General features: G+C 69.0%; 44 protein-coding genes and 6 tRNA genes (1 of these 50 only partly in view). 43 read left to right on the top strand and 7 right to left on the bottom strand.

Annotation, left to right across the window (positions count from 1 at the left end; genetic code table 11):
• From AC06E6_RS04795 to AC06E6_RS04630, 34 genes are all read left to right on the top strand, one after another.
• A protein-coding gene (locus AC06E6_RS04795) for an NADH-quinone oxidoreductase subunit C (RefSeq protein ID WP_161613144.1) crosses the window boundary here: on the top strand, nt 1-150 show its 3' portion. 603 nt of this gene lie to the left of the window's left edge; only the last 150 of its 753 coding nucleotides appear in the window; its start codon lies beyond the left edge, outside the window; the stop codon is at nt 148-150.
• Nucleotides 147-1,454, top strand: coding sequence for an NADH-quinone oxidoreductase subunit D (locus tag AC06E6_RS04790; RefSeq protein WP_104938566.1), 1,308 nt, complete (start codon nt 147-149; stop codon nt 1,452-1,454). The genes AC06E6_RS04795 and AC06E6_RS04790 overlap by 4 nt, the downstream gene beginning before the upstream one ends.
• Before the next feature lie 91 nt (nt 1,455-1,545).
• The gene (nuoE, locus tag AC06E6_RS04785; protein ID WP_104938567.1) at nt 1,546-2,073 is read left to right on the top strand and encodes an NADH-quinone oxidoreductase subunit NuoE; all 528 of its coding nucleotides are present in this window, start codon (nt 1,546-1,548) and stop codon (nt 2,071-2,073) included.
• 3 nt (nt 2,074-2,076) lie between these two features.
• Nucleotides 2,077-3,414, top strand: coding sequence for an NADH-quinone oxidoreductase subunit NuoF (gene nuoF / locus AC06E6_RS04780; protein ID WP_104938568.1), 1,338 nt, complete (start codon nt 2,077-2,079; stop codon nt 3,412-3,414).
• Nucleotides 3,411-5,657, top strand: coding sequence for an NADH-quinone oxidoreductase subunit NuoG (gene nuoG, locus AC06E6_RS04775; RefSeq protein WP_409476600.1), 2,247 nt, complete (start codon nt 3,411-3,413; stop codon nt 5,655-5,657). Before nuoF ends, nuoG begins: the two co-directional genes overlap by 4 nt.
• On the top strand, nt 5,654-6,748 hold the full coding sequence (nuoH, locus tag AC06E6_RS04770; protein ID WP_161613140.1) for an NADH-quinone oxidoreductase subunit NuoH: 1,095 nt from the start codon (nt 5,654-5,656) through the stop codon (nt 6,746-6,748). Before nuoG ends, nuoH begins: the two co-directional genes overlap by 4 nt.
• Nucleotides 6,749-6,751: 3 nt before the next feature.
• Entirely contained in the window at nt 6,752-7,240 is a 489-nt protein-coding gene (nuoI, locus tag AC06E6_RS04765) for an NADH-quinone oxidoreductase subunit NuoI (protein WP_054664867.1), read from the top strand.
• Between the two features lie 10 nt (nt 7,241-7,250).
• The gene (locus AC06E6_RS04760) at nt 7,251-7,910 is read left to right on the top strand and encodes an NADH-quinone oxidoreductase subunit J (RefSeq protein WP_104938571.1); all 660 of its coding nucleotides are present in this window, start codon (nt 7,251-7,253) and stop codon (nt 7,908-7,910) included.
• Nucleotides 7,907-8,212, top strand: a complete 306-nt coding sequence (gene nuoK / locus AC06E6_RS04755) for an NADH-quinone oxidoreductase subunit NuoK (RefSeq protein WP_054664875.1) — start codon at nt 7,907-7,909, stop codon at nt 8,210-8,212. Before AC06E6_RS04760 ends, nuoK begins: the two co-directional genes overlap by 4 nt.
• 7 nt (nt 8,213-8,219) lie before the next feature.
• Nucleotides 8,220-10,358 (top strand): NADH-quinone oxidoreductase subunit L, encoded by a 2,139-nt coding sequence (nuoL, locus tag AC06E6_RS04750; RefSeq protein WP_240211442.1) that lies wholly within the window; start codon nt 8,220-8,222, stop codon nt 10,356-10,358.
• 20 nt (nt 10,359-10,378) lie between these two features.
• Nucleotides 10,379-11,890, top strand: a complete 1,512-nt coding sequence (locus AC06E6_RS04745) for an NADH-quinone oxidoreductase subunit M (RefSeq protein WP_104938573.1) — start codon at nt 10,379-10,381, stop codon at nt 11,888-11,890.
• Between the two features lie 37 nt (nt 11,891-11,927).
• A complete protein-coding gene (gene nuoN / locus AC06E6_RS04740; protein ID WP_104940172.1) occupies nt 11,928-13,388 on the top strand; it encodes an NADH-quinone oxidoreductase subunit NuoN in 1,461 nt (486 codons plus the stop codon).
• Nucleotides 13,389-13,595: 207 nt separating this feature from the next.
• Nucleotides 13,596-13,672 (top strand) — tRNA-Met (locus AC06E6_RS04735).
• A 196-nt stretch (nt 13,673-13,868) separates the two neighbouring features.
• Entirely contained in the window at nt 13,869-14,459 is a 591-nt protein-coding gene (gene rimP, locus AC06E6_RS04730) for a ribosome maturation factor RimP (RefSeq protein WP_054664883.1), read from the top strand.
• A 4-nt stretch (nt 14,460-14,463) separates the two neighbouring features.
• Nucleotides 14,464-15,975, top strand: a complete 1,512-nt coding sequence (nusA, locus tag AC06E6_RS04725; protein ID WP_161613139.1) for a transcription termination factor NusA — start codon at nt 14,464-14,466, stop codon at nt 15,973-15,975.
• A 95-nt stretch (nt 15,976-16,070) separates the two neighbouring features.
• Nucleotides 16,071-18,704 (top strand): translation initiation factor IF-2, encoded by a 2,634-nt coding sequence (gene infB, locus AC06E6_RS04720; protein ID WP_478060452.1) that lies wholly within the window; start codon nt 16,071-16,073, stop codon nt 18,702-18,704.
• Nucleotides 18,705-18,779: 75 nt separating this feature from the next.
• On the top strand, nt 18,780-19,172 hold the full coding sequence (gene rbfA / locus AC06E6_RS04715; protein ID WP_104938575.1) for a 30S ribosome-binding factor RbfA: 393 nt from the start codon (nt 18,780-18,782) through the stop codon (nt 19,170-19,172).
• Between the two features lie 430 nt (nt 19,173-19,602).
• The gene (truB, locus tag AC06E6_RS04710) at nt 19,603-20,514 is read left to right on the top strand and encodes a tRNA pseudouridine(55) synthase TruB (protein WP_478060450.1); all 912 of its coding nucleotides are present in this window, start codon (nt 19,603-19,605) and stop codon (nt 20,512-20,514) included.
• A 184-nt stretch (nt 20,515-20,698) separates the two neighbouring features.
• The gene (gene rpsO, locus AC06E6_RS04705; RefSeq protein ID WP_104938577.1) at nt 20,699-20,959 is read left to right on the top strand and encodes a 30S ribosomal protein S15; all 261 of its coding nucleotides are present in this window, start codon (nt 20,699-20,701) and stop codon (nt 20,957-20,959) included.
• A 146-nt stretch (nt 20,960-21,105) separates the two neighbouring features.
• Nucleotides 21,106-23,214 carry a polyribonucleotide nucleotidyltransferase gene (gene pnp, locus AC06E6_RS04700; protein ID WP_478060448.1) on the top strand — a complete coding sequence of 703 codons (2,109 nt, stop codon included), beginning with the start codon at nt 21,106-21,108 and terminating at the stop codon, nt 23,212-23,214.
• A 324-nt stretch (nt 23,215-23,538) separates the two neighbouring features.
• Nucleotides 23,539-25,845 carry a ComEC/Rec2 family competence protein gene (locus AC06E6_RS04695; protein ID WP_478060446.1) on the top strand — a complete coding sequence of 769 codons (2,307 nt, stop codon included), beginning with the start codon at nt 23,539-23,541 and terminating at the stop codon, nt 25,843-25,845.
• A 3-nt stretch (nt 25,846-25,848) separates the two neighbouring features.
• A complete protein-coding gene (locus tag AC06E6_RS04690; RefSeq protein WP_478060445.1) occupies nt 25,849-26,499 on the top strand; it encodes a MotA/TolQ/ExbB proton channel family protein in 651 nt (216 codons plus the stop codon).
• Between the two features lie 6 nt (nt 26,500-26,505).
• Nucleotides 26,506-26,928 (top strand): ExbD/TolR family protein, encoded by a 423-nt coding sequence (locus tag AC06E6_RS04685; RefSeq protein WP_313232994.1) that lies wholly within the window; start codon nt 26,506-26,508, stop codon nt 26,926-26,928.
• A complete protein-coding gene (gene msbA, locus AC06E6_RS04680; RefSeq protein WP_478060444.1) occupies nt 26,925-28,670 on the top strand; it encodes a lipid A export permease/ATP-binding protein MsbA in 1,746 nt (581 codons plus the stop codon). The genes AC06E6_RS04685 and msbA overlap by 4 nt, the downstream gene beginning before the upstream one ends.
• On the top strand, nt 28,670-29,692 hold the full coding sequence (gene lpxK, locus AC06E6_RS04675; RefSeq protein WP_313256148.1) for a tetraacyldisaccharide 4'-kinase: 1,023 nt from the start codon (nt 28,670-28,672) through the stop codon (nt 29,690-29,692). Before msbA ends, lpxK begins: the two co-directional genes overlap by 1 nt.
• 214 nt (nt 29,693-29,906) lie before the next feature.
• Complete coding sequence (kdsB, locus tag AC06E6_RS04670; protein WP_313232997.1) at nt 29,907-30,680, top strand: 3-deoxy-manno-octulosonate cytidylyltransferase; 774 nt, start codon at nt 29,907-29,909, stop codon at nt 30,678-30,680.
• Nucleotides 30,677-31,165, top strand: a complete 489-nt coding sequence (locus AC06E6_RS04665; RefSeq protein ID WP_478060441.1) for a low molecular weight protein-tyrosine-phosphatase — start codon at nt 30,677-30,679, stop codon at nt 31,163-31,165. The genes kdsB and AC06E6_RS04665 overlap by 4 nt, the downstream gene beginning before the upstream one ends.
• Nucleotides 31,162-32,577, top strand: coding sequence for a hypothetical protein (locus AC06E6_RS04660; protein WP_478060439.1), 1,416 nt, complete (start codon nt 31,162-31,164; stop codon nt 32,575-32,577). The genes AC06E6_RS04665 and AC06E6_RS04660 overlap by 4 nt, the downstream gene beginning before the upstream one ends.
• Nucleotides 32,574-34,493 carry an excinuclease ABC subunit UvrC gene (uvrC, locus tag AC06E6_RS04655; RefSeq protein ID WP_478060438.1) on the top strand — a complete coding sequence of 640 codons (1,920 nt, stop codon included), beginning with the start codon at nt 32,574-32,576 and terminating at the stop codon, nt 34,491-34,493. The genes AC06E6_RS04660 and uvrC overlap by 4 nt, the downstream gene beginning before the upstream one ends.
• Before the next feature lie 7 nt (nt 34,494-34,500).
• Nucleotides 34,501-35,115, top strand: coding sequence for a CDP-diacylglycerol--glycerol-3-phosphate 3-phosphatidyltransferase (gene pgsA, locus AC06E6_RS04650; RefSeq protein ID WP_104938586.1), 615 nt, complete (start codon nt 34,501-34,503; stop codon nt 35,113-35,115).
• A 50-nt stretch (nt 35,116-35,165) separates the two neighbouring features.
• Nucleotides 35,166-35,241 (top strand) — tRNA-Gly (locus tag AC06E6_RS04645).
• A gap of 183 nt (nt 35,242-35,424) precedes the next feature.
• Nucleotides 35,425-35,500: transfer RNA gene (locus AC06E6_RS04640), tRNA-Gly, on the top strand.
• Nucleotides 35,501-35,578: 78 nt separating this feature from the next.
• A tRNA-Cys gene (locus AC06E6_RS04635) sits at nt 35,579-35,652 on the top strand.
• Nucleotides 35,653-36,100: 448 nt separating this feature from the next.
• Nucleotides 36,101-36,244, top strand: coding sequence for a hypothetical protein (locus AC06E6_RS04630; RefSeq protein WP_158681832.1), 144 nt, complete (start codon nt 36,101-36,103; stop codon nt 36,242-36,244).
• Nucleotides 36,245-36,495: 251 nt separating this feature from the next.
• On the opposite strand, the gene dxs is transcribed toward AC06E6_RS04630, so the two are convergent.
• From dxs to AC06E6_RS04610, 4 genes are all read right to left on the bottom strand, one after another.
• Nucleotides 36,496-38,406, bottom strand: a complete 1,911-nt coding sequence (dxs, locus tag AC06E6_RS04625) for a 1-deoxy-D-xylulose-5-phosphate synthase (protein WP_161614747.1) — start codon at nt 38,404-38,406, stop codon at nt 36,496-36,498.
• 539 nt (nt 38,407-38,945) lie between these two features.
• On the bottom strand, nt 38,946-39,611 hold the full coding sequence (locus tag AC06E6_RS04620) for an HNH endonuclease (RefSeq protein WP_313256155.1): 666 nt from the start codon (nt 39,609-39,611) through the stop codon (nt 38,946-38,948).
• Nucleotides 39,612-39,688: 77 nt separating this feature from the next.
• Nucleotides 39,689-41,479, bottom strand: coding sequence for an acyl-CoA dehydrogenase C-terminal domain-containing protein (locus AC06E6_RS04615; protein WP_293762005.1), 1,791 nt, complete (start codon nt 41,477-41,479; stop codon nt 39,689-39,691).
• A 37-nt stretch (nt 41,480-41,516) separates the two neighbouring features.
• The gene (locus tag AC06E6_RS04610) at nt 41,517-41,993 is read right to left on the bottom strand and encodes an LEA/WHy family protein (RefSeq protein WP_478060435.1); all 477 of its coding nucleotides are present in this window, start codon (nt 41,991-41,993) and stop codon (nt 41,517-41,519) included.
• Between the two features lie 174 nt (nt 41,994-42,167).
• Here AC06E6_RS04610 and AC06E6_RS04605 point away from each other — a divergent pair, with 174 nt between their 5' ends.
• From AC06E6_RS04605 to AC06E6_RS04585, 5 genes are all read left to right on the top strand, one after another.
• Complete coding sequence (locus AC06E6_RS04605) at nt 42,168-45,527, top strand: TonB-dependent receptor (protein ID WP_478060433.1); 3,360 nt, start codon at nt 42,168-42,170, stop codon at nt 45,525-45,527.
• A 61-nt stretch (nt 45,528-45,588) separates the two neighbouring features.
• Entirely contained in the window at nt 45,589-46,176 is a 588-nt protein-coding gene (locus AC06E6_RS04600; RefSeq protein ID WP_478060431.1) for an RNA polymerase sigma factor, read from the top strand.
• Nucleotides 46,160-47,170, top strand: coding sequence for a FecR family protein (locus AC06E6_RS04595; protein ID WP_104938590.1), 1,011 nt, complete (start codon nt 46,160-46,162; stop codon nt 47,168-47,170). The genes AC06E6_RS04600 and AC06E6_RS04595 overlap by 17 nt, the downstream gene beginning before the upstream one ends.
• A gap of 15 nt (nt 47,171-47,185) precedes the next feature.
• Nucleotides 47,186-49,006 carry an amidohydrolase family protein gene (locus AC06E6_RS04590; protein ID WP_478060430.1) on the top strand — a complete coding sequence of 607 codons (1,821 nt, stop codon included), beginning with the start codon at nt 47,186-47,188 and terminating at the stop codon, nt 49,004-49,006.
• A gap of 17 nt (nt 49,007-49,023) precedes the next feature.
• Nucleotides 49,024-50,478 carry an amidohydrolase gene (locus AC06E6_RS04585; protein WP_104940175.1) on the top strand — a complete coding sequence of 485 codons (1,455 nt, stop codon included), beginning with the start codon at nt 49,024-49,026 and terminating at the stop codon, nt 50,476-50,478.
• A 10-nt stretch (nt 50,479-50,488) separates the two neighbouring features.
• On the opposite strand, the gene AC06E6_RS04580 is transcribed toward AC06E6_RS04585, so the two are convergent.
• Entirely contained in the window at nt 50,489-51,028 is a 540-nt protein-coding gene (locus AC06E6_RS04580; protein ID WP_104938591.1) for a lipocalin family protein, read from the bottom strand.
• Nucleotides 51,029-51,291: 263 nt separating this feature from the next.
• Between AC06E6_RS04580 and AC06E6_RS04575 the strand changes: the two genes are divergently transcribed.
• Nucleotides 51,292-51,367: transfer RNA gene (locus AC06E6_RS04575), tRNA-Phe, on the top strand.
• A gap of 151 nt (nt 51,368-51,518) precedes the next feature.
• A complete protein-coding gene (locus tag AC06E6_RS04570) occupies nt 51,519-53,069 on the top strand; it encodes a sensor domain-containing diguanylate cyclase (protein WP_202626440.1) in 1,551 nt (516 codons plus the stop codon).
• 72 nt (nt 53,070-53,141) lie between these two features.
• On the opposite strand, the gene AC06E6_RS04565 is transcribed toward AC06E6_RS04570, so the two are convergent.
• Both AC06E6_RS04565 and rnd read right to left on the bottom strand, forming a co-directional pair.
• Nucleotides 53,142-53,217 (bottom strand) — tRNA-Ala (locus tag AC06E6_RS04565).
• A gap of 79 nt (nt 53,218-53,296) precedes the next feature.
• A complete protein-coding gene (gene rnd, locus AC06E6_RS04560) occupies nt 53,297-54,391 on the bottom strand; it encodes a ribonuclease D (protein WP_478060429.1) in 1,095 nt (364 codons plus the stop codon).
• Nucleotides 54,392-54,485: 94 nt separating this feature from the next.
• Here rnd and AC06E6_RS04555 point away from each other — a divergent pair, with 94 nt between their 5' ends.
• Nucleotides 54,486-56,342, top strand: a complete 1,857-nt coding sequence (locus tag AC06E6_RS04555; RefSeq protein ID WP_478060427.1) for an SUMF1/EgtB/PvdO family nonheme iron enzyme — start codon at nt 54,486-54,488, stop codon at nt 56,340-56,342.
• A gap of 387 nt (nt 56,343-56,729) precedes the next feature.
• A complete protein-coding gene (locus AC06E6_RS04550; protein WP_104938594.1) occupies nt 56,730-57,629 on the top strand; it encodes a M48 family metallopeptidase in 900 nt (299 codons plus the stop codon).
• Nucleotides 57,630-57,671: the final 42 nt, after the last annotated feature.

Raw genomic sequence — 57,671 nt, 5'->3', positions numbered from 1 at the left:
GAAGTGCGTTACGACGAAGAAAAGAAGCGCGTGGTCTACGAGCCGGTGACTTCGGTCGAGCCGCGCGTGGGCGTGCCGCGCGTGATCCGCGACGACGCCCGCTTCCAGACCGCCGAAGGCGAGCGCGCGCAGACGGAGGCAAGCAAGTGAGCGAGTTCCACCAGGCCACCGGGGCCTTTGCCAGCAATCCCGCCGAAGCCCGGCAGGAGATCCGCAACTACACCATGAACTTCGGCCCGCAGCATCCGGCCGCGCATGGCGTGCTGCGCCTGATCCTGGAGATGGACGGCGAGACCATCATGCGCGCCGACCCGCACGTGGGCCTGCTGCATCGCGCCACCGAGAAGCTGGCCGAGTCCAAGCCATTCAACCAGTCGATCGGCTACATGGATCGCCTGGACTACTGCTCGATGATGTGCAACGAGCACGCCTACGTGCGTGCGATCGAGACCCTGGCGGGTATCGAGGTGCCGGAACGCGCGCAGTACATCCGCACGATGTTCGACGAGATCACCCGCATCCTCAACCACCTGATGTGGCTGGGTTCGAACGGGCTCGACCTCGGTGCGATGGCGGTGATGCTGTATGCGTTCCGCGAGCGCGAAGAGCTGATGGACTGCTACGAGGCGGTGTCCGGCGCGCGCATGCACGCGGCCTACTACCGTCCGGGCGGCGTCTACCGCGACCTGCCGGACACGATGCCGAAGTACAAGGAATCGCGCTGGCACAAGGGCAATGCGCTCAAGCGCCTGAACGCGGCCCGCGAAGGCTCGCTGCTGGACTTCCTGGAGAACTTCACCAACGAGTTCCCCAAGCGCGTCGACGAGTACGAGACCCTGCTCACCGACAACCGCATCTGGAAGCAGCGCACCGTCGGCATCGGCGTGGTCAGCCCGGAGCACGCGCTGGCGTGGGGCATGACCGGCGCCATGCTGCGCGGCTCGGGCATCGCCTGGGACCTGCGCAAGAAGCAGCCGTACGCCAAGTACGACGCGGTCGATTTCGACATCCCGCTGGGCACCAACGGCGACTGCTACGACCGTTACCTGGTCCGCGTCGCCGAGATGCGCCAGTCCAACCGGATCATCCAGCAGTGCGTGCGCTGGCTGAAGGCCAACCCCGGCCCGGTCATGGTCCGCAATTTCAAGGTCGCCCCTCCGTCGCGTGCGGAGATGAAGGACGACATGGAAGCGCTGATCCACCACTTCAAGCTGTTCAGCGAAGGCTACTGCGTGCCGGCCGGCGAGACCTACGCCGCGGTCGAGGCGCCCAAGGGCGAGTTCGGCTGCTACCTGGTCTCCGACGGCGCCAACAAGCCGTTCCGCGTGCACCTGCGTGCGCCGGGCTTCGCCCACCTGTCCTCGATCGACTCGATCGTGCGCGGCCACATGCTGGCCGACGTGGTGGCGATGATCGGCACCTACGACCTCGTGTTCGGCGAGGTCGACCGGTAATGCCGGGCAAGCGCACAACGCCCGGTGCCAGCGCGGCCATGCTGCTGCAGGCACCGGTTTCCCAGGATCTGCTATTGGTTGAGGTCGGCCGATGAAGGCGACAGGTAATTTCGAGGCGGCGCGCGACGTCGACCCGATGGTGGTGTTGAGCGACAAGACCCGTGCTCACATCGATCACTGGCTGACGAAGTTCCCGCCGGAGCGCAAGCGCTCGGCGGTGCTGCAGGGCCTGCACGCCGCGCAGGAGCAGAACCAGGGCTGGCTGAGCGACGAACTGATCGCCGCGGTGGCCAAGTACCTGGACCTGCCGTTCGTGTGGGCCTACGAGGTCGCCACCTTCTATTCGATGTTCGAAACCCAGAAGGTCGGCCGCAACAACGTCGCCATCTGCACCAACATCAGCTGCTGGCTCAATGGCGCCGAGGACATCGTGCGCCATTGCGAGAAGAAGCTGGGCATCAAGCACGGCGAATCGACCCCGGACGGCCGCGTCTACCTCAAGCGCGAGGAAGAGTGCCTGGCCGGCTGCGCGGGCGCGCCGATGATGGTCATCAACGGTCACTACCACGAGCGCCTGACGCTGGACCAGGTCGACGCGCTGCTGGACGGGCTGGAGTAAGGCATGGCACACCACGAATCCAGGGGCCCGGTCGGTCCGGCGCCGCTTCCGCACAACGTGGTCTACACCACGCTGCACTACGACACCCCGTGGTCGTACGAAAACTACCTCAAGACCGGTGGTTACGCCGCGCTGCGCAAGATCCTCGAAGAGAAGATCGCGCCGGCCGACGTGATCGAGATGGTCAAGCAGTCCGGCCTGCGCGGCCGTGGCGGCGCGGGCTTCCCGACCGGCCTGAAGTGGTCGTTCATGCCCAAGGACGCGCCGCAGAAGTACATCCTGTGCAACTCGGACGAGTCCGAGCCGGGCACCTGCAAGGACCGCGACATCCTGCGCTACAACCCGCACTCGGTGGTGGAGGGCATGGCCATCGCCTGTTACGCCACCGGCTCGACCGTGGGCTACAACTACCTGCGCGGCGAGTTCCACCACGAGCCGTTCGAGCACTTCGAGCAGGCCCTGGCCGATGCCTACAAGCATGGCTGGCTGGGCAAGAACGTGCTGGGCAGCGGCGTGGACATCGACATCTACGCGGCGCTGGGCGCCGGCGCCTACATCTGCGGCGAAGAGACCGCGCTGATGGAGTCGCTGGAAGGCAAGAAGGGCCAGCCGCGCTACAAGCCGCCGTTCCCGGCCAACTTCGGCCTGTACGGCAAGCCGTCGACGATCAACAACACCGAGACCTACGGCTCGGTGCCGGCGATCATCCGCAACGGCCCGGAGTGGTTCAAGGGCCTGAGCAAGACCGCCAACGGCGGCCCCAAGTGCTTCTCGGTGTCCGGCTGCGTGCAGAAGGGCGGCAACTTCGAGGTGCCGCTGGGCACCACCTTCGACGAACTGCTGGAAATGGCCGGTGGCCTGCGCCCGGGCCGCAAGCTGAAGGGCGCGATTCCGGGCGGCGTGTCGATGCCGGTGCTGACCGCCGAGCAGCTCAAGGGCCTGCCGATGGACTACGACACCATCCGCGCGCTGGGCTCGGGCCTGGGCTCCGGTGCCATCGTGGTGCTGGACGACAGCGTGTGCTGCGTCAAGTTCGCCTGCCGCATCAGCCAGTTCTTCCACAAGGAATCCTGCGGCCAGTGCACCCCGTGCCGCGAGGGCACCGGCTGGATGCACCGCGTGCTGGAGCGCATCGTCGCCGGCAAGGCCACGATGGAAGACCTGCACCAGCTGCGCACCGTCGCCGGGCAGATCGAAGGCCACACCATCTGCGCCTTCGGCGAAGCGGCGGCATGGCCGATCCAGGGGTTCCTGCGCCAGTTCTGGGACGAATTCGAGTACTACATCGTCAACGGTCATTCGATGGTTGACGGCAAGAAGGTGGAGGCTGCTGCCGCATGAGCGCGCAACCTGTAAATCCGAGCGAGGCGCCGGTGGTGCCGGAAGGGCACGTCACCATCGAGATCGATGGGCAGACGCTGTTCGCGCCCAAGGGGTCGATGATCATCCAGGCCGCCGACAAGGCCGGCATCCCGATCCCGCGCTTCTGCTACCACGAGAAGCTGCCGATCGCGGCCAACTGCCGCATGTGCCTGGTCGACGTCGAGAAGTCGCCCAAGCCGTCGCCGGCATGTGCCACGCCGGTCATGGATGGCATGAAGATTCAGACCCGCAACGAGAAGGCGCTCAAGTACCAGCGTTCGGTCATGGAGTTCCTGCTGATCAACCACCCGCTGGACTGCCCGATCTGCGACCAGGGCGGCGAGTGCGAGCTGCAGGACGTGTCGCTGGGCTATGGCCGCTCGGTCAGCCGCTTCAACGAGCGCAAGCGCGTGGTGGCCGACGAGGACATGGGCCCGCTGGTCGCCACCGAGATGACCCGCTGCATCCAGTGCACCCGCTGCGTGCGCTTCACCGCGGAAATCGCCGGCACCTACGAGCTGGGCGGCATGTACCGTGGCGAGAACCTGCAGATCGGCACCTATGACGGCAAGCCGCTGACCACCGAGCTGTCCGGCAACGTGATCGACGTGTGCCCGGTGGGCGCGCTGACCAACAAGGTGTTCCAGTTCCGCGCCCGCCCGTGGGAACTGACCGCGCGCGAATCGCTCGGCTACCACGACGCGATGGGCTCGAACCTGTTCCTGCACGTGCGTCGCGGCGAAGTGCTGCGCGCGGTGCCGCGTGACAACGAACTGGTCAACGAGTGCTGGCTGTCCGACCGCGACCGTTATTCGCACCAGGGCCTGTACGCCGCCGACCGCGCGCTCAAGCCGCTGCAGAAGGTCAACGGCGAGTGGAAGGAAGTGAGCTGGGCCGAAGGTCTGGCCGCCGCCCGCGAGATCCTGGACGGCAACCGTGGCGACGACCTCGGCGTGCTGGTGCACCCGTCGACCTCCAACGAGGAGGGCGCGCTGCTGGCCCGCCTGGCCGCCGGCCTGGGCTGCACCAACATCGACCACCGCATCGACAACCGCGACTTCTCCGACGCCGCGTCCGCCGAAGTGTTCGGCGCCACGCTGGCCGAGATCGAAGGCGCCGACCGCATCGTGCTGCTGGGCAGCAACATCCGCCACGAGCTGCCGCTGCTGCACGCACGCCTGCGCAAGGCGCAGACCAAGCATGGCGCGCAGGTGTTCGCGATCAACCCGGTCGACTTCGACTTCGCGTTCACCCTGGCCGGCAAGCAGATCGTCGCCCCGTCGAAGTTCGCCGACGCGCTGGCCAGTGCCGAGCTGCGCGCGGCGGTGCAGGGCGGTGGCAACACCGTGCTGATCGTCGGTGGCATCGCCGAGAACCATCCGCAGGCCGCCGCGATCCGTGCCGCCGCGCGCGAATTCGCCGCCGCCACCGGCGCCCGGCTGTGCCGCATCCCGCAGGGCGCCAATGCCGTCGGCCTGTCCCGCGCCGGCGTGTTGCCGGCCGGCAAGGACGTCGCCACGATGCTGGCGCAGCCGCGCAAGGCGTACGTGCTGTACGGCATCGAGCCGGGCCTGGACTTCGCCGACAGCGCCGCCGCGCGCAAGGCGCTGGCCGCTGCCGGGGTGGTGGCGTTCAGCCAGTTCGCCTGCGCTTCGACCCGCGACGTGGCCGACGTGATCCTGCCGATCGGCGCGCTGCCGGAAATCGACGCGACCCTGACCAACCTCGATGGCCGCGAGCAGCAGGCCCGTGCCGGCGGCAAGCTGCCGGGCGAGGCCCGCGAGGGCTGGCGCGTGCTGCGCGCCCTGGGCGGCGATCTGCAGCTGGCCGGTTTCGGCTTCACCGACCTGGCAGGCCTGCGTGCCGGCCTGCAGCCGGTGCAGGTGAAGGTGGCCGCGTCCGCGCAGCCGCAGGTGGCGGGCGAGGGCCTGGAAGTGGCGTCGACCGCCGCGATCTACCGCACCGACGCGGTGGTCCGCCGCGCCGCGGCGCTGCAGGAGCACCCGCTGAACAACGCGCCGCGCATCGTGCTCAACAGCGATGACGCCGCGCGCCTGCAGCTGGTGGAAGGGCAGATGGCCAAGGTCGGCACCGATGCCGGCAAGGCGACCCTGCCGGTCGTGGTCGACGCGCGCGTCGCCGCCGGTGCGGTCTGGATTGAATCGGGCCACGGCGCCACCGCGCCGCTGGGCGCCGCTCGGGTAACGGTGGTGGCTGCATGAACGAGTTGCTGTTGAACGCGGTCGATCCGCTGCACCAGTGGTTGCTGGCGCTGGGCGACATCGGCATCGTGCTGTGGACGGTGCTGAAGATCCTGGTGATCGCCATGCCGATCATCGTGTCGGTGGCGTTCTACGTGTTGTGGGAGCGCAAACTGATCGGCTGGATGCACGTCCGCCACGGGCCGATGTACGTCGGCCTCGGTGGCCTGCTGCAGGCCTTCGCCGACGTCACCAAGCTGCTGTTCAAGGAAATCGTGCGCCCGGCCAACGCGCACAAGGCGATGTACGTGCTGGCGCCGCTGATCGTGCTGGCGCCATCGTTCGCCGCCTGGTCGGTGGTGCCGTTCGACTACAAGCTGGTGCTGTCCAACGCCAACGTCGGCCTGCTGTACCTGCTGGCGATGACCTCGCTGGGCATCTACGGCGTGATCCTGGCCGGCTGGGCGTCCAACTCCAAGTACGCCTTCCTCGGCGCGATGCGTTCGGCCGCGCAGATGGTCAGCTACGAGATCGCCATGGGCTTCGCGCTGGTCGGGGTGATGATCGCCGCCGGCAGCCTGAACCTGACCGAGATCGTGCTGGCGCAGAAGGGCAGCTCGGGCCTGTTCGACTGGTTCCTGCTGCCGCTGCTGCCGCTGTTCGTCGTGTACTGGGTGTCCGGCGTGGCCGAGACCAACCGCGCCCCGTTCGACGTGGTGGAAGGCGAGTCGGAAATCGTCGCCGGCCACATGGTCGAATATTCCGGCGGTGCGTTCGCGCTGTTCTTCCTGGCCGAGTACGCCAACATGATCCTGATCAGCTTCCTGATCTCGATCTTCTTCCTGGGCGGCTGGCTGAGCCCGATCCAGGGCTGGGTCACGGCGGACGTGTCGCCGTGGGTCGACTGGATCTGGAACGGTGGCTGGCCGTGGCTGCTGGCCAAGGTGTTCTTCTTCGCCAGTTCCTACATCTGGTTCCGCGCCACGTTCCCGCGCTTCCGCTACGACCAGATCATGCGTCTGGGCTGGAAGGTGTTCATCCCGTTGACCATCGCGTGGATCGCGGTGACCGCACTGCTCGTGTTCTACGGCGTGATCCAGAGAGGCGTTTGATTCATGAAAAAGATCACCCACTATTTCAAGAGCCTGCTGCTGCTGGAGCTCGTCTCCGGCATGTGGCTGACGCTGAAGTACGCGTTCAAGCCCAAGTACACCGTGCTGTATCCGATGGAGAAGTTCCCGCAGTCGCCGCGTTTCCGCGGCCTGCACGCGCTGCGCCGTTACCCGAACGGCGAGGAACGCTGCATCGCCTGCAAGCTGTGCGAAGCGGTGTGCCCGGCGCTGGCCATCACCATCGACTCGGCCAAGCGCGAGGACGGTACCCGCCGCACCACGCGTTACGAGATCGACCTGTTCAAGTGCATCTTCTGCGGTTTCTGCGAGGAGAGCTGCCCGGTGGATTCGATCGTGGAAACCCACATCCTCGAGTACCACTTCGAGAACCGTGGCGAGAACATCGTCACCAAGCCGCAGCTGCTGGCCATCGGTGATCGGCTGGAAGCCGAGATCGCCGAACGCCGCGCCGCCGACGCCGCCTTCCGCTGAGGACCGAAAGATGGATTGGGTAAATATCGCCTTCTGGTTCTTCTCGGTCGTGGCGGGGCTGTCGGCCCTGTCGGTGATCAGCGTGCGCAACCCGGTGTATGCCGTGCTGTGCCTGATCCTGACCTTCTTCTCCGTCGCCTGCGTCTGGCTGCTGGTCGGCGCCGAGTTCCTCGGCGTTACCCTGGTGCTGGTGTACGTCGGCGCGGTGATGGTGCTGTTCCTGTTCGTGGTGATGATGCTGGACGTCGAAACCGACAGCCTGCGCGAGGGCTGGGTACGCTACCTGCCGGTCGGGCTGGTGGTGGCGGTGGTGATGCTGCTGCAGATGCTGACCCTGATCGGCATCAAGGCCCGTGCGGCCGCCCCGTTCCCGGCGGACAACGCCGCCGCCGCGGCCGCCGACAGCTCCAACATCACCTGGCTGGCGCGCAGCCTGTTCACCGAGTACCTGCTGCCGTTCGAGTTCGCCGCGGTGATCCTGACCGTGGCGGTGATCGCCGCGGTGATGCTGACCCTGCGCCGCCGCACCGGCGTGAAGACGCAGAATCCCTCGGAGCAGACCCGTGTCCGCGCCAGCGACCGCCTGCGCATCGTGAAGATGGCGGCCGAGAAGCCGGTGCCGCTGACCGATACCCTGCACAACGAAGGCGGCGAGGAGGCCAAGCCATGATTTCCCTGGGCCACATGCTCGCGCTTGGCGCGGTGATGTTCTGCATCTCCGTCGCCGGCATCTTCCTCAACCGCAAGAACATCATCGTGCTGCTGATGTCGATCGAGTTGATGCTGCTGTCGGTGAACATCAACTTCGTCGCCTTCTCGCGGCAGCTCGGCGACACCGCCGGCCAGCTGTTCGTGTTCTTCATCCTGACCGTGGCCGCGGCGGAAGCCGCCATCGGCCTCGCGATCCTGGTGACCCTGTTCCGTACCCGCCACACCATCAACGTTGGCGAAGTCGATTCGTTGAAGGGCTGACCCACAGATGGAAATCACTCTCTCCAAGAGTCTGTTGATCGCGGTGGTGCTCGCACCGCTGTTCGGCAGCATCATCGCCGGCCTGTTCGGTCGCCAGGTGGGGCGCAAGGGCGCCCAGTACGCCACCATCCTGGGCGTGGCGGTCAGCTGCGCACTGTCGCTGCATACCCTGTACCAGCTGCTGTGGGGCGGGGCGCAGCCGTTCAACCAGAACATCTACACCTTCTTCGAAGTCGGCCAGTACGCCGCGCATGTCGGTTTCATGGTCGACCGCCTGACCGCGATGATGATGGTGGTGGTGACCTTCGTGTCGCTGCTGGTGCACATCTACTCGATCGGCTACATGGCCGATGACGATGGCTACCAGCGCTTCTTCAGCTATATCTCGCTGTTCACCTTCTCGATGCTCACCCTGGTGATGAGCAACAACTTCCTGCAGCTGTTCTTCGGCTGGGAAGCGGTGGGCCTGGTGTCGTACCTGCTGATCGGTTTCTACTTCAAGAAGCCCAGCGCGATCTTCGCCAACATGAAGGCGTTCCTGGTCAACCGCGTGGGCGACTTCGGCTTCCTGCTCGGTATCGCCGGCGTACTGTGGGTGTTCGGCACCCTGGACTACGCCACCGTGTTCGCCAATGCGCCGCTGCTGAACGACCCCAATGCGCTGATCCAGGTGTGGTCGGGTTCGATCAACCTGTTCGGCCATCCGGTGCAGGTGCTGAGCGAGCCGGTGATCTGGTCGATCGCCACCCTGATCTGCATCTGCCTGTTCATCGGTGCGATGGGCAAGTCGGCGCAGGTGCCGCTGCACGTGTGGCTGCCCGATTCGATGGAAGGCCCGACCCCGATCTCGGCGCTGATCCATGCTGCGACCATGGTCACCGCCGGCATCTTCATGGTGACCCGCATGTCGCCGCTGTTCGAGCTGTCGCAGACCGCGCTGAACTTCGTGCTGTTCATCGGCGCCACCACGGCCTTCTTCACCGGCCTGATCGGCATCGTGCAGAACGACATCAAGCGCGTGGTCGCCTACTCGACGCTGTCGCAGCTGGGCTACATGACCGTCGCCCTGGGTGTGTCGGCCTATTCGGGCGCGGTGTTCCACCTGATGACCCACGCCTTCTTCAAGGCGCTGCTGTTCCTGGGTGCCGGCTCGGTCATCATCGGCATGCACCACGAGCAGAACATGATGAAGATGGGCGGCCTGCGCAAGTACATGCCGATCACCCACATCACCATGTGGATCGGCACCCTGGCGCTGGTGGGCACGCCGTTCTTCGCCGGCTTCTACTCGAAGGACACCATCATCGAGGCGGCCGCGCTGCATGCCCACACCTCGGACAACTGGGTGGCGACCTACGGCTACTGGGCGGTGCTGGGCGGCGTGATCGTCACCAGCTTCTACAGCTTCCGCCTGCTGTTCCTGACCTTCTTCGGCAAGGAACGCTTCCGTGACGCGCATGACGACCACGGCCACGACGCCCACCACCATGGCGACGCGCATGGCCACGGCGCGCACGAGCCGCACGAGTCGCCGTGGGTGGTGACCCTGCCGCTGATCCTGCTGGCGATCCCGTCCATCCTGATCGGCTTCTTCACCATCGGCCCGATGCTGTTCGGCACCGGCTGGGACGGCCACGCCGCCGCCACCGGGATCCCCGGCCAGACCCTGTCGTTCTTCACCGGCATCGTCGATTTCTACGATCCGGCGCGCGACACCATCGCCGCGGTGGGCAGGGAGTTCTGGCACGGCTCGGTGGCCTACGCCCTGCACGGCATGATGATGCCGGCGTTCTGGCTGACGGTGGCCGGTTTCATCCTGGCCTGGGTGTTCTACATCTGGAAGCCCGAGCTGGCAGGCAAGTCCCGCAAGGCCCTGGCGCCGGTGGTATCGGTGCTGGAGAACAAGTACGGCTTCGACAAGCTGTGGATCGATGGTTTCGCCGGTGGCAGCGTCAAGCTTGGCAAGGCCGCCCGTGCCGTGGACAGCAACGTGGTGGATGGTGTGGTCAACGGCGCGGCCCGCGTGGTCGAGCTTGCCGCCAACCTGCTGCGCCGCACCCAATCCGGTTTCCTCTACCACTACGCCTTCGTGATGATCATCGGCCTGATCGCCCTGCTGGGCCTGCTGATGCATTTCTCGCGTTGACCTGTACGGAATAAGAAGACGTGTCGAACTGGCCCCTACTCAGTATCCTCATCTGGCTGCCGATCCTCGGCGGTGCGTTGATTCTTGCCGTGCGCAACGCCCAGGCTGCCCGCTGGGCGTCCCTGGCGGTGGCACTGCTCACCTTCCTGTTGAGCCTCGGCCTGCTCACCGGCTATGACCGCACCGCCGCCGAGGTGATGCAGTTCGTCGAGCAGCATCCGTGGATTCCTGCCTACGGCATCGGCTACAACCTGGCGGTGGACGGCATCGCCATCGCGCTGGTGCTGCTGACCACCCTGGTGGGCGTGCTGGCGCTGGTCGGCGCCTGGGGCGTGATCGACAAGCGCGTCAACCAGTACGTGGCCGCCTTCCTGATCCTGGAAGGCGTGACGGTGGGCATCTTCGCCGCCACCGACGCGATGCTGTTCTACGTGTTCTTCGAAGCCATGCTGATCCCGATGTTCCTGATCATCGGTGTCTGGGGTGGCCCGCGCCGCATCTATGCCGCGCTGAAGTTCTTCCTGTACACCTTCCTCGGCTCGGTGCTGATGCTGGTGGCGCTGATCTACCTGTACATCAAGGGCGGCAGCTTCCAGCTGGCCGACCTGTACCAGCTGCAGCTGTCGGCCAGGGAGCAGACCTGGGTGTTCTTCGCGTTCCTGATCGCCTTCGCGGTCAAGGTGCCGATGTTCCCGGTGCACACCTGGCTGCCGGACGCCCACGTGGAAGCGCCGACCGCCGGTTCGGTGATCCTGGCGGCGATCGCGCTGAAGATCGGCGGCTACGGCTTCCTGCGCTTCAACCTGCCGATCGTGCCCGATGCCAGCCACGAGTGGGCCTGGCTGGTGATCGCGCTGTCGCTGGTGGCGGTGATCTACGTCGGCCTGGTGGCGCTGGTGCAGGACGACATGAAGAAGCTGGTGGCCTATTCCTCGGTCGCGCACATGGGCTTCGTGACCCTGGGCACGTTCACCGCGCTGTGGCTGGTGCGCGAGGCCGGCAACGCCGATGCCGCCCGCCTCGGCCTGCAGGGTGCGATGGTGCAGATGGTCTCGCACGGTTTCGTGTCCGGCGCGATGTTCTCCTGCATCGGCGTGCTCTACGACCGCCTGCACACCCGTCGCATCGCCGACTACGGCGGCGTGGCCAACGTGATGCCGTGGTTCGCCGCATTCGCGCTGCTGTTCTTCATGGCCAACTCCGGCCTGCCGGGCACCAGTGGTTTCGTCGGCGAGTTCATGGTGGTGCTGGCCAGCTTCCAGTGGGAGCCGCTGGTGGCGCTGGCTGCGGCCACCACGCTGATCATCGGCGCGGCGTATTCGCTGTGGCTGTACAAGCGCGTGTTCTTCGGCGAGGTGGGCAACGCCCACGTGGCCGAGATGAAGGACATCAACGGGCGCGAATGGCTGGTGCTGGGTGTGTTCGCGGTCGGTACGCTGGCGCTTGGCGTGTATCCGCGTCCGCTGACCGAACTGATGGAGCCCTCCATCGCCAAGCTGGCGATGCAGATCGCATCGAGCAAGCTGCTGTAAGCGGCCCCGTCGAGAGTATTGATTCCAGGATTTGATGATGACAACGCCGACGCTACTGCCGTTGACCGCCGCCGACCTCCCGCCGTTGCTGCCAGAACTGGTGGTGATCGGCGGGGCCTTCGCCCTGCTGATCCTCGACCTGTTCATCAGCAACCGCCACAAGGTCTGGACCCACTTCCTGTCGGTCGCCATCCTTGCCGTTGCTTTCGCCATGCTGCTTGGCGGCGTGGGCGGGCAGGGCGAGGTGTTCCATGGCATGTTCATCCGCGACAACGCCGCCGACGTCATGAAGACGGTGGTGGTACTGGTCAGCGGCCTGACCCTGATCTATGGCTGGAGCTACCTGCGCGAGCGCAACCTGTACCAGGGCGAGATCGCGGTGCTGGTGCTGTTCGCCACCGCGGGCATGATGCTGCTGGTCTCCGCCGGCAGCCTGCTGATGGTCTACCTGGGGCTGGAGCTGCTGGCGCTGTGTTCCTATGCGCTGGTGGCCAGCAACCGCGACAACAAGCTGGCCGCCGAAGCGGGCATGAAGTACATCGTGCTCGGCTCGCTGGCCTCTGGCCTGCTGCTGTACGGCATGTCGCTGGTGTATGGCGCCACCGGTTCGCTGCACCTGGACGTGATCCATGCCGCCGCCACCCAGTCGGACGAGCGTGTGCTGCTGCTGACCGGCGCGGTGTTCATGGTCGCCGGCGTCGCCTTCAAGCTGGGTGCCGCGCCGTTCCACATGTGGCTGCCGGACGTCTACCAGGGTGCGCCGGCGCCGATCGCGCTGTTCATCAGTTCGGCCCCGAAGCTGGCGGCGTTCGGCATGGCCTATCGCCTGCTCGAAGCCGGCGTCGGCCCGTTGTCGAGCGAGCTGCAGTACGTGCTCGCCGGCCTTGCCGCGCTGTCGCTGGTGGTGGGTAACCTGATGGCCATCGCCCAGGTCAACCTCAAGCGCATGCTGGCCTATTCGACGGTCTCGCACATCGGCTTCCTGCTGATGGGCGTGGCCGGCGGCGGCGCCGCCGGCTATTCGTCGGCGATGTTCTACGCCGTGGCCTACGCGATCATGTCCACCGCCGCTTTCGGCGTGATCGTCGCGCTGTCGCGCTCGGGCTTCGAGGCCGAGAGCATCGACGACTTCAAGGGCCTGAATGCGCGCAATCCGTGGATGGCCGGGCTCATGCTGTGCGCCATGTTCTCGTTGGCCGGCATCCCGCCGTTCCTGGGCTTCTGGGCCAAGCTGGCGGTGCTGGGCGCGGCGGTCAACGGTGGCCTGCTGTGGCTTGTGATCCTGGGCGTGATCAGCGCGGTGGTGGGCTGCTTCTACTACCTGCGCGTGGTCAAGGTCATGTACTTCGACGAGCCGGTGGGCGAGCCGCTGCCGCGCAACAATGACCGTCTCCTGGGCATCGTGCTGGGCGTGAACTGCGTGGCGCTGCTGGTGCTGCCGGTGGCCTTGGGGCCGCTGCTGGCCTGGATGCGCAACGCATTTGCTCATTTGTCATAAAAAGCGATACAAAACGGCGCGATTCATGTAATATGCGCGCACTGAGTTGAGGGCGGTACCGGCAAGCCGGTATCGCCGGGCCATCGCAGGATGGTCAGCCGGAACGTGGAGCGTTCCGGGTTTCAGCGGAATCCCCGGATCCCCTGAAACAATGAAGTAAAAAAGACTTGCGGTAACGGTCCAATTACTTCATAATTCCGCTTCTGCTGCGGGGTGGAGCAGTCTGGCAGCTCGTCGGGCTCATAACCCGAAGGTCGCAGGTTCAAATCCTGCCCCCGCTACCAGTTCCGGCCTTCTTCAACATCTGTTGTGGAAGGCTGAATCTGGGCTCGCAGGAACGATTGCTTCCGTTCCTGCAACCGGAATCCAGTCACCGGATTCATACCGGACAAAGGGCCCAGTCGGGCCCTTTGTTGTTTCCGCAAAACGAAAAGTCCGGCCGGTTCTTCCCGTTTCCCATTACCCAAATCAAGGCAGGCTGTGAGCGACAAGGCTACTGAAATCGCGAATCTGCTGGGCCCCACCGTGCAGGCGTTGGGCCTGGATCTGCTGGGCGCCGAGTATCTGCCGGCGCCGGGCGGCGCCACGCTGCGTCTGTACATCGACGTGCCGCTGGCCGAGCAGCCCGAACGCGTGGTCAACATCGACGACTGCGAGCGGGTGAGCCGCGAGGTCTCCGCGCAGCTGGACGTCGAGGATCCGATCAGCGGCAACTACACGCTGGAGGTGTCTTCGCCGGGCGTGGACCGGCCGCTGTTCACCCTGGAGCAGTTCGAGCGCCACCTGGGCGAGTCGGCCAAGGTCGGGCTGAAGCTGCCGCAGGAGAACCGGCGCCGCCTGCAGGGCGAGATCGCCGCGGTGGATGCCGATGCCGGCACCGTGACCTTCGTGGTCGATGGCAAGCCGTTCGTGGCGGCTTTCGACAATATCGACAAGGCGCGCATCATTCCGGACTGGGCCGCGCTTGGCCTGGCTCCGACCAAACCGACCGGCCCGGCCCCCAGGCAGGGGAGCGCGGCCAGGAACAAATCCAATAACGAAACCGCGGCCCGCAAGCCGCGCGCGGAGTAAGCCGATGAGCAAGGAACTTCTGCTGGTAGTCGACGCGGTCGCCAATGAGAAAGGCGTGCCGCGCGAAGTGATCTTCGATGCGATCGAGGCGGCGCTCGCCTCCGCGGCCAAGAAGCGCTATGTGGACCAGGACGTGCTCGCGCGCGTTTCGATCGACCACAAGGACGGCAGCTACGAGACTTTCCGCCGCTGGGAAGTCGTGGCCGACGACGTGGTGATGGAGTCGCCGGACCGCCAGATCCGCCTGATGGACGCGATCGAGGAGGCCGACGGCGTCGAGGTCGGCGACTATATCGAGGAGCAGATCGAGAACCCGGACTTCGGGCGCATCGCCGCGCAGGCCGCCAAGCAGGTGATCGTGCAGCGCGTGCGCGAGGCCGAGCGCCAGCAGGTCGTGGACGCGTGGAAGGACCGTGTCGGCGAGCTGGTGACCGGTGTGGTCAAGCGTGCCGAGCGCGGCAACATCTACGTCGACCTGGGCGGCAACGCCGAGGCGTTCATCCCCAAGGACAAGGGCATTCCGCGCGACGTGCTGCGCGCCGGCGACCGCGTGCGCGGCTACCTGGCCGAGGTGCGTTCGGAGCCGCGCGGCCCGCAGCTGTTCATCAGCCGCGCCGCCCCCGAGTTCATGATCGAGCTGTTCAAGCTGGAAGTGCCGGAAGTCGGCCAGGGGCTGGTCGAGATCAAGGCCTGCGCCCGCGACCCGGGTGACCGCGCCAAGATCGCGGTCATCGCCCACGACAGCCGCACCGATCCGATCGGCGCCTGCATCGGCATGCGCGGTTCGCGCGTGCAGGCGGTGAGCAACGAGCTCAACGGCGAGCGCGTGGACATCGTGCTGTGGAACGAGAACCCGGCCAATTTCGTCATCAACGCGATGGCGCCGGCCGAGGTGCAGTCGATCATCGTCGATGAGGAAAAGCACTCGATGGACCTGGCCGTGGCCGAAGAGCGCCTGGCCCAGGCGATCGGCAAGGGCGGCCAGAACGTGCGCCTGGCCAGCCGCCTGACCGGCTGGCAGCTCAACGTCATGACTCAGGACCAGGTCGCCGCCAAGTCGGAGGCCGAGCAGGCCGTCGCCCGCCAGCTGTTCATGGACAAGCTGGAAGTGGACGAGGAAATCGCCGGCATCCTGGTCAGCGAGGGCTTCAGCACCGTCGAGGAAATCGCCTACGTGCCGATCGGCGAGCTGCTGGCGGTGGAGGGCTTCGACGAGGACATCGTCGAGGAACTGCGCGCCCGCGCCCGCGACGCACTGCTCAACGAGGCGCTGGCGGTGGAAGAGGGCGCCGAGGAAGGCGTGCCGGCGGCGGACCTGCTGGCGCTGCCGGGCATGGACGAGGCCACGGCCTATGCGCTGGCCGGGAACGGCGTGCGCACCAGCGAGGACCTGTCGGACCTGGCGGCCGACGAAGTCCTGGAGTTCGGCATCGAGGGCATGGACCTGGAGCGCGCCGCGGCGCTGGTCCTGGCCGCCCGCGCCGAGGAGATCGCCCGTCTGGAGCGCGGCGAATGAGCCAGCGATGAACAGGGCCCTGAGCCGCTCAGGGCGTAGACTCCGCGCTGCCTTCGTCCGTATCGAGGGGGCGCCAACAAGATCATAGGATCCGAATGTCGCAGCAAACCACCATCCGCAAGCTCGCCCAACTGGTCAACACGCCGGTGGAGAAACTGCTGGAACAGCTGGCCCAGGCCGGCATGAAGTTCAGCGGTCCCGACCAGGTCGTGACCAGCGCCGAGAAAGTGAAGCTGCTCGGTTTCCTTCGCCGTTCCCACGGCAAGGACGAGCAGGTCGCCGACGAGGCTGACGCCGCGCCGAAGAAGATCACCCTGAGCCGCCGTACGCAGCAGGAAGTGACCGTCAACGCCGGCCGCAGCAAGACCACGGTCAACGTCGAGGTGCGCCAGAAGCGTACCTACGTCAAGCCGGCCGCCGGCGCGCCGATGGATGCGGATGCCGAGCGCGCCGAGATCCTGCGCAAGCTCGAGGAGTCGCGCCAGCGCAATCTCGAGGAGCAGCGCATGCTCGCCGAGAAGGACCGCGCGCGCGCCGAGCAGATCGCCCAGCAGAAGGCGGCCGAAGAGGCCGAGCGACTGCGTGCCGAGGCCGAGCGCAAGGCCGCCGAGGAGGCCGCGCAGGCCGCCAAGGCGCCGCCGCGCGCCGCCGAGGACGAGGATGACGAGCCGGTGGTGAAGAACGTGCGCCATGCGCCTTCGCCGAGCCGTCCGCACGCCGCGCGCGACGATCGCGCCGCGCATGCCAAGCCGGGCAGCAAGGCGCGTGGCCCGCAGTCGTCCGACGACAATGGCGGCAACCGCTTCGGCGGCCAGCTGCACCTGTCGCCGTCCGACCGCGCGCGCCGCGGCGGCAACAACAGCAATTCCCGCGGCCGTCCGGGCGCGCGCGCGCCGCAGGGCCGCCGTGGCGCCGAGCAGTCGCGCGGCGGTGGTGGCAACCATGGCTTCGAGCGTCCGACCGCGCCGGTCGTGCGCGAGGTCGCCATCGGCGACACCATCACCGTGGCCGACCTGGCGCAGAAGCTCGCGCTGAAGGGCGGCGAGGTGGTCAAGGCGCTGTTCAAGATGGGCGTGATGGCCACCATCACCCAGTCCATCGACCATGACACCGCGGCGCTGGTGACCGAGGAACTCGGGCACAAGGCGGTACGTGCCGGCAACAACGATGCCGAGGACGCGCTGCTGGCCATCACCGATGCCGACCAGGGCGACGCCGTGCCGCGTCCGCCGGTGGTCACCATCATGGGCCACGTCGACCACGGCAAGACCTCGCTGCTGGATTACATCCGCCGCACCAAGGTCGCCAACGGCGAAGCCGGCGGCATCACCCAGCACATCGGCGCGTACCACGTGGAAACGCCCAAGGGCGTCATCAGCTTCCTCGACACCCCCGGCCATGCCGCGTTCACCTCGATGCGTGCCCGCGGTGCGCAGCTGACCGACGTGGTGGTGGTGGTGGTGGCGGCCGACGACGGCGTCATGCCGCAGACCCGCGAAGCCATCCAGCACGCCCGCGCGGCCAACGCGCCGATCGTGGTGGCGATCAACAAGATCGACAAGTCGTCCGCCGATCCGATGCGGGTCAAGAACGAACTGCTCGCCGAGCAGGTCGTGGCCGAGGACTTCGGTGGCGACACCCAGATGGTGGAGATCTCGGCCAAGACCGGCCAGGGCATCGACGACCTGCTGGATGCGATTTCGCTGCAGGCCGAAGTGCTGGAGCTGAAGGCCGTGGCCGAAGGCCGCGCCAGCGGCGTGGTCATCGAATCCTCGCTGGACAAGGGCCGTGGCCCGGTCGCGACGGTGCTGGTGCAGCAGGGTCAGCTCAAGAAGGGCGACTACCTGGTGTGCGGCATCCAGTACGGCCGCGTGCGTGCGCTGTTCGACGAGACCGGCCGCCAGGTGGCCGAGGCCGGCCCGTCGATCCCGGTGCAGGTGCTGGGCCTGTCCGGCGTGCCGGATGCCGGCGACGACTTCGTGGTCGTCGACGACGAGCGCCTGGCCAAGGACGTGGCGCAGCAGCGCGAGACCAAGCGTCGCGAGTCGCGCCTGGTCGCCAGTGCCGGCAGCCGCATGGAAGACATCATGGCGCAGATGGGCAAGGGCGAAGGCCAGCAGGTGCTGAACCTGCTGATCAAGGCCGACGTCCAGGGTTCGGTGCAGGCGCTGAGCCAGTCGCTGGTGGGGCTGTCCAACGACGAGATCCGGATCAACGTGATCCACTCCGGCGTGGGCGGCATCACCGAATCGGACGCCAACTCGGCGGTGGCCTCCAAGGCCACGGTCATCGGCTTCAACGTGCGTGCGGACGCTTCGGCCCGTCGCATCATCGAATCCAACGGCGTCGACCTGCGCTACTTCTCGATCATCTATGACGTGATCGACCAGGTGAAGCAGGTGGCTTCGGGCCTGCTGGGCGTGGAAATCCGCGAAGAGATCATCGGCATCGCCGAGGTCCGCGACGTGTTCCGCAGCTCCAAGTTCGGCGCGGTCGCCGGCTGCATGGTGGTCGAGGGCGTGGTCAAGCGGAACAAGCCGATCCGCGTGCTGCGCGACAGCGTGGTGGTGTTCGAGGGCGAACTGGAATCGCTGCGCCGCTTCAAGGAGAACGTGGACGAGGTCCGCAACGGTACCGAGTGCGGTATCGGCGTGAAGGCCTACAACGACGTCAAGGCGGGCGACCAGATCGAGTGCTTCGAGCGCATCGAAGTGCCGCGCACCCTGTAATGACGCCGTACCGGCCGGCCCGCGCGACGCGGGCCGGCCGCGTTTTCCCCGCAACAACCAGACGAGCGAGATTCCGTGCCCAAGACTTTCCACCGTACCGACCGAGTTTCCGCGCAGATCCGCCGTGATCTGGGCACGCTGGTGCATGCCGCCGTGCGCGAGCATGGCCTGCCATCGGTCAGTGTCTCGGACGTGGAGGTCACCCGCGACATGGCCCATGCCAAGGTGTTCGTCACCGCGCTGATGCCGGAGCGTTCGGTCGAGGCGGTCAAGGGCCTGCGCGAACTGGCCGGCGAGCTGCGCATGGGCCTGGCCCGGGCGATGAAGCTGCGCCACGTGCCGGAGCTGCATTTCCATTACGACGATTCGGTGGACCGCGGCGAACGCATCGACAACCTGCTGCGCGACCTGCCGGATGTGCAGTCGGCGCAGCCCGGCACCGATGGCGAGGAAGGCGAGAAGGCCTGAGCGTTCGAGCGTGTGTCTTCTCCCGGCGGTAAGTGTCCTCCGGGGGATGGATGCGAGCGAGGCGGGCGGGGGGCGACCGCGGTGTTTCGCGGCCGCGGCAGCCCATGGCGCAAGCGGCTGGTTCCGCTCACGCGCAAGCAGCGGGTTACCTTTCTTCGCCCGTGCAGACATAGGTTGTCCAGAGCGGCGCTCTGCCATTGCTGGCTGGCAAGCACGCCCTGCCAGCGCGCCCGGCGTGTTGCGCGCCACGGGCCGCTGCGCCGAATGGGATTGCCCGCCGGGACATCCGTGTCTCTTCCAGAACCGGCGCCATCCCTGCGTGCCGGCCAGCGGGTTTGTCCGCGGCTGGGCCGCTGTGGAAGGACGCCCCAAGATCCAAGGCCGCAAGGCCACTGCAACCGCAGCAACAAGGCAGACCGAGGCAGAACTAATGCGCCCCCGTATCCAATTCCGCCGCCTGGATGGCATCGTCCTGCTCGACAAGCCTGCCGGCATGAGCTCCAACACCGCGCTGCAGGTGGCACGGCGGCTGTTCCGTGCCGAGAAGGGCGGGCATACCGGCAGTCTCGACCCACTGGCCACCGGGCTGCTGCCGTTGTGCTTCGGCGAGGCGACCAAGATCGCCGGCCTGCTGCTGGGCTCGGCCAAGGCCTATGACGCGCAGATCGCGCTGGGCACGACCACCGATACCGACGATGCCGACGGTGCGGTGTTGCGGCAGCGTCCGGTCCCGGCGCTCGACCCGCAGGCGCTGCGCCAGGCACTGGCGCCGCTGACCGGGCACATCCGCCAGCGCGCCCCGATCTACTCGGCGCTGAAGCAGGGCGGCGAGCCGCTGTATGTGAAGGCGCGCCGCGGCGAGGCCATCGAGGCGCCCGAGCGCGAGGTCCACGTGCAGGCGATCGAGGTCCTGGACCAGCAACCTGAATGGCTGCGGCTGCGGGTGACCTGCGGCTCGGGCACCTATATCCGCAGCATCGCCCGCGACCTAGGCGAAGCGTTGGGCTGCGGTGCCCACATCACCGCACTGCGGCGGCTCTGGGTGGAGCCGTTCCTGGCGCCGCGCATGATCGGCCTGGACGCACTGCGCGAGCTGGCCGAAGCCGGTGACGACGCGGCGCTGTTGGAATGGCTGCTGCCGCTGGAGGCGGGGCTGGGCCATTTCGGCCGGGTCGAGCTGGATGCCCCGCGCGCGCAGCGCTTCTGCATGGGCCAGCGCCTGCGGGAGCCGGCGTGGCCGCGCGGACAGGTGGCGGTGTTCGCCGACGACGGCAAGGCCCTGGGGCTGGGGCAGGTGGATGCGGCCGGCATGCTGGCGCCGCAGCGCCGTTTCAACCTCTGACCCGTCGCGCCCGGCAGGGGCGCCGATACAGGTTGCGCCTTGTGGCCGCAGGCGCGGATCGTTACAATTCTGCGGCCCTTTGCCGGGCACCGGTCCGCCGTCGGCGGGCCGCCTTCCTTAAACGGCGAGCTGCGCGGTGCGTCATCAGCACGTTCCTGCCGGCCACGCATCCAGAGAAGACATCATGTCGATCGACACCCAGAAAGTTATTGAAGACAACAAGCGCGGCGCCAACGACACCGGTTCGCCGGAAGTCCAGGTGGCCCTGCTGACCGCCCGCATCGAGCAGCTGACCGAACACTTCAAGGTCCACAAGAAGGACCACCACAGCCGCCGCGGCCTGCTGCAGCTGGTCAACCGCCGCCGCAGCCTGCTCGACTACCTGAAGAAGAAGGACGTCGAGCGCTACAAGGGCCTGATCGAAAAGCTTGGCCTGCGTCGCTAAGCAACAATCCCCCCGCGGCGCAGCGATGCGCCGCGGTTTTGTTTTTGCAGTTCAGCAACATCTCCAGGGCCGGAACTCCGGCCGCCCGCCGGTGACAAGGGTCGCCGACGGTCCATTCGCAGACAGCATCCCCAAGGACACCCTCCGTGGCAAAAATCACCAAAACCTTCCAGTACGGCAAGCACACCGTCACGCTTGAGACCGGCGAAGTCGCCCGCCAGGCCAGCGGCGCCGTCATCGTCAAGATGGACGACACCGTGCTGCTGGTCACTGCCGTCGCCGCCAAGAGCGCGCGCGAAGGCCAGGACTTCTTCCCGCTGACCGTTGATTACCAGGAAAAGTTCTACGCCGGTGGCCGCATCCCGGGTGGCTTCTTCAAGCGCGAAGGCCGCGCCACGGAGAAGGAAACGCTGATCTCGCGCCTGATCGACCGTCCGATCCGCCCGCTGTTCCCGGAAGACTACAAGAACGAAGTGCAGATCATCGCCACGGTGATGTCGCTGAACCCGGAAGTGGACGGTGACATCCCGGCCCTGATCGGCGCCTCGGCGGCGCTGGCACTGGCCGGCACCCCGTTCAAGGGCCCGATCGGCGCCGCCAAGGTCGGCTACAAGAACGGCGAGTACATCCTCAACCCGACCGTGTCGGAGCTGAAGGAATCGCAGCTGGAACTGGTCGTTGCCGGTACCGCCAACGCCGTGCTGATGGTCGAGTCCGAGGCCGCGCTGCTGTCCGAGGACGTGATGCTGGGCGCGGTGACCTTCGGCCACCGCGAGATGCAGAAGGTCATCAACGCGATCAACGAACTGACCGTCGAAGCCGGCACCAAGCCGAGCGACTGGGTCGCCCCGGCCAAGAACGAGGCGCTGATCTCGGCGCTGAAGGAAGCCATCGGCGGCAAGCTGGCCGACGCCTTCCAGGTGCGCGACAAGCTGCAGCGCCGCGACGCCATCGCCGCGATCAAGAAGGACGTGACCGAGCAACTGGCCGGCCGCGTCGCCGCCGAGGGCTGGAACCCGGCCGAACTGGCCAAGGAGTTCGGCGAGCTCGAGTACCGCACCATGCGTGATTCGGTGCTGGACACCAAGGTCCGCATCGACGGCCGTGCCCTGGACACCGTGCGCCCGATCACCGTCAAGGCCGGCGTGCTGCCGCGTACCCACGGTTCGGCGCTGTTCACCCGCGGCGAGACCCAGGCCATCGTCGTCACCACCCTGGGCACCGCCCGCGACGGCCAGATCATCGATGCCGTCTCCGGCGAGTACAAGGAAAACTTCCTGTTCCATTACAACTTCCCGCCGTACTCGGTGGGTGAGTGCGGCCGTTTCGGCGCGCCGAAGCGTCGCGAGATCGGCCACGGCCGCCTGGCCAAGCGCGGCGTGCTGGCGGTGATGCCGACCATCGAGGAATTCCCGTACACCATCCGCGTGGTGTCGGAGATCACCGAATCCAATGGTTCCTCGTCGATGGCCTCGGTGTGCGGCTCCTCGCTGGCGCTGATGGATGCCGGCGTGCCGGTCAAGGCGCCGGTGGCGGGTATCGCCATGGGCTTGGTGAAGGAAGACGACCGTTTCGTCGTGCTGAGCGACATCCTGGGTGACGAAGACCACCTGGGCGACATGGACTTCAAGGTCGCCGGTACCTCCGAAGGCGTGTCCGCGCTGCAGATGGACATCAAGATCGAAGGCATCACCGAAGAGATCATGAAGCAGGCGCTGGAGCAGGCCAAGGCCGGCCGCCTGCACATCCTCGGCGAGATGGCCAAGGCGCTGACCGCGCCGCGCGAGGAGCTGAGCGATTACGCGCCGCGCCTGCTGACCATCAAGATCCACCCGGACAAGATCCGCGAAGTGATCGGCAAGGGCGGTTCGGTGATCCAGGCGATCACCAAGGAAACCGGCACCCAGATCGACATCCAGGACGACGGCACCATCACCATCGCCTCGGTGAACAACGCCGCCGCGCAGGAAGCCAAGCGCCGCATCGAGCAGATCACCTCGGACGTCGAGCCGGGCCGCATCTACGAAGGCAAGGTCGCCAAGATCATGGACTTCGGTGCGTTCGTCACCATCCTGCCGGGCAAGGACGGCCTGGTGCACGTCTCGCAGATTTCCAGCGAGCGCGTGGAGAAGGTCGGCGACAAGCTGAAGGAAGGCGACGTGGTCAAGGTCAAGGTGCTGGAAGTGGACAAGCAGGGCCGCATCCGCCTGTCGATGAAGGCCGTCGAGGAAGGCGAGGGCGCCCCGGCCGAATAAGCCCGGGTACCTGTGCTGCATCCGGAAAAGCGGGCCTCTGGCCCGCTTTTCTTTTGCGCGGTTTCCGCGGCGGCGTTTTCCTGCAGGCCCGACGCTGCGGGCTGGCCCAAGCCACGGCACGGCATTTCCTGCATCGTGGATGCGTGACCGGCCTACGGCGGGCGCGCCATCGCCCGGGCAGCATGGGGGCGGGCTGGCGGAAGGGGATGGGCCGTGTGCAAGCGACGCCGCGACTGGATTCGGGCGCTGCGCCCTGCCACCGGTACGCGGGCTTGCCCGCGCTTGGGCAAGGCTGCCGCGGCCTGCTTTCTGGCCGGCGTCGGCATGATGCTGTGGATGCCGGGGTTGCCGCCGCCCGGGGTGCGCTGGAGCGCGCTGCTGGCCGGGCTGGCACTCTGGGCGGCGGGCCGTGCACCGTGCTGTGGGGCGTTGCTGGCAGGGGCCGGCTGGGCGGCGCTGCAGGCCGGCTGGGCGCTGCAGGCGCAGCTGCCGCCGGCGCTGGAACGCAGCGTGGTGTCCGTCGCCGGCACCGTGGCGTCGCTGCCGGAAGTGGAGCCCAGGCGGACGCGCTTCCGGTTCCGGGTCGATGGCGACGCGGCCCAGCCTGACGCACTGCGCGGACGGCTGCTGCAGTTGGCCTGGTACGACGATTTCGGGAGCACCCGACCGGGCCCCCGGTTGGCGCTGCAGGCCGGCGCCCGCTGGCGGTTCCAGGTGCGGGTGCGGGCCCCCCGCGGGCTCGCCAACCCCGGCGGGTTCGACGCCGAGCGCAATGCATTGGCCCGGCGGATCGCCGCTACCGGGCTGGTGGTGAGCGGCAGCGGGCGGCGACTGGCGCCCCCGCGTGGGATCGATGCCTGGCGCGAACGCATCGCCGGGCGGATCGACGCTGCCATCGAAACCCCGGCCTCGCGCTACGTACGAGCGTTGGCCGTGGGCGATACCCGGGCGCTGGACGAGGGCGATTGGCACATGCTGCGCGCCACCGGCCTGACCCATCTGATCGCGATTTCAGGCTTCCACGTCGGCATGGTCGCCGGCTTCATCGCCCTGGCCGCCTCCGCGGCCTGGTGGTTGCTTCCCTGGCTGGGGCGGTATTGCCCGCGTTCCCATGCCGCGGCCCTCGCCGCGGTGGCCGGGGCCGTCGGCTATGCGGCCGTGGCCGGTTTCGCCCTGCCCACGGTGCGCACGGTGCTGATGGTGGCCGTGGTGGCACTGGCCAGGCTGTGGCGCCGCCCGGCCAGCGTTTTCGGTGCGCTGGCGCTCGCCGCGCTGCTGGTGCTCGGCTGGGATCCGCTGGCGATGCTGACCGCCGGGTTCTGGCTGAGCTTCGCCGGCGTGGCCTGGCTGGCCTGGTGCCTTCCCGAACGCATGCACTGGCTGCGTGGCTTCCTGTCCGCGCAGTCGGTGGCAATGATAGGGTTGTTGCCGCTGACCGCGGTGCTGTTCGACCAGGCCTCGCTCGCCGGCCCGCTGGCGAATCTGCTGGCGATCCCGTGGTGGAGTCTGGTGGTGGTGCCGTTGGCCCTGCTGGGGACGGGGCTGGAGGCGCTGCTGGCGGGGGCCGGCAGCGGGCCGTGGCGCGCCTCGGCCTGGTGCTTCGAGCTGAGCTGGTCCGCGCTGTCGTGGCTGGGGGGCAGCCGCTTCGCCCTGTGGTGGCTGCCGGAGGCGGCCGGTCCCGCGTTGCCGCTCGCGCTGGCCGGCGCGGGCTGGCTGCTGCTGCCGCGTGCGATCCCGGGCAAATCACTGGCACTGCTGCTGTGGTTGCCGCTGCTGTGGCCGGGGCGTGAGCTTCCGCGGCATGGCGAGGTCGAGCTGGTGCTGCTCGACGTCGGCCAGGGGCTGGCGGTGCTGGTGCGTACCCGCGGCCACCGCCTGCTCTATGACGCCGGGCCGGCGGTGCGCGACGGTTTCGACGCCGGTGCGCGGGTGGTCGTGCCGGCGCTGCGCGCCCTGGGCGTGGGGCGGCTCGATGCGGTGGTCGTCAGCCATGGCGACAACGATCACGCCGGCGGCATCGCCGCCGTCCGCGCGGCGCTACCGGTCATGGCCTGGCATGCGCCGCCGGGTATGCAACCGTCGATACCGTCACGTGATTGCGTCGCCGGCCTGCGCTGGCAGTGGGATGGCGTGCAGTTCGAATACCTGCATCCGCCTGCCGGCTTTCCCTACCTGCGCAACGAGTCCAGTTGCGTGCTGCGGATACGTTCCGCTCATGGCGCGATGCTGCTGGCAGGGGATATCGGCGAGGTCATCGAGGCCGGCCTGGTGCGCCGGCAGCGCCCGGCGCTGCGGGCCGAGGTGGTCGTGGCCCCGCACCATGGCAGCGCCGGCTCGTCCCGGCCGGGATTCGTGGCGGCCACCGGCGCGCGCCTGGTGCTGCTGTCGGCCGGGCACGGCAACCGTTTCGGCCATCCGCGGGCGGAGGTGGTCGAGCGCTGGCAGGGGGCGGGGGCCGAGGTGCTGGCGACGCCGGCGAGCGGCGCGGTCAGGGTCTGGCTGGGGGCGCAGGGCCTGCAGGTGCGCGAGCGCCGGCCGTGGCGTCGTCGCCTGTGGGATGCTGCTGGGCGGGCGCGGGCGGCTGTTATCCTATCGGCGGATGAAAAGACGGCTGTCTTGCCGGAGGGTTGAAACGTGTGGGAACTGGTCAAGGCCGGCGGTTGGCCGATGGTGCCGCTGCTGCTGTTGGGCGTACTGGCTTTGGCGATTGTCCTGGAGCGCTTCTGGAGCCTGCGGCGTAACGAGGTGCTGCCGCCCGGGCTGGGGCAGGAAGTGCGCAACTGGGCCGCGCGCGGCAAGCTGGATGCTTCCCACATCGAATCGCTGCGCGCGAACTCGCCGCTGGGCGCGCTGCTGGCCGCGGCGCTGGAAGCCCGCAACCGCCCGCGCGACCAGATCCGCGAGCGCATCGAGGACACCGGCCGCCACCTGGTGCACCGGATGGGGCGTTACCTCAACGCGCTGGGTACCATCGCATCGGCCGGCCCGCTGCTTGGCCTGCTCGGCACGGTGATCGGCATGATCCAGATGTTCCTGGGCATCCTCGACCATGGCGTGGGCGACGTGAACCAGCTGGCCGGCGGTATCGGCAAGGCCCTGGTGTGCACCGCCACCGGCATGATCGTGGCCATCCCCGCGCTGATGTTCCACCGCTATTTCCGCGCGCGCGTGGACGGTTACGTGATCGAGATGGAACACGAAGCCGGCGCGCTGCTGGATACCCTGGACGGCCGCCCTGCGGTGATGGCCGCGGCCAAGCCGGCCGCGGCAGTGGCCAAGGCCTGACCCCGCATGCGCATCCGCAACGACCGGGCCCAGGAAGAGCCGCATATCGATCTGGTGCCGCTGATCGACGTGATCCTGGTGCTGATCATCTTCTTCGTGGTCACCACCACCTTCGACGCACGCTCCACCCTGCAGGTGCAGCTGCCGACCGCCAGCGACCAGCGCAATGCCGAGCCACCGCGCTCGCTCAGCGTGCTGGTCAATGCCGATGGCCGTTATTTCATCAACGACCGCGAGGTGCTGCGCACCGACGTGGAATCGGTGAAGCGGACCATCGTCCAGGTCGCCGGCGATGACCGCGGGCAGACCGTGCTGCTGCGCGCCGACGCGCGCACGCCGTACCAGGCGGTGGTCACCGTGCAGGACGCCCTGGGGCAGCTCGGCTTCCGCCGCATCGCCATCGCCACGGCACCGGAGGCGCAGCGATGAGCCTCAGCGAAACACCCTGGCAGACTTACCGGCGCCTGCTGGGGTTCGCGCAGCCCTACCGCGGGCTGCTGATGATGGCCGCACTGGGCATGCTGATCGAGGCCGCGGCCGGTGGTGGGTTCCTCATGCTGATGAGCCCCATCACCAACAACCTGGTGAATCCGAAGGACATCAACGGGTGGATGCCGCTGGCCATCATCGGCCTGTTCCTGCTGCGCGGCATCGCCGGTTACCTGACCGACATCGGCATGGGCAGGGCCGCGCGCAGCATCGCCCGCGACCTGCGCGTGCGGGTGCTGGACAAATACCTGCACCTGCCCGGACTGCAGTTCGATACCGAGCCGGTGCCGTCGATGCTGGTGCGGCTCGGTTCGGACAGCGACCAGGTGGCGCAGGCCGCGGTCGACGCCATGAAGGTGGTGCTGCAGCAATCCCTGCAGGTGCTGGTCTCGCTGGCGGCGATGCTGTGGTACAGCTGGCAGGTGACGCTGGCGATCTTCGTGCTGGCGCCGCCGCTGGCATGGGTGATGAACAAGGTGGCCAAGCGCTACCGGCGCATCAGCCACCGCATCCAGGAAAGTGGCGCGGAACTGCTGCAGGCCGCGGACCAGACCCTGTCCAGCCACCAGGAGGTGAAGATCTACGGTGCGCAGCGCAGCGAGCTGGCGCGCTACGGCGGCCTGGCCGACACCAACCTGAAGCTGGCGATGAAGGTGGAAGCCACGCGCAGCATCTCCTCTGCGATGGTGCAGTTGATCGGTGCGGTCGGCCTGGCGTCGCTGCTGCTGATCGCCGGCCACGAGGCCGCCGCCGGGCGCCTGTCGGTGGGCAACTTCGTGTCGATGATGCTGGCGATGATGACGATCATCCCCGCGCTCAAGCAGCTGACCAACGTGCAGAACATGACCCAGCGCGGCATCGCCTCGGCGCAGCGCCTGTTCGTGGTGCTCGATGCCCAGGACGAACCGGACGCGGGCACGCGCGGGCTGCAGCGGGCCGAGGGCCTGCTGGAATTCCGCGACGTCACCGCGCGCTACCCGGGCCAGGCCCGGCCGGCGATGGAGGGCGTCAGTTTCGTCGCCCGTCCCGGTACTGTGACGGCGATCGTCGGCCGCTCGGGCAGCGGCAAGTCGACCCTGATCAAGCTGATTCCGCGTTTCTACGAGCCCGAGTCCGGGCAGATCCTGCTCGATGGACATCCCGTGCAGGAGTACCGCCTGGCCGACCTGCGCCGGCAGATCGCGCTGGTCGGGCAGCAGGTTGTGCTGTTCGATGGCAGCATCGCCCAGAACATCGCCTACGGCGAACTGCAGGGCCGCAGCGCCGAGCAGCTGGAACAGGCCATCGCCGGCGCCAACGCGCGCGAATTCGTCGAGCAGCTGCCGCAGGGCGTGGATGCCCAGGTCGGCGCCAAGGGCGGGCGCCTGTCCGGCGGCCAGCGCCAGCGCCTGGCGATCGCCCGCGCCATGCTCAAGGATGCGCCGATCCTGATCCTGGACGAGGCCACCGCGGCACTGGACAACGAGTCCGAACGGCTGGTGCAGGATGCGCTGCAGCGGTTGATGCCCGACCGCACCACGCTGGTGATCGCGCACCGCCTGTCCACCATCGAGCATGCCGACCAGGTGCTGGTGATGGACCAGGGGCGGATCGTCGAGCGCGGCACCCACCAGGAGCTGCTGGCGCTGGGCGGGCTGTACGAACACCTCTACCGGATGCAGTTCCGGGAAAGGCAGGTCTGATGGCCGGCAAGGGAACGCAGACGCCGCCATGGTGGTATGACGGCGCCCCGGTGCCGTGGACGGCCCGCCTGCTGGCGCCGCTGTATGCCGCGGTCGCCGGCCTGCGCCGCGGGCTGTACCGCCGCGGCTGGCTGCGCGGCCGCCAGGTGCCGGTGCCGGTGATCGTGGTCGGCAACATCACCGCCGGCGGCACCGGCAAGACGCCGCTGACCATCGCGCTGGTCGAGCGCCTGCGCGAGGCAGGCTGGAAGCCGGGCGTGGCCAGCCGCGGTTACGGCCGCGACGATGCCGGCAGCGCCCGCTGGGTCACCCCGGAACTGGCGCCGGAACTGGCCGGCGACGAGCCGCTGCTGATCGCCTGGAAGACGGGCGTGCCGGTACGCGTGGACCGGGATCGCGTCGCCGCGGCGCGGGCGCTGCTCGAGGCCGGCTGCGACGTGGTGGTCTGCGACGATGGCCTGCAGCACTACCGGCTGGCGCGCGACATCGAGATCGAAGTGGTCGATGCGCAGCGGCGCTACGGCAACGGCCTGCTGATGCCGGCCGGCCCGCTGCGTGAACCGGTGGCGCGGGCGCGCGACTGCGATTTCCGGGTGGTCAACCTGGGCCAGGCCAGCGATGCCGGTGAGGTCCCGCCGGGGGCCGGGTTCGGTGAATGGACGATGCGCCTGCGCATCGACAGCGCCCGCCCGCTGCGTGGCGGGCGCGAGCGTTCGCTGCAGGGTTTCGCCGGGCAGCGGGTGCATGCCGTGGCCGGCATCGCCCATCCGCAGCGCTTCTTCCAGATGCTGCGCACCCGCGGCATCGGCGTGGTGCCGCATGCGTTCGCCGACCACCACCGCTACCAGGCATCGGACCTGTCCTTCGGCAGCGAGCTGCCGGTGCTGATGACCGAGAAGGACGCGGTGAAGTGCAAGGCGTTCGCCACCGACTGGCACTATGCGGTGCCGTTGCAGGCCGAACTGCCCGCAGCGTTCTGGGTCGCGCTGCTGGACCGCCTGGGCAAGCTGGCGCGGGCGTGATGCGTGCGCCGCGCGCGGCGGCGCCGGTGCAGGCCGCCGGCGGGCAGGGCTGGCGTGCGTGGCAAATGCGAACCCGGTCGAAGCCTGGCCATGCGGGCGTACGCCACGGCGGTGGCAACCCTTATCCTCAGCGGCGATTTCCGTCCCCGCGCGGGCATGCGCGTCGCGCCGAGCGGGGCCATCCAGTGCAGCCCGGAGCGGGCAAGGAGTACAGATGAACGTGGTTCCTGAATTCGTCGTGGCGATCCCGGCGCGCCATGCGTCCACCCGCCTGCCCGGCAAGCCCCTGGCCCTGCTGGCCGGGCAGCCGATGGTCGTGCACGTGGCGCGGCGCGCCCTGGATGCCGGCGCGCGCGAAGTGTGGGTGGCCACCGACGACCGGCGGATCGCCGACGCGCTCGATGGGCTGGACGGCATCCGCGTGGCGATGACCCGCGATGACCATGCGTCGGGCACGGACCGGCTGGCCGAATGCGCGCGCCACGCCGGCTGGGACGAGCGGGCCATTGTGGTCAACCTGCAGGGCGACGAGCCGTTCGCGCCGGCGGCCGGCATCCGCGCGGTGGCGGCGACGCTGGCGGCCAGCGACGCGCCGATGGCGACCCTGGCCACGCCGGTGGAGGACGCCGCGACCCTGTTCGACCCCAACGTGGTCAAGCTGGTGCGCAACGCGCGGGGCGATGCGCTGTACTTCAGCCGCGCGCCCATTCCCTGGCACCGCGACGCCTTCGCCCGCTCGACCGCGCAGTTGCCGCAGGCGCAATGGCTGCGCCATATCGGCATCTACGGCTACCGCGCCGGCTTCCTGCAGCAGTTCGCGGCGATGCCACCGGGGACACTGGAGCAGATCGAGTCGCTGGAACAGCTGCGGGTGCTGGAGGCGGGCTTCCGTATCGCCGTGGCGCTGTCGCCGGAGCCGTTCCCGCCGGGCATCGATACCCCGGAAGACCTGGCGCGTGCCGTCGCACGGCTGGAGGGCGCGCGTTGAAGCTGCTGGTGGTGTGCCTGGGCAACATCTGCCGCTCGCCGATGGGCGAGGGTGCCCTGCGCGCGCGGATCGCGCGTTCGCCGCTGGCTGGGCGGGTCGAGGTGGACTCGGCGGGTACCGCCGGCTGGCACCGCGGCAAGGTGCCGGATCCGCGGGCGGTGGCCTGCGCGCGCCGCCACGGGGTAGACATCTCCGGGCTGCGCGCGCGCCAACTGCAGCCCGCCGACTTCCTCCGTTTCGACCACATCCTGTGCGCGGACCCGGACAACCTGGACCAGGCCCGGGCGCTGGCGCCGCCGCAGGCGCGCGCCAGGGCCGCGTTGCTGCTGCCCTGGGCCGGGGTCACCAGCGCCAGCGCGGTGCCCGATCCCTATTACGGCGGCGAGGCGGATTTCGAGCACAGCTGGGCGCTGCTGGAGGCCGCGGCCGAGGCGGTGGTCAGGCGCCTGTCGGCCGCGCCCGACTCCGGCATAATCGGCCCATGAACGCTCAGCCTGCGATGGATCTTCCCAAGTCCGGCATCTGGCTCAATGCGGCGCCGTCCACGTTGCAGGACCACGCCGGCCGCCCGTTGGTGCTGGCCTTCGTCAACGCCGCCTCGGTCTGGTGCGTGCAGCGGCTGCTCGAGGTGCTGCAGTGGCAGGCGCGCAACCCCGGGCGCGTGCAACTGCTGGTGGTGCAGGTGCCGCGCTTCGATTTCGAACGTGAGCCGCAGCCGGCGCTGAAGCTGCTGCGCCGGCATGGCGTCGGCGCACCGATCCTGCTCGACGCGCAGTGGGAAACATGGCGCCGTTTCGGCATCGAGGCATGGCCGACGCTGCTGCTGATCGATGCCCAGGGCCAGGAACGCGAGCGCCTGGTGGGCGCCGCCGGCGACCTGGAGCGCAGCCTCAACGCGCTGTGCGAAGGACTGGCGCGGCCTGCCGACGAGGACCTGCGCGCGGTTGCGGAAACCAACGTGGAACCACGCCTGCCACTGCGCTTCCCCGCTGGCCTGGCGGCCAGCGCCGACCGGCTCTATGTCGCCGATACCGGCCACCACCGCATCCTCGAATGCACCCATGGCGGGCGCGTGCTGCGCCAGTTCGGCGTCGGCAGCGCGGACCTGGTCAACGGGCCGGCGGCCGAGGCGGCGTTCAACCGGCCGCATGGGCTGGCGCTAGAGCGCGAGATGCTCTACGTCGCCGATACCGGCAACCATGCCGTGCGTCGCATCCACCTGCCGAGCGGGCAGGTCGATACCCTGTGCGGCACCGGCCGCGCCGGCGATCCGGTGGCCGGCGTGCTGGCGCAGCCATGGGACAGTCCGCTGAGCCACCCGCTGGACATCGCCATCGCCGACAACCAGCTGCATATCGCCATGGCCGGTGACAACCACATCTGGAGCTACGACCTGGGCATCCGCGCGCTGCGCTGGCGCGCCGGCGCCGGTGCGCTGGAAGTGCGCGACGGCGGTGGGCATCTGGCCGCGTTCGCCCAGCCCTGCGGCGTGGTGGCGGTGCAGCAGGTGCTGTATGTCTGCGACGCGCTGGGGTCGGCGATCCGCTCGGTGCAGCTGCGCGGCGACGTGGTGCAGACCCTGGTGGGGCAGGGGCCGTGGGAGTTCGGCAACACCGATGGACCGCGCGCCCGCGCGCACCTGCAGTATCCGCAGGCCATCGCGATGGGCAGCGAATCGCCGCTGCTGTGGATCGCCGACGCCGGCAACGGCTGCCTGCGCATGCTGCGCCTGGGGGGCGGTGACCTGACCACCGTCGACCTGCCGCGGCGCCTGCACGGCCCGGCCGCGCTGGCGGTGGCCGCCGGCGCGGTGTGGATCGCCGAGACCGATGCCCATGCGATCCTGCGGTTCGACCCGGTCAGCGGCGAACTGGGCCACGTGCCGATCGAGGAATGAGCGGCACGGTGACAAGCGGGTTCGACGGCCGGGCGTACGCGGCGGCGCTGAGTACCGCGCCGGGCGTGTACCGCATGTACGCGGCCGACGACACGCTGCTGTACGTGGGCAAGGCCGGCGCGCTGCGCAAGCGCGTGGGCAGCTATTTCAACGGCTCGCCGAAGAGCCGGCGCATCATGATGATGCTTGCGCAGGTGGCGCGGATGGACGTGACCGTCACCCGCACCGAGGCCGAGGCGCTGCTGCTCGAGAACCAGCTGATCAAGTCGCTGGCGCCGCGCTACAACGTCTCCCTGCGCGACGACAAGACCTATCCGCAGGTGCTGCTCACCCGCGAGCAGTGGCCGCGCATCGCCCTGCATCGCGGTCCGCGCTCGGTGCCGGGACGCTATTACGGGCCGTATCCGGGCGTGGGTGCGGTGCGCGAGACGCTGAACCTGATGCACAAGCTGTTCAAGCTGCGCAGCTGCGAGGACAGCGTGTTCCGCAACCGCTCGCGGCCCTGCCTGCAGTACCAGATAGGCCGCTGCAGCGCGCCGTGCGTGGAGCTGGTGGCGCAGGCGGAGTACGACGAATCGGTACGCCGCGCGGCGTTGTTCCTCGAAGGCCGCAGCGACCAGCTGGCCGATGAACTGGTGCAGGCGATGCAGCAGGCCAGCGACGCCCTGGAGTTCGAGCGCGCCGCGCGCCTGCGCGACCTGGTCGCCTCGCTGCGCAGCATGCAGAACCGGCAGTACGTGGACGGCCGCGCCGCCGACCTGGACGTGCTGGCCTGCGCGACGCAGGGCGCCAGTGCGTGCGTGCTGCTGCTGGCCTTCCGCGATGGCCGCAACCTCGGCACGCGCGCGTTCTTCCCGCGCACCAACGGCGAGGACAGCGCCGAGGAAGTGCTGGGCGCGTTCGTGTCGCAGTACTACGCCGAGCACGCGCCACCGCCGGAAGTGCTGCTGGACCGCGAGATTCCCGACGCCGGGATGATCGAGGCGGCACTGGCCAGCGCCGCCGAGCGCAAGGTGGTTCTGAAATGGAACGTGCGCGGCGAGCGTGCCGGCTATGTCGAACTCGCCAGCCGCAACGCGCAGATCAGCCTGGTCAGCGAGCTCGACAGCCGTGGTGCGCAGCATGCGCGCAGCGAGGCGTTGCGGCAGATGCTGGGCCTGGCCGAACCGGTCCGGCGCGTGGAGTGTTTCGACATCAGCCACACCATGGGCGAGGCCACGGTGGCGTCGTGCGTGGTGTTCGACGCGGCCGGCCCGGTGCGCGCGCAGTACCGGCGCTACAACATCAGCGGCATCGAGCCCGGCGACGATTACGCGGCGATGCGCCAGGCCATCGACCGCCGCTTCCGGCGCGCGCTGGAGGCCGCGGAGATGGCGGCGCCGGACGCCGATGCCAGCGACGGCGGGCGTTCCCGCGCCGCGTCGCGCAGTGGCGACCTGCCGGCCTTGCCGGACGTGCTGCTGATCGATGGTGGCGCCGGGCAGCTCGCGCAGGCGCAGGCCGCGCTGGCCGACCTGGGGGTCGAGGGCGTGCTGCTGCTGGGCGTCGCCAAGGGCGTCGAGCGCCGCGCCGGCCACGAGGCGCTGGTGTTGCCCGACGGGCGCGAGATCCGCCCGGGCACGGCGTCGCCGGCGCTGCAGTTCATCCAGCAGGTGCGTGACGAAGCGCACCGTTTCGCGATCACCGGGCACCGTGGACGCCGGCAGAAGGCGCGCATGACCAGTCGGCTGGAGGATATTCCCGGCATCGGCCCGCGGCGCCGCGCCAGCCTGCTCAAGCATTTCGGTGGACTGGCCGGGCTGAAAGCGGCCGGCGAAGCCGAGATCGCGCGCGTGGAAGGCATCAATGCCGCCCTTGCAACGCGCATCTACGCTAACCTTCACGGACTGTCGATCCCGGATCCGGCAGCGGAGTAAAGCTGTAATGACCCTGACCGTACCCACCTGGCTGACGTTGCTGCGGATCGTGATGATCCCGGTGCTGGTGCTGGTGTTCTACCTGCCGTATACGTGGACGAACTTCGCGTCGGCCGCGGTGTTCGGCCTGGCGGCGATCACCGACTGGCTGGATGGCTGGGTCGCGCGCCGCTACCAGATGCATTCGGCGTTCGGCGCCTTCCTCGACCCGGTGGCCGACAAGCTGATGGTGGCCGTGGCGCTGTTCCTGATCGTGCAGGGCCACCCGACCGCATGGATGGCGTTCTGGGCCGCGGTGATCGTCGGTCGCGAGATCGCGGTATCCGCGCTGCGCGAGTGGATGGCCGAGATCGGCCAGCGCGCCAAGGTGCGGGTGGCGATGATCGGCAAGATCAAGACCACCGCGCAGATGATCGCGCTGCTGTGCCTGCTGTACTCGGTATCCCCCAACACGCCGGTGACCGACATCTGGCTGGGTGGGCCGATATTCCACATCGGCGACTGGATGCTGGCGATCGCCGCGCTGCTCACGCTGGTGTCCGCCGTGCAGTACCTGCGCGCGGCCTGGCCGAGCCTGCGCGAGGACGAAATCGCCGCGCGCTCGCAGTCGAAAAAAAGATGAAACAGGGCTGTTGACAGGTAGGCGATTGCATGTAGAATTTCGCCTCCCAAGCGGGAATAGCTCAGTTGGTAGAGCGCAACCTTGCCAAGGTTGAGGTCGCGAGTTCGAGTCTCGTTTCCCGCTCCAGATCGATGAAGCTTCCGGGTTTTCAACGGAGCTGAATCAGGGAATTCACCTCATGTATATCGACGCGATCAGCTGATTGCAGGCGGTATGCGGGGAAGCCGGAAAGCTTCCCGGAAGCGTGAAGAAAGTTGTTAAAAAGGCTGGCGCAATTCCTACGAAGTCTGTAGAATGCACGGCTCCCAAGCGGGAATAGCTCAGTTGGTAGAGCGCAACCTTGCCAAGGTTGAGGTCGCGAGTTCGAGTCTCGTTTCCCGCTCCAGATTACGAAAAGGCCCCGCGAGCGGGGTTTTTTCATATCGGGAAGAGGTTTTTCTTCCTGTACGATCGACAAGATTGTGGCCTGGTAGCAGAGTGGTTATGCAGCGGATTGCAAATCCGCGTACGCCGGTTCGATTCCGACCCAGGCCTCCATTTGAAGCCCTGATGATTCAGGGCTTTTTCTTTTTCTGGATTGCGCAGCGCGCCGGGTGCCGGAGTGTGCTGCGCCGGTGGCGCGCGTGTCGGGCGGAGGTTGCGCGCGCGGTCGGCAGCTCGCGATCAGTGCCATTTGCCGTGCCGGCGTGCCGCCGTCATCCACGGCGCACAGGATCGCGCGCGGGCGGCGCCAGGCGGCCCTTGTGGCGCCGCGCGGCGCCGGCTGCCCGCGCATGCGCTGAAGCGCCTGCTGGATGCGTCCCGACGAACGTGAGCGCGGCCTTTGCCGCGGTGGTTTCAGTGCGGCGCGCGCGCTCCGCGATTGCGCCCGTGGCGACAGTCAGCGTCGTGATCCTGGTGTTGACGGCCGCGCACAACGTGCCAACGGTGCCGGCGGGATGCTCGTCCCACCACGGCAACCGGCCGCGGCAATCAGGAGACCGTCATGACCCAGCAGCGCGACCAGAACCCGAAGCAGAACGTCGGGCAGCAGAACCCGGACAACCCCAACCAGAAACAGCAACCCGGGCAGCAGGACCAGGGCCAGCAGCGCAAGGCGCCGGGCCAGGGCAACGACGAAGAAGAGTAAGCCGCAGCGTTGCGCCAGCGCGCATGCAGCCCAGGCCCGGCCATCACCCTGATGGCCGGGCCTTTCGCGGGTGTGCTTGGCGCCAGTCCGGTACGCGCGCCGGCAGGAGGCAATCGGGAAACGCGGGAAACGGCGGTGCCCGCGCACCCGTGGAGGGCCGCGACGGAACGCCGGGGGGCCGCCGCCTGCGCATGCACCGGGTCGTCCCGCTGCCGGCAGGGCAACGGGTGCACGCATCCAGAGGCCGTCAGTCAGCCGGCTACGCTCAGCGGCGCGGTGGTGCCGCGCACGTCCGGCCAGCGCCGCAGGATCGCGTCGCGGATGCCGGCCGCATCGATGCCGGCTTCGGCCAGCAGGTCTTCGCGGCTGGCATGGTGCTGGAAGCTGTCCGGCAGGCCCAGGTGCAGCACCGGCAGCACCACGGCCTCGGCGTTGAGCAGTTCGGACACGCCCGAGCCGGCACCACCGGCGACCACGTTGTCCTCGACGGTGACGAAGCCCTGGTGGGTGCGGGCGAGGTCGAGCAGCAGGGCGCGGTCCAGCGGTTTGACGAAGCGCATGTTGACCACGCTCAGGCCCAGTTCGCGTCCCACCTGCTCGGCGGCCGCGACGGTGGAGCCGAAGGCCAGGATAGCCAGGCGCTGGCCCTGTGCGCGCAGCTGCGCCTTGCCGATCGGCAGGGTGGACAGATCCACGCCGGGCGCGACCCCCGGACCGGTGCCACGCGGGTAGCGCACCGCCGCCGGTCCACGGTACTGCAGGCCGGTGCTGAGCATCTGCCGGCACTCGGCCTCGTCGGCCGGCGCCATCACCAGCATGTTCGGCACGCAGCGCAGGAAGCTCAGGTCCAGGTTGCCGGCATGGGTGGCGCCGTCCGGGCCGACCACGCCGGCGCGGTCGATGGCGAACAGCACGTCCAGGTTCTGGATGGCGACGTCGTGCACCAGCTGGTCGTAGGCGCGCTGCAGGAAGGTGGAATAGATCGCCACCACCGGCTTTGCGCCCTGGGTGGCCATGCCCGCGGCCAGGGTCACCGCGTGCTGCTCGGCGATGGCCACGTCGAAGTAGCGCTGCGGGTACTCCCTGCTGAAACGCACCAGGCCCGAGCCCTCGCGCATGGCCGGGGTGATGCCCATCAGCTGCGGCTCGGCGGCGGCGGCATCGCACAGCCAGTCGCCGAACACGTCGGTGTAGGTCGGCTTCTTCGGCGCGCTCTTGGCCGGCAGGCCCTTGCTCGGGTCGAACGGGCCGACGGCGTGGTAACCGATCTGGTCGCCCTCGGCCGGCTCGTAGCCCTTGCCCTTGGTGGTCATGATGTGCAGCAGGTGCGGCCCCTTCTTGCCCTTGAGGGTCTTGAGGGTGGACAGCAGCAGCGGCAGGTCGTGGCCGTCGATCGGGCCGGTGTAGTGGAAGCCCATCTGCTCGAACGCGGTGGACGGCACGAACATGCCCTTCCACTGCTCCTCCCAGCGCTTGACGAAGCGCGCCGGCGGGCTGTGGCGCTTGTCGCCGAGGATCTTCTTGCCGCCCTCGCGCAGCGCGTTGAGGGTGCGGCTGGCGGTGGCGCGGCCGAGCATCTTGGTCAGCCCGCCCACCGCCTCGGAGATGGACATGTTGTTGTCGTTGAGGATGACCAGGATGTTGGGCTCCTCGTCCATGCCGCCGGCATGCGCCAGCGCCTCGAACGCCATGCCCGCGGTCATCGCGCCGTCGCCGATCACCGCCACCATGCGGCGCTCGTCGCCCTGGCGCTGGCGCGCGATGGCCATGCCCAGCGCCGCCGAGATCGAGGTCGAGGAATGGCCGACGCCGAACGTGTCGTACTCGCTTTCCTCGCGCTTGGGGAACGGCGCCACGCCGTCCTTCTGCTTGACCGTGTGGATGGTGTCGCGGCGGCCGGTCAGGATCTTGTGCGGGTAGGTCTGGTGGCCGACGTCCCACACCAGCTGGTCGACCGGGGTGTCGTAGAGGTAGTGCAGGGCGACGGTGAGTTCGATCACGCCCAGCCCGGCGGCGAAGTGGCCGCCGCTCCGGCCCACGGATTCGATCAGGTAATCGCGCAGCTCGCCGGCGACCGCGGTCAGTTCGGTTTCATCGAACGTGCGCAGATCGTGCGGGGTCTGGATGCGCGACAGGCGCGGATAGCGGACGGAGTCGATCATGTTCTTCGCGTTTCAGCTGGACCGGTATTTTCGCCCCCATTCCGGGGTGGGGCAAGCAAACCACCGGTGGCGTGGGCCGCCGATGACGGCTTCCGCGGCAGGAGTGCGGGTGGGGTTCAGCTTGCGCCGTGGCGGCGCTCGCCCGATGCGTCCGATGGGTGCTTGGGCCTGGTGATGGCATCCCGGGGTGCGCAGGTGGTGGCCGGTTCAGGCGCCGGGACCGCGATGGGTGCATGCGGTTGGTGCCTACCCGGGCCTGCGGCAACGGCGTCGGGTCGGCCAGGAACGGGGTGCGGTGGCGATATGCGCGGGCGGGAGCACACGTCCATGTATGCCCGCGCGACACGCGGGCCGCGCACCAGTCAGAGCGCAAGGCGCCGGTGCTGCGTCGCGGTGCCTGCCCGGGTCGCCTCAGGGGCAACGCCCTCGGGCGCGGTGCGGGTGAACGGACGCTGGCGCGCGTCGCGGGCGGGCGAACGCGTCGATGAATCCCCGCACGCTGGACATGTCCGGCAGTCGTGCACCGGCATCGCGCCGGCTCAGGTGCTGCGGCGCGGGGCCTTCTTTGGCAGCTGTGCCTGCAGGAATGCCATCTGGTCGGCCAGGATGTTGCGGTTGGACAGGATCAGGTGCTCGATCCAGCTCGGCCGGTACGGTACCGCCAACAGCGGCATGTTGGCCTGCTGCGGGGTGCGGTTGCTCTTGCGCGAATTGCACTGGAAGCAGGCGCTGACCACGTTCTCCCAGATGTCGCGGCCACCCTTGGACAGCGGCATCACGTGGTCGCGGGTCAGGTGCGGGCGGCTGAACTGCTGGCCGCAGTACAGGCACAGCTGCGCGTCGCGGGCGAACAGCGCGGTGTTGGTGAGGTTGGGGGTCGGGTCGATGGCGCGCGAACGGGCATGGCCGCGCGAGGCGATGATCGGGTGCAGGTCCAGGCCGCTGCGCAGGCCGCTGGCGCGGTTGATGGCGCCGTGCACATGCAGGCAGGGGTCGCCCAGGGTCCAGGCCACCGCGCCGCGCGCGTAGAGGCAGGACGCTTCCTGCCAGTTGATCCAGTCGAGCACGCGGCCGTGCGCGTCCAGCGACAGCAGGCGCACGGAACCAAGGCGGTGCAGGGAGGGCGGGAGCGAAAACTCCACGTCCGGAGCGGAAGCGGCGACTCCGGTATCGATCAGACCACGCGGTGTAGTGTCTGTCTCCATCGGGAAAACAGCTTATACACGAAGCGTGACAATTTGTGTAAACCCGGCCGCCATCGACGATGGCGGCCGGGCCGGGCTCACTCGCCGAAGCGCGCGGCGTCCATGGCCATCAGCGGCGCGGCACCGCTTTCCATGCTGGCGGCATGGGCCAGGGTGCGCGGCAGGATGCGCGCGTAGTAGAAGCGCGCGGTTTCCAGCTTGGCCTGCTTGAAGGCGTCGGGGTGGGCCGATGCCTGCGCCGCGGCCACCGCGCGCGCCCACCAGTAGGCCAGGGCGACGTAGCCGCTGTAGAACAGATAGTCCCAGCTGGCCGCGCCCAGCTCCTCGGGATTGGCCGCAGCGCGCTGCAGGACGCTGCGCGTCAGCGTGCCCCATTCGTTGGCCCGGGCGCCGAGCACCGGCAGGAATTCGGCGACGGCGGGATTGTCGCCGTTGGCGGCGATGAACGCCTGGATCTCGGCCAGGAACAGCTTCAGCCCCGCGCCCTGCGACAGGGCGGTCTTGCGCCCGATCAGGTCCAGCGCCTGGATGCCGGTGGTGCCTTCGTACAGGGTGGTGATGCGGGCGTCGCGGGCCAGTTGCTCCATGCCGTGCTCGGCGATGTAGCCGTGGCCGCCGAAGCACTGCTGGGCGTTGTAGGTGCACTCGATGCTCCACTCGGTCAGGCAGGCCTTGACGATGGGCGTGAGGAAACTGACCAGGGTCTCGGCATCGGCGCGCACCTGTGCGTCGCCGGCGCTCTGCGCGGCGTCGAGCTGGGTGTAGGCGTGCGCGGCCAGCAGCCGCCCGCCTTCGGTCAGTGCCTTGATCGACAGCAGCATGCGCCGCACGTCCGGCTGGGCGATGATCGGGTCGGCCGGCTTGTCGGCCAGCTGCGCGCCCTTCGGCGCGCGCGACTGCAGGCGCTCGCGGGCGTAGGCCAGGGCGCCCTGGTAGGCGCGCTCGGACTGCGCCAGGCCCTGGATGCCGACGCCGAGGCGGGCGGAGTTCATCATCACGAACATCGCCTGCAGGCCCTTGTGCGGCTGGCCCACGAGGTAGCCCTGGGCGCCGTCGAAGTTCATCACGCAGGTGGACGAGCCGTGGATGCCCATCTTGTGTTCCAGCGCGCCGCAGCGCAGGGCATTGCGCTCGCCCATCGTGCCGTCGCGGCCGACCTTGTACTTGGGGGTGACGAACAGCGAGATGCCCTTCGGCCCGGGCGGGGCGTCGGGCAGCTTGGCCAGCACCAGGTGGACGATGTTCTCGCTCAGGTCGTGCTCGCCGGCGGTGATGAAGATCTTGGTGCCGGTGATGGCATGGCTGCCATCGGCGTTGGGCTCGGCGCGGGTCTTGAGCAGGCCCAGGTCGGTGCCGGCATGCGGCTCGGTCAGGCACATGGTGCCGGTCCAGTTGCCGGCCACCAGCGGCTTCAGGAAGGCTTCCTTCTGCCAGTCCTCGCCGTAGTGCTTGAGTGCCTCGACCGCGCCGTGCGACAGCATCGGGAACAGGCTCCAGGCCAGGTTGGCCGAGGACACCATCTCGCTCAGCGCCATGCCCAGGGTTTCGGGCATGCCCTGGCCGCCGAACTCCGGCGCGGCGGTCAGGCCGGTCCAGCCGCCGTCGACGAACTGCGCGTACGCTTCCTTGAAACCGGGCGCGGTGGTCACCTCGCCGGTGGCCTTGTCCAGCGTGCAGCCGTTCTGGTCGCCCACTGCGTTGAGCGGCGCCAGCACGCTGGCGCTGAAGCGGCCGGCTTCCTCCAGCACGGCGTCGATGACGTCGGCGCTGGCGTCGGCGTGGCCCATCGCGGCGAACAGAGACTCGGCCTTGAGCACGTCGTGCAGGGCGAAGCGGAGGTCGGTAACGGGTGCCTTGTAGTTGCTCATCGGTGCGATCTCGGATGAAACGGAAAGGGGAGGCGGATCAGCGCAGCACGCCGGGCAGGCCCGGCGCCTGGTTCAGGGTGTTGCGTGCGCTCACCTCGAAGCTGCGCTGCTTTTTTTCTTCCGGGGTGGCCTTGACCGTGCCCTCCAGCTCGTAGAACAGCGAGCGGCCGCCGGCCAGGGCGTCGGCCACGACGATGCGCGCCGGCGAGGCCGGCTGCAGGCGGACCTTGATCACGTCGGCCGATTCCGGGCCGATCGACAGCCCCGGGGTGGCGGCCAGGGTGCCGGCGGCCTGGTCGCCGACCTTGATCCGCAGGGCGACGTCGTCGAAGCGCATCGGCATCGAACTGTAGTTGCGCAGCCGCAGCTCGACTTCCCAGCTGCCGTCGTTGGTGACGGTGAGCTGCTGGATGCCGGCGGCGGGTTCGGAAACCCGCTTCACCATGCCGCCGCCGCACGCGGCCAGGGCGAGGCTGAGAACTGCGGTCAGGACGTACTGTGGGCGAAAACGCATACTGCTCGGTCCTCGGGATCCGGAGGGGTTGGCCAAAGGATACTACGCCGTATGGCGGGCATGGCCGGGGGGCGAAGGTGCGGCCGATGGCGGAACTTCCGCGCAGGCTCATCTAGGCAGGTGAGGAGACCGACAACGTCGCCGCATTCGCATATACCGGAGAGGGGTTCATCAATGCGTTCATTCAAGTTGTTGCCGCTGGCCAGCGCCATCCGTGGCGGCCTGGCCGCCGCGGCGCTGTGCGTGGCCATGCCGGCGCTCGCCGCACCGCCGCAGTTCGATATCGAAGGCGGTCGCATCGAGGAAGTGCTGCCTGAATTCGCCCGCCAGGCGGGCCTGCAGATCATCGCACCGGCCGCCATGGGCGACGAGGGGCGGATCGAGGTCGGGCAGCTGAAGGGGCAGATGGACCCGCGGCAGGCGTTGAACCGCCTGCTCAATGGCACCGGGCTGGCGATCGCCTCGGACGACGGCCGTACGATCACCCTGCGCGCCGCCGCGCCGATGCTGGCCTCGCTCGGTGGCCTGGGCGGGCTGGCGGTGGCGCAGGCCGCCGAACCCGAGCCGGTGGCCCCGGCGCCGCAGCAGGCGCCGGCCAGCGGCCCGGTCAATACGCTGGACCAGGTCACCGTGGTCGGCAGCCAGATCAAGGGCAGCAAGTCGGCGGCGATCCTGCCGGTGGCGACGCTGCAGGCCGAGCAGATCGAAGCCACCGGCGCGGTCTCCGGCGACGACCTGTACCGCTCCATCCCGCAGATGGGCAATGTCTCCTTCAGCGGCACCAACGGCGGCAACAGCTCCAACTACGCGCGTGGCGACATCGCCTCGGTCAACCTGCGCGGGCTCGGCGTGGGCAACACGCTGCTGCTGATCAACGGCCGCCGCACCGTGGTGCACCCGACCAGCCAGGCCGACGGCAACCTGGTGCCGGTGCTGACCTACAACGCCAACACCGTGCCGGTGGCCAACCTGCGCCGGGTCGAGGTGCTGCTGGACGGCGCCGCCGCGATCTACGGCACCGACGCGGTGGCCGGCGTGGTCAACAACGTGCTGCGCGACGACATGGACGGCGGCACGCTGAGCGTGCAGAAGGGCGTGGGCGAGGGCACCCACCTGAGCGATGTGTCGGTCAACGGCATGTGGGGCCGCAATTCGCAGGACCTGCGCTCCAACGTCACCGTGGCCTTCAACTACTACAACACCACCGGCCTGAATTCGCTGGACCAGGACTGGACCCGCAGCGGCAACCGCATCGACGACTTCGCCGGTACCCCGTACGCAGGCCTGGCCGGGGTGGACAACCGCAACACCAACAGTCCGTGGGGCAATTTCACCGCCAATGGCGCGCGCGTGTCGCAGAACGGCAAGTGGTTGACCACCGCCGCCGGCGCCTTCCACGTCAAGCCGACCAGCAACGGCAACTGCGCCGCGACCCTCGGCGACGGCCTGTGCGTGCAGTCCGGCAGCAAGGCCACCTCGGGTGCCGACGCCAACCTGCGCGACAACCACCAGTCGTTGTACCCGGTGTCGATCGCGCCGGACGTGCGCCGCATCAACCTGTTCGCCACCGGCAAGCATGATTTCGAGAACGGCATCTCGCTGTTCAGCGAGGCCGGCCTGTACGACTCGCGCGCCTACAGCCTGCAGAATGGCGTGAACACCATTTCCTCGCTGCCGATGACGGTCGCCGCCAGCAACTACTGGAACCCGTTCGGCGCGATGTACCTGCCCGACGGCACGCTCAACCCGAACCGGCTGCAGGGCCTGAACATCGGTCCCAACGGCCTGCCGGTGACGATCACCAGCTACCGCTTCGAGCGCCCGACCCGGATCGAGGTCAAGAACACCCAGGTGCGCGCGCTGGTCGGCCTGCGCGGCTACCACTTCGGTTTCGACTGGGAAAGCGCGGCGCTGTACTCCAAGGCCAGGGTCGAGGACACCCAGGACGCGGTGAGCATGACCCTGTTCCAGCAGGCGCTGGCCGATTCGACCGCGGCGGCCTACAACCCGTTCTGCGGCGGCTGCAACGACTGGAGCAAGCTCGACCGGTTCTTCTACAAGGCCAAGCGCCAGAGCGAGACCGAACTGTACCTGTGGGACGTCAAGGCTTCGCGCCCGGACCTGTTCCGCACCTGGGCCGGCGACGTCGGCATGGCGGCCGGCATGGAAGTGCGCCATGAGACCCAGCGCGACGACCGCGACGCCCACGTCGACGGTTCGTTGACCTTCACCGACGCGATCACCGGGGTCCAGTACCCGAGCGACATGTATGGCGTCAGCCCGACCCCGGACACCTACGGTTCGCGCACCGTCGCCGGCGTGTTCGCCGAGTTCTCGGTGCCGCTGGTCGCGCCGGGGATGGACATCCCGCTGGTGCGTTCGCTGGACCTGCAGGTGGCCGGCCGCGCCGAGCGCTACAACGACTTCGGCAGCGTGGCCAAGCCGAAGCTGGCGCTGGGCTGGCAGATCATCGACGGCCTGACCGTGCGCTCGTCCTGGGCCAAGGGCTTCCGCGCGCCCAACCTGGAGCAGGTCAACGCCACCATGGTCAGCCGCTCCAACAACCGCACCGACTGGGTCCAGTGCCTGGCCGACGTGCGCAGCGGCGCGCAGGCCTCGATGGCGGCCTGCAAGGGCTACACCGCCTCGACCACCGCGCGCCGTTCGGGCAACCCGGACCTGAAGCCGGAAACCTCGACCAACACCAGTGCCGGCATCGTGTTCCAGCCGCAGTTCATCCCCGAGGACTTCGGCCGCTTCACCTTCGCGGTGGATTACTACAAGTACGCGCAGGAAGGCATCATCGGCCTGTTCGGCGAGGGCAACGCGTTGATCCTGGACTACGTGCTGCGCCAGCAGGGCGGCAGCAACGCCGACGTGGTGCGCGCCGACCCCACCGCCGACGACATCGCGCGCTACGCCGGTACCGGCCTGGAGGCCGCGGGCAAGGTGCTGTACGTCAAGGACCAGTACGTCAACCTCGAACCGCAGACCGTGCGCGGCGTGGATTACAGCTTCAGCTGGGCCTCGCCGGAAACCCGCGCCGGTCGTTTCGACGTGTCGCTCAACGGCACCCGCCTGATCGAGTTCTACCGCCAGCGCTCGCCGGCGCTGCAGGCGCTGGAAGACGCCAAGGGCAGCGGCCTGGTCGATCCGTCGATCCGGGTCACCGGCGGCGGCAACCTGATCGGCAACGGCGGCAACCCGCAGTGGAAGTGGTCCGGCACCCTCACCTGGCGTTACCAGCAGCTGTCGGTCGGCGCCAGCGCGCGCTACAGCAGTGCGTTCGTCGAGAACGGCCTGGTGCTGGCCGACGGCACGCCGTGGACGGTGAAGTCGCAGACCCTGGCCAATGCCTTCGTCAAGTACGACTTCCGCGGCGACGGCTGGATGGACGGGCTGTCGCTGAAGGTCGGCGCCAACAACCTGGCCGACAAGCGGCCGCCGGTGTCCAGCGACGCGTTCGGCTATTCCTCGGCGGTGTACCAGGCGTATCCGCGCTACTGGTACGTCAACGTGACCAAGGCGTTCTGATGATTCCAGACGTTGTCCGTGAAAACGCCCGGCACGCGCCGGGCACCGCGGGGGTGCGGCGATGAGCGCGGCACTGGGCGCCGCGCGTGCGTTGTGGCTCGCCGAGCACGTGCTGCCGTGCGAGCCGGCGCTGCGCGACTGGCTGCAGCGGCGGCTGCCGGTGCGCCAGGACGTGGATGACGTGATCCAGGAGACCTACGCCATCCTGGCGGCGCTGGCGGACGTGTCCCACGTACGCCAGCCGCGCGCCTACGTGTACTCGGTGGCGCAGTCGGTGGTGCTGCAGCAGCTGCGGCGTGCGCAGGTGGTGTCGATCGAGGCCGTGGCCGAGATCGAGCGGGTGGCCATCGGCGGCGAGGAGGCGTGCCCGGAGCGGACCGCGTCCTCGCGGCAGGAACTGGCGCGGATCGGCGCGTTGATCGACAGCCTGCCGGACAAGTGCCGGCAGGCCTTCGTCCTGCGCCGGATCGAGGGGTACTCGCAGCGCGAGATCGCCCAGCGGATGCAGATCAGCGAGAACACCGTGGAGAAACACATCTGCAAGGGAATCCGGGTATTGATGGATTCGATGAAGCGTGACGGGAAAGAGGCGGACGAGGGCAGGGAACGGCCTGCGGCAGGAGGAACACGCCATGCGCGCACGCGATGAGCACAGCATCGACGATATCGCCGCGGCCTGGGTCGCGCGCGAGGACCGGGCCCCGCTGACGGCCGCCGACGCGGTCGCGCGCGATGCCTGGCTGCAGGCCGATGTGCGCCACTTCGGCGCCTATGCGCGGGCGCATGCGGTGCTGGCACGCACCGCGCGTGCGCGCGCGTTGTCCAATGGCACGGCCGCGATCGCCGCGGCTCCCGTGCCGCCGCGTTTCCGGCGTTCGCGGCGGGTGCTGCGCTGGGCGGCCGGCATGGCCGCGGCACTGAGCCTGCTGGTGATCGGCGTGCACCGCCAGCAGGATGATGCCGAGTACTACGCCACGCGCCGCGGCGAAATCCTGCGGGTGCCGCTGGAGGACGGTTCGGCGATCACCCTGGACTCGGATTCGCAGGTACGCGTGCGCTACGACGACGCACGCCGCAGCATCACCCTGCTGCAGGGCGAGGCGCTGTTCGACGTGGCCAAGAACCCCGGCCGCCCGTTCGTGGTGCGTGCGCAGGAAACCGACGTGACCGCGGTCGGCACCAGTTTCGCGGTCAGCCTCACCGAGCGTCGCAGCGGCGGTGTCGAGGTGCTGGTGCGCGAAGGGGTGGTGGACGTGGCCGACACCCAGGGCGCGGTGGCACCGGCGCGCCTGCTGGCCAACTACCGCGCGCTGGCCAATCGCAGCCACGGCATCCGCATCGAGGCCGTGCCCGCCGAGGACCTGGAGCAGCAGCTGGCTTGGCGCGAGGGCATGCTGTCGTTCAACGGCGACACGCTGTCGGTAGCGGCCGCGCAGTTCCTGCGCTACAGCGACACCCGCATCGTCATCGACGATCCGCTGGTCGGCAGCCGCCGCATCGTCGGCCTGTACTCGGCCAGCGACCCGCTGGGCTTCGCCCGCAGCGTTGCCCTGAGCCTGGGGCTGGTGGTCGAACAGCAGGGCAAGGTGGTGCGCCTGCGCACCCCGCAGAGCGCGCCGCAGGCGGCGCATTCCATGCAATGACTCTGGATTGAATACATGAACATCACTCCCCGCCGCGCCCGCGCGCTCGCCCTGCTCACCGCGTTGCTGCTGTCCTCCGGGCAGGCCAGCGTGGCCGCTACGTCCGCCGATACGGCGCTGCTGATCCGCGATGCCATGGTGTTCGATGGCACCGGGCGCCCCGCGTATCCGGGCAGCGTGCTGGTGCTGGACGGCCGCATCGCGGCGGTCGCCGGTGCCGGCCAGGCCCTGGCCGCGCCCCGCGGTGCGCGAGTGATCGACGCCCGTGGCCAGGCGCTGCTGCCGGGGCTGTTCGACCTGCACACCCACTGGACGCCCAATGCGCGCCCGGCCGAGCTGCCGCAGATCGCCAACCTGTACATGGCCGCCGGCGTGACAACCGTCAGCGATTTCCACGAGCCGCCCGAGGCCTATGCGCCGCGCCGCGCCTGGCTGGCCGACATCGCCGCGCCGGACGTGAAATTCGCCGCGCGCATGAGCACGCCGCTCGGCCACGGTGCCGACTGGGGCGACGAGAACACCACCCGCTGGGTGAATTCGCCGGAGGCCGCGCGCGCCGGCGTGCGTGCGGTGGCGGCCTACAAGCCGGACTTCATCAAGGCCTTCACCGACGGTTGGCGCTATTCCAACGCTGCCGACAACAGCAGCATGGACGAGGAGACCCTGGCCGCGCTGGTGGACGAGGCGCACCGGCACGGGCTGAAGGTGTTCTCGCACACGGTGATGGTCAAACGCGGCAAGGTCGCCGCGCGCGCCGGCGTGGACGTGATCGCGCACAGCGTGCAGGACATGCCCGTGGACGCCGAACTGGTGCGGCTGATGCGTGAGCATGGCACCGCCTACGCGCCGTCGCTGGCGGTGTACCTGCCCGCGCGCGTGGATGGCAGCGGTGCCGCCGGTACCCGCCCGGAGGTGCTGCGGCAGCGCGAGCGCAATTTCGCCGATGCCCTGCGCAACGTGAAGACGCTGCACGATGCCGGCATCCCGGTGGTGGTCGGCACCGATGCCGGCATGACCGGCACGCCGCACGGGGCCTCGACCCTGCGTGAACTGGAGCTGCTGGTCGACGCCGGGCTGACCCCGGCCGAGGCGCTGGTCGCCGGCACCGCCAACAGCGCCCGCGCGCTGGGCGTGGACGACCGCGGCACCGTCGAGGTCGGCAAGCGTGCCGACCTGCTGCTGGTGAAGGGGCGGCCTTGGGAGCGCATCGCCGATATCCGCAACACCCAGCGGGTCTACGTCGCCGGCCGCCAGGTGCACGGGCCGGGCACGGTGCTGCCGGCCGGCAACCGCGCGCTGGCGCTGCCGGCGCAGGCGGTGGCGCCGCTGGTCGACGACTTCGAGCGCGCCGACGGGCGCACCGCGCTGGATACGCTGCGCATCGACGAGGCCGATGGTGGCAACGACCGCACGCTGCAGGTCAGCGAGACCGTCGCTCGCGAGAGCGGCGGCCACGCGCTGTCGGTCCAGGCGCGGCTGTCCACCAAGCCCAACGCCTATGCTGCGGCGATCCTGCCGCTGAGCCGCGGTTCGGTCGCGCCGGTGGACCTGCGCGGCTACCGCGGCATCCGCTTCGACGTACGCGGCGGCACGCCGGCGCTGCGGCTGGAGGTGCGGGCACTGGGCGACCGCCGTTTCATCGCCCCGGTCCAGGCCGCGCCGCAGTGGCGCAGCGTGGAGATCCCGTTCTCCGCGCTGCAGGGACAGCCGCCCTACCGCGGCAAGGGCCCGGTGGCCGCATGGCAGGGCGACGACGTCCAGCAGCTGGTGTTCTCCGCCGGCGGCGAGGCCGGCGGCAAGGTGTGGTTCGAGATCGACAACGTGGGCTTCTACTGAGGGTGCGGGCGATGGGCATGCGGCGGGCGCGGTTCGGGATCCGGCTGGGCGCCGGGCTGGTGGCCTGCGCGGCCGGCGTGGCCTGGGCGGCCGAGCCCGGGGTGCTGGCGGCGTTGGACGCCTATGCACCACGCCAGGCGCAGGTCGCCCAGGCGCTGTGGCGGCAGCCCGAGCTGGGCTACCTGGAAGAGCGCTCCTCGCGCCTGTTGCAGCAGGAACTGCGCCAGGCTGGCTTCCGCATCGAAGCCGGCGTGGCCGGCATGCCGACCGCGTTCGTCGCCTCGTACGGCACGCGCGGCAGCGGACCGGTGATCGCGCTGCTGGCCGAAATGGACGCGCTGCCGGGCATGGCGCAGGCGGCCGGGCCGGTGCGCATGCCGATCGACGGCCAGGACGCGGGCCAGGCCTGTGGCCACAACCTGTTCGGCGCGGCGTCGGTGGGCGCCGCGCGCGCCATCGCGCAATGGCTGCAGGCCAGCGGCACGCCGGGCGAAGTACGCCTGTACGGCACGCCGGCCGAAGAGGGCGGCTCCGGCAAGGTCTACATGACCCGCGCCGGGCTGTTCGACGATGTGGACGTGGTGCTGCACTGGCATCCGGCGGCCGAGAACTCGGCCGCGCAGGGCACCAGCCTGGCCAACATCAGCGGCAAGTTCCGCTTCCACGGCGTCGCCGCGCACGCGGCCATCGCGCCGGACCGCGGACGCTCCGCGCTCGACGCGGTCGAGGCGTTCAACCACATGGCCAACCTGATGCGCGAACACGTGCCCGACGGCACCCGCATCCACTACGTGATCAGCAACGGCGGCAGCGCGCCGAACGTGGTGCCTGATTTCGCCGAGGCCTACTACTACGTGCGCCATGTCGATCCGGCGGTGGTGCGCGAGGTGTTCGCGCGCCTGCGCAGGGCCGCCGACGGCGCGGCCATGGGCACCGGTACCACGGTCGAGTTCGAGCAGACCGGCGGGGTGTTCTCGCTGTTGCCCAACGACACCCTGGGCCAGGTGATGCAGGCGGCGCTGGAGCAGGTCGGCGGCGTGCGCTACGACGCCGCCGAGCAGGCCTTCGCCGAAGCGCTGCAACAGAGCCTGGAGCGGCGGCCGCCGCTGGCGGTGGCGATGCAGCTGCAGCCCTACCGCGCGGACCTGGCCGGCAGCGCATCGACCGATGTCGGCGACGTCAGCTGGAACGTCCCGACCGCCGGCCTGGGCACCGCCACCTGGGTGCCGGGCACGCCGGCGCACAGCTGGCAGGCGGTGGCCGCGTCGGGTGCCCCGCTGGGCGCCAAGGGCGCGCTCAATGCAGCCAAGGCGCTGGCGCTGGCGGCGGTGCGGCTGTTCCAGTCGCCGGACATCGTCGGCAGGGCCAGGGAGGAATTCGGCCGGCGCCGCGGCGCGGACTTCCGCTACGTGCCGCTGCTGCAGCGCGACGCGCCGCCGCTGGATTACCGGCGCGGGCCCGGCGCGCCATGAGCGCGTGCGCTCAGTCGACCGGCGCCATCACCTTCAGTGGCGCCAGGTCGTAGCCCATGTCGGCGGCCTGGCGCTTGAGCCGCTCGAGCAGGGCGGCGTCCATCGACGGCGTGCGCGACAGGATCCACAGGTATCTGCGCCCGGGTTCGCCGACCATCGCCCACTGGTAATCCGGATCCAGCGCGATCACCCAGTAGTCGGCCCACGCCCACGGCAACCACGACAGCCAGTCGGGGGCGAAGCGCACCTGCAGGCGCCCCGGGTGGCCGCTGACCGGGCGCGCGACCCCCTCGGCTTCGATCATGCCGCCATCGCCGGTGCGGCAGCGGTTGAGCACGCTGATCCGGCCATCGGCGCGCAGCCGGTAGCTGGCGGTGATGTCGGCCACGCACTTCTTCTGGAACGACACCGGCAGGTGCGCGATCTCGTGCCACTGGCCGGCGTAACGGTCCAGCTCGAAACGTCCGACCGATTCCACCGGCGCCGCCGCCTGTGCGGTGCAGGCGAGCAGCAACGACAGCGGCAACGACAACAGCAGGCGAGGGTGCATGGTTTCTGGCCATCCCGGGATGGAGTGCAGGCTATGCAAAGCCGGGCGCGGCGAAGTAAAGGTTTTGTTGGGGCGCATGCCGCGCGGCCGATGCGTGTCATGCCCGGGCATCGGCGGCGAACGCATGCGGCCATGCGCGGATGGCCGCGCTCGGTCCGCCGTGTTGCCGGCATCGAAAAAAACTTGCCGATAACGCTTGCCGAAACAGCAAGACCTCCGTATCATGCGCGTCCTCGCCGGCGGGAACGTCGCGAAAACAAAGTGGCCGGGTAGCTCAGTTGGTAGAGCAGGGGATTGAAAATCCCCGTGTCGGGGGTTCGATTCCCTCCCCGGCCACCACGAATACGAAAGGCCTGCAGTAATGCAGGTCTTTTTTTTTGTACGCATGGCCGCCGGTTGTGCGAAAGCGGCGGCATGCGGCGCCGGAACCGTCACTGCAGGCGACGGTCCGGTGGATCGGGCATCCCGGCGCGGGAGGGCAACGACGGCGATGGACCTGCGCAAGCTGATACTGGCCCTGGCCCTGCTGGGTGCTTTCCTGCCGTTCGCCAAGACGCTGCATGCCAGCTACCAGGTGCAGCGGCAGCAGCTGATCGACAGCACCCTTGAGAGCAATCTGGCGTACGCGACCAAGCTCGCCAAGAGCACCGACGACTTCGTCCAGTCCGCACAGCTGCAGCTGGACTACACCGCCCAGCTGCTGGCCGGGCAGATGGACGATGCCGACCGGCTCGACAAGGAAGCCGCCCGCCTGCGGCTGATGAGCAAGAGCTTCAATTCCATCGTCATCTTCGACGATGCCGGCAAGGTGCTGGCGACCTCGCCGGAAACGCTGCAGCTGCAGGGCAAGACCCTCGCCAGCGCCGCGGTCCGTGAATCGATCCGGTCGCGTCAGCCGCTGATCAGCAAGCCCTATCTGTCGGCAGCCGGCAATTTCATCGTGCTCATGGTCAGCCCGATCCGCGACCCGCGCGGCGGCTTCCTCGGCGCGATCGGTGGCGCCATCCACCTGCAGAAGGAGAACATCCTGGACCGGCTGCTGGGCCGTCACTTCTACCGCGATGGTTCCTACCTGTACGTGGTCGATGGCGAGCGGCGGATCATCTACCACCCCGACCCGGGTCGCATCGGCAAGGTGGTGAACGGCAACGCCGCGGTCGACGAGGTGACCCGTGGCGGCAGCGGCACGGCCACCCTCGTCAACAGCAAGGGCACGACCATGCTGGCCGGCTACGCGCCGGTCGCGGCAACCGGCTGGGGCGTGATCGCACAACGCCCGCGCGACGTCACCCTGGCGCCGCTGACCTCGCTGATGCGCACGGTGTTCGTCAAGACGCTGCCGCTGGCCATTGCCACCGTGCTGCTGCTGTGGTGGTGCGCGCGCATCATCGCCCACCCGCTGCGCATGCTGGCCGACGGCGCGCGGCACATGGACCAGCCCGGCACCCCGCAGCGCATCCGTTCGGTGCGCTCCTGGTATTTCGAATCGCGCGAGCTGAAAAAGGCCATGCTGCTGGGCATCGGCCTGTTCCAGAAGAGCATCAGCAAGCTGCGCGAGGACGTGAACACCGACCCGTTGACCGGGTTGGGCAACCGCCGCCATCTGCAGGCGCGGGTGCAGGAGCTGCAGGAGCGCGGCACGCCGTTCGCGGTGGTGTCGCTGGACATCGACCACTTCAAGCGGGTCAACGACACCTGGGGCCACGATGTCGGCGACCTGGTGCTGAAACAGCTGTCCATGCACATGCAGGATATCTCGCGGGTGGACGACACGCCCTGCCGCGTGGGCGGCGAGGAGTTCGTGCTGCTGCTGCCGGGCGCCTCGGTGGCCAGTGCCGCGCAGGTCGCCGAGCGGCTCCGGCTGCAGATCGAGCGGGCCAACATGGCGCCGGTCGACCGGGTCACGGTCTCGCTGGGCGTGGCCGCCTGGCCGGAGAGCAGCGCCGACGTCGGCACCGTGTTCAAGAACGCCGATGACATGCTCTACGCAGCCAAGCGCGGCGGCCGCAACCGGGTGGAGGTGTACGTGCCGGGGAACTGAGCGGCAACGCAGTCGGGCCGCACCGGTCGCCAGGCAAGAAAAAACCCCGGGGGATACCCGGGGTTTTTGTTTTGGTGGAGCCAGGGAGGATCGAACTCCCGACCTCGTCATTGCGAACGACGCGCTCTCCCAGCTGAGCTATGGCCCCGTACTTCCTGGTGGATGCAGTGCGCTGGAGGGGCAGGGACCCCGTCCGCCATGTGACTGCTCCACATCGCCGGTGAATTCTAACGCGATGCCGGCGCCGCCGCCAAGAGGGGCAGCAACAGCGCCTGCAACTGGTCGCGGCGCCAGCCGCCGAGCGCGGCGGGCCAGTCGCCGCTTTCCAGCAGCGCTTCCAGGTGGCGTCGCGAGGCCAGCAGGCCGTCGGGCAGGCCGAGCTCGGCGCTACGGCGGGCCACCGCGTCCTGCAGGCGCTTGAGTGCGGCCTTGTTGCCGTCGCTGGCGGCCAGCGCCTGCGGTGCCTGGTCCTCGTCGGCAAGTGGCGTCTGCAGCGCCTGCCACACGGCCTGGGCCAGCTTGCGCGGGGCCTTCGGGAAGCGCTCGAACAGGCGCAGCAGCGCGTCGTAGTCGGCCGGCGGCGTGCGTGCCAGCAACGTGGCCAGTTCGTTGTCCAGGATCCAGCTGCGCGGCCGGTCACTGTGCCGGGCCTGCTGGTCGCGCCAGCGCAACAGGCGCAGCAGGCGGCGCTGCGCGTCGGCCTCGAGGAACTGCGCCGCGCGCATCGACAAGTGCGGCCAGCGCTCGCCTTCGTCGTGTTCGACCGACGCCAGCAGCCGCCGGGCGTCGTCCTGCAGCCACTCGCGGCGGCCCAGTTCGCGCAGCCGCGCGTCGATCGCGTCGTGCAGCGCGAACAGGTACTCCACGTCGTCGGCGGCGTACTCGAGCTGGGCATCGGACAGCGGCCGGCGCATCCAGTCAGAACGGGTCTCGCCCTTGGGCAGGACCACGCCGGTGACCTGCGCGACCAGCTTCTGGTAGCCCATGCCACCGCCGATGCCGGCCAGCGCGGCGCCGATCTGGGTATCGAACAGTGGCCGCGGCAGGGCGCCGCAGGCGCACTTGAATGCCACCAGGTCCTCGCTGGCGCTGTGCATGATCTTGAGGATGGAGTCATCCTCCAGCCACGGACGCAGGGCCTGGGTCATGCCGGGTACCAGCGGGTCGATCAGCAGGATCTCATCGCCCACCGCCATCTGCACCAGCGCCAGCTGCGGCCAGTAGGTGCGTTCGCGGATGAATTCGGTGTCCAGGCCGATGCGGTCGGGGCGCTGGCGAAGGCGTTCTTCAAGTTCGGCGGGGTGTCTGATCCAGTGAGCCACGTTCAATCCATCAACTGCAGGGTTTGCCCAGGCAGGCGAGAATAGCCTAACGTCGCAGCGCACCCGAGCGCGCAGAGCCTGTATGGGAGGAAGTTTGCGTACAACCGGCCCATTGGCCTGCCTGGCCCTGTCCGTCGCGCTGGCGTGCGCCGCCTGCAGGCAGGAACCGGCTGCGGCCACCGCGCCACAGCCGGTCGAGGCCGAGCCGGTGCCCGCGGTCGCGGCGGAGGCGCTGCCCCTGGCGGCCGCGCCGGATCCGGCCACGCTGCCGCTGCCGGTGTGGACACCGCCACCGGTGGAGCTGCAGCCGGAAGGGGTGCGCGACGCGCTCAAGCGCGCGGGCGCGGCATTGGCCGAGGGCCGGCTGTACCAGGAAGCGGACGATGCCATCCCCCTGTACCTGGCGGTGTTGGCGCTGCAGCCGCAGCAGCGCGAGGCGCGGCGCGGCCTGGACAAGGCCCGCGCGCGCCTGCTGGCTTCGGCCCGCGCGCTGCTGGAACAGCCGGACGACCAGCGCCGGGCGCTGGCCAGTGCGGCCACCCAGGCCGCGGTGCTCGCGCACCTGGCCCCGGACGGCAAGGCGGAGCGCGAACTGCAGCAGCGCGTGCAGGTGGCGCGGCGCCTGCTGGCATTGAACCGCTCGGGCGAAGAGGCGCTGCGCACGGGCAGCCCGGCGCTGGCCGCCGGCGCCTTTGCCCAGGTACTGGAACTGGACCCCGGCAACCGCCGTGCCCGCCAGGGCCTGGCCGCGGTCGAGAGCGGATTGATCCGCCAGGCGGAGGACGCCGCGGCGCATGCCGATTTCAATGAGGCGCTGGAGTGGCTGCAACGCGCTTCGCGCATCCGCGAGGACGCGCCCACCGTGGCCGACGCGCGGGTGCGGATCGAGGCGATGCGCATGGCCCAGCTGGCCGCACTGCGCGACGGCGGCCTGCGCGACCTGACCACGCCCAGCGGGCTGAAGGCGGCGCGCGAGAAGCTCGAACAGGCGCTGCGGATCGCCGCGCCCGGCGACGCGGCGGTGGCGGTGCTGCGGCAGCGCATCGACCTGGTCGCCCATTACGGCAGTTTCCGCCCCGGCCAGGTGTTCAGCGACGCCCTGCAGGACGGCGGGCGCGGCCCGCAGATGATCGTGGTGCCGCACGGCGGCTTCCAGATGGGCGCCGGCTATGCCGAGCCGGGCGCCAGCGATGCCGAACGCCCGCAGCATTACGTGCGCTTCGACCGTGGCTTCGCCATGTCCATCACCGAGGTTACCGTGGCCGAGTTCGGCCGCTTCGTGGCGGCGACCAAGGCGCGCCCGCGCGCGACCCGGCGCGGGCATTCGATCGTCTACGACGAGCGCAGCGGCAATTTCGTCCGCCGCAACGGCGCCGACTGGCAGGCCGGCTACAACGGCGCCAAGGCACCGCCGGACAACCCGGTCATGCATGTCAGCGTGCGCGACGCCGAGGCGTACGCGGCCTGGCTGTCGGCGCAGACCGGCCGCCACTACCGGCTGCCGAGCGAAGCCGAGTTCGAATACGCGCTGCGCGCCGGCACCACCGGCCGTTATCCCTGGGGCGATGCCGGGGTGCCGCCGGAGGGCAGTGGCAACTTCACCGGCAGCCTGGATGTGTCGCCCAGCGGCCGCCACTGGAAGAACGCGTTCCTCGGGTACGGCGACGGCTACTGGGGGGAGGCACCGGCGGCCAGTTTCCGCGCCAACCCCTGGGGCCTGCACGACATGGCCGGCAACCTCAGCGAATGGGTCGCCGACTGCTGGCACGCCAGCTACCGGCGTGCGCCGCCGGATGGCGCCGCCTGGTACAACCCGGGCTGCCGCCAGCGCGTGGTCCGCGGCGGCAACTGGGCCAACGCGCCGGAGCAGACCCGCGCGGCGTGGCGGCTGTCGCAGGATTCGGACGTGACCAGCGCGCGCATCGGCTTTCGCCTGGTGCGCGGCATCTGAAGCGGCGCACGCGGGACGGCGGGCGGTGCCACGTTGATTCCCGGCGCGAAAGCCGCGGCTCGCGGGGCGGGAGGGCTTCGCCCGGTGGCGGGTCGCCCCGGCGGTTTCCAGGCGTGGCGCGGGCCGCCTGTTGTTCGCGGCGGTGCTGGGTATGCGGGCACGTTGGGATGGCTGCCGGGTCGTGCCGCCCGGTGCCGCCGTTCTCCCGCAGCCCCGTGGCGTTGGCCGCCTGCACCGATTTCGCCTGCTCATCACCGTGACCAGTGCGATGGTCTTGTCCGGTTACCGTGGCGGCGTGTTTCAGGCATGCTGCGGTCGGCGCCGGGGTGTGCTGTCCGGGCCGGCCCGCTTTCGCGCTCGGCCCCTTCCAGACGATGGAGACATGCAATGCGACAGGATCCGCTGGGCAACCAAGGCAACCCGCGCCGGCGCGGCATCGGCGGCGGCCTGCGCTGGCTGATCCTGATCGGCTTCGCGGTCTATGGCGGCTGCTACTACTTCGGCAACCGCAGCGTGGACCCGTACACCGGCGAGAAGGTGCTGATCGACAAGACGCTCGACGCCGAGGGCGAGAAGGCACTGGGCCTGCAGGCGTACCAGCAGATCCTGGCGCAGGAGCGGCCGGTCGATCCCAATACGCAGGTGGCGCGGCAGATCCGCGAGATCGCCCAGCGCCTGATCGCCAAGGTCGACGCGGTGGAGACCGCGCTGGCCACCGAGCACGGCCAGCCGCCGAACCACTTCTCGCGCTCGTTCGACTGGGAAGTGAACGTGCTGCAGTCCGACCAGGCCAATGCGTTCTGCCTGCCGGGCGGCAAGATGGCGGTCTATACCGGGCTGGTGCCGGTGGCACGCAACGCCGACGCGATGGCGGTGGTGATGGGCCATGAGATCGCCCACGCGCTGCTGCGCCACGGTGCGCAGCGCATGGCCCAGCAGAAGCTGACCGAGATCGGGCAGATGGCCGGTGCCGCCGGTGGCATGGACGCGCAGCAGCAACAGATGTTGATGTCGGCGTTCGGCTACGGCTACCTGCTGCCGTACGCGCGCAGCCACGAAACCCAGGCCGACGAAGTCGGGCTGATGCTGGCCGCCGCGGCCTGCTTCAACCCGCAGGAAGCGGTGCCGCTATGGGAGCGCATGGGCGCGGCCAGCGGCGGCCAGGCGCCGCCGGAGTTCGCCTCGACCCATCCCAATCCCGGCACCCGGATCCAGAACCTGCAGGCGTTGATGCCCAAGGCGATGGAATACCGCCAGCGGTTCTGCGAAAGCGCGCAGGCGCGCTGAGCGGCCCCTGCCTGTCATGTGGCTTCACCGGTAAGGCCCATG

Source organism: Stenotrophomonas sp. Steno-Z10-HUANG (assembly GCF_056393075.1).
Note: the sequence above shows the minus strand (reverse complement) of the source record. Positions and strands in the feature narration are given on the sequence as shown.

What these genes read in the sequence shown, in the direction of transcription:
- msbA (WP_478060444.1), top strand. Translation starts at nt 26,925, where the DNA reads ATGAGCCTCAGCGAAACACCCTGGCAGACTTACCGGCGCCTGCTGGGG.
- nuoK (WP_054664875.1), top strand. Translation starts at nt 7,907, where the DNA reads ATGATTTCCCTGGGCCACATGCTCGCGCTTGGCGCGGTGATGTTCTGC.
- dxs (WP_161614747.1), bottom strand. Translation starts at nt 38,406, where the DNA reads ATGATCGACTCCGTCCGCTATCCGCGCCTGTCGCGCATCCAGACCCCG.
- lpxK (WP_313256148.1), top strand. Translation starts at nt 28,670, where the DNA reads ATGGCCGGCAAGGGAACGCAGACGCCGCCATGGTGGTATGACGGCGCC.
- infB (WP_478060452.1), top strand. Translation starts at nt 16,071, where the DNA reads ATGTCGCAGCAAACCACCATCCGCAAGCTCGCCCAACTGGTCAACACG.
- nuoL (WP_240211442.1), top strand. Translation starts at nt 8,220, where the DNA reads ATGGAAATCACTCTCTCCAAGAGTCTGTTGATCGCGGTGGTGCTCGCA.
- AC06E6_RS04605 (WP_478060433.1), top strand. Translation starts at nt 42,168, where the DNA reads ATGCGTTCATTCAAGTTGTTGCCGCTGGCCAGCGCCATCCGTGGCGGC.
- truB (WP_478060450.1), top strand. Translation starts at nt 19,603, where the DNA reads ATGCGCCCCCGTATCCAATTCCGCCGCCTGGATGGCATCGTCCTGCTC.
- nuoF (WP_104938568.1), top strand. Translation starts at nt 2,077, where the DNA reads ATGGCACACCACGAATCCAGGGGCCCGGTCGGTCCGGCGCCGCTTCCG.
- AC06E6_RS04610 (WP_478060435.1), bottom strand. Translation starts at nt 41,993, where the DNA reads ATGCGTTTTCGCCCACAGTACGTCCTGACCGCAGTTCTCAGCCTCGCC.
- AC06E6_RS04590 (WP_478060430.1), top strand. Translation starts at nt 47,186, where the DNA reads ATGAACATCACTCCCCGCCGCGCCCGCGCGCTCGCCCTGCTCACCGCG.
- rpsO (WP_104938577.1), top strand. Translation starts at nt 20,699, where the DNA reads ATGTCGATCGACACCCAGAAAGTTATTGAAGACAACAAGCGCGGCGCC.
- AC06E6_RS04580 (WP_104938591.1), bottom strand. Translation starts at nt 51,028, where the DNA reads ATGCACCCTCGCCTGCTGTTGTCGTTGCCGCTGTCGTTGCTGCTCGCC.
- nuoG (WP_409476600.1), top strand. Translation starts at nt 3,411, where the DNA reads ATGAGCGCGCAACCTGTAAATCCGAGCGAGGCGCCGGTGGTGCCGGAA.
- AC06E6_RS04585 (WP_104940175.1), top strand. Translation starts at nt 49,024, where the DNA reads ATGCGGCGGGCGCGGTTCGGGATCCGGCTGGGCGCCGGGCTGGTGGCC.
- AC06E6_RS04685 (WP_313232994.1), top strand. Translation starts at nt 26,506, where the DNA reads ATGCGCATCCGCAACGACCGGGCCCAGGAAGAGCCGCATATCGATCTG.
- nuoN (WP_104940172.1), top strand. Translation starts at nt 11,928, where the DNA reads ATGACAACGCCGACGCTACTGCCGTTGACCGCCGCCGACCTCCCGCCG.
- nuoI (WP_054664867.1), top strand. Translation starts at nt 6,752, where the DNA reads ATGAAAAAGATCACCCACTATTTCAAGAGCCTGCTGCTGCTGGAGCTC.
- AC06E6_RS04695 (WP_478060446.1), top strand. Translation starts at nt 23,539, where the DNA reads ATGATGCTGTGGATGCCGGGGTTGCCGCCGCCCGGGGTGCGCTGGAGC.
- nusA (WP_161613139.1), top strand. Translation starts at nt 14,464, where the DNA reads ATGAGCAAGGAACTTCTGCTGGTAGTCGACGCGGTCGCCAATGAGAAA.
- AC06E6_RS04760 (WP_104938571.1), top strand. Translation starts at nt 7,251, where the DNA reads ATGGATTGGGTAAATATCGCCTTCTGGTTCTTCTCGGTCGTGGCGGGG.
- nuoH (WP_161613140.1), top strand. Translation starts at nt 5,654, where the DNA reads ATGAACGAGTTGCTGTTGAACGCGGTCGATCCGCTGCACCAGTGGTTG.
- AC06E6_RS04615 (WP_293762005.1), bottom strand. Translation starts at nt 41,479, where the DNA reads ATGAGCAACTACAAGGCACCCGTTACCGACCTCCGCTTCGCCCTGCAC.
- AC06E6_RS04660 (WP_478060439.1), top strand. Translation starts at nt 31,162, where the DNA reads ATGAACGCTCAGCCTGCGATGGATCTTCCCAAGTCCGGCATCTGGCTC.
- pgsA (WP_104938586.1), top strand. Translation starts at nt 34,501, where the DNA reads ATGACCCTGACCGTACCCACCTGGCTGACGTTGCTGCGGATCGTGATG.
- nuoE (WP_104938567.1), top strand. Translation starts at nt 1,546, where the DNA reads ATGAAGGCGACAGGTAATTTCGAGGCGGCGCGCGACGTCGACCCGATG.
- AC06E6_RS04630 (WP_158681832.1), top strand. Translation starts at nt 36,101, where the DNA reads ATGACCCAGCAGCGCGACCAGAACCCGAAGCAGAACGTCGGGCAGCAG.
- kdsB (WP_313232997.1), top strand. Translation starts at nt 29,907, where the DNA reads ATGAACGTGGTTCCTGAATTCGTCGTGGCGATCCCGGCGCGCCATGCG.
- AC06E6_RS04620 (WP_313256155.1), bottom strand. Translation starts at nt 39,611, where the DNA reads ATGGAGACAGACACTACACCGCGTGGTCTGATCGATACCGGAGTCGCC.
- AC06E6_RS04595 (WP_104938590.1), top strand. Translation starts at nt 46,160, where the DNA reads ATGCGCGCACGCGATGAGCACAGCATCGACGATATCGCCGCGGCCTGG.
- uvrC (WP_478060438.1), top strand. Translation starts at nt 32,574, where the DNA reads ATGAGCGGCACGGTGACAAGCGGGTTCGACGGCCGGGCGTACGCGGCG.
- AC06E6_RS04550 (WP_104938594.1), top strand. Translation starts at nt 56,730, where the DNA reads ATGCGACAGGATCCGCTGGGCAACCAAGGCAACCCGCGCCGGCGCGGC.
- AC06E6_RS04570 (WP_202626440.1), top strand. Translation starts at nt 51,519, where the DNA reads ATGGACCTGCGCAAGCTGATACTGGCCCTGGCCCTGCTGGGTGCTTTC.
- AC06E6_RS04600 (WP_478060431.1), top strand. Translation starts at nt 45,589, where the DNA reads ATGAGCGCGGCACTGGGCGCCGCGCGTGCGTTGTGGCTCGCCGAGCAC.